Consider the following 43,660-nt stretch of genomic DNA (forward strand, 5'->3'; position numbering starts at 1 on the left):
ATAAAAGCCCGGCGAGCAAGACGAGATGAAGCGCAATGCTCGCGGCGAGCAATTGGGCGAAGAACGATCGGTCCTTGGTGAAACGCAGGACCGCGGCCGCGGCCTCGTCGGCGCGCTTGGCCGCCTCCTTATGGTCGGCGTCCGGCCAGTAAGCCTTGAACAGCGACCCGAAAGTCGCGTGCGAATCCTCGGCCAAGCCAAAACTCTTGAATTACAGCGTGACGCCCGATCCTAACGTACAAAGCCGACGATGTCTTTGACTGCGGTGACGACCGGCGCGGCAATGGCGCGCGCCCGCGCCGCGCCGTCGGCGAGCACGCCGTCGATGAAGGCTTCATCCTTGGCGAGCCGCGACATTTCGGCGCCGATCGGAGCGAGCTTGGCGACAAGCAGATCGACGAGCGCCGTTTTGAACGTCGAAAAATTGGCGCCGCCGAAAGCTTGTAAGACCTGCGCCTTCGTCTCGTCATTCACGGCGGCGAAAATGCCGACAAGATTGTCGAGTTCGGGACGCCCGGCGAGCCCCTCGACTTCGCTCGGCAGCGCTTCGGGATCGGTTTTCGCCTTGCGGATTTTCTGCGCGATCAGGTCGGCATCGTCATCGAGATTGATGCGCGAATAATCCGACGGATCGGATTTCGACATTTTCTTGGTGCCGTCGCGCAGGCTCATCACGCGCGTCGCCGGCCCCTGGATCAGCGGCTCGGGCAGCGGAAAAAAGGCGTCGCCGAGGCCCAGCGCGGCGATCGACGCGGCAAAATCCAGATTGAATTTCTGGGCGATGTCGCGGGCGAGTTCCAAATGCTGCTTCTGATCCTCGCCGACGGGCACGTGCGTTGCCTGGTAAGCCAAAATGTCGGCCGCCATCAACACCGGATAATCGTAAAGGCCGACCGAAACGTTTTCGCGATCCTTGCCCGCCTTTTCCTTGAACTGGGTCATGCGGTTGAGCCAGCCAAGCCGCGCGACGCAATTCAAGATCCAGGCGAGTTCGGCATGCGCGGCGACCTGGCTCTGGTTGAAGACGATCTGCTTCTTGGCGTCGATGCCGGCAGCAAGATAAGCGGCCGTCACCTTGCGGATGCTGGCTTTGAGCTCGGCCGGGTCCTGCGGCACGGTGATCGCGTGCAGGTCGACGACGCAATAGAGGCATTCATGCGTCTTCTGCAGCGCGACGAATTTGGTGATCGCGCCAAGATAATTGCCGAGATGCAAATTGCCGGTCGGCTGCACGCCGGAAAAGACGCGGGGATGAAAATCGGCCATGCCTGGGAAGGTTCCGGTTTAAGGTGGCGGGTCTTATGCCGCCCCTGCCCTGCCCTGGCAAGCTGCGATCCATCGAGCCGCGGCCGGCGCTATAGAATGAAGCGGCTCAGATCGGTGTTGCGCGCCAGATCGCCGATATTCTTATCAACAAATTCGGCGGTGATCTCGATCCGCTCGCCCGAGCGGTCGGGCGCCGAAAAGCTCACCTCGTCGAGAACCCGCTCCATTACCGTCTGCAACCGCCTGGCGCCGATGTTCTCGACGCTCGAATTGACCTGCACGGCGATCTTGGCGATCGCATTGACGCCGTCGGGCGTGAAGACGAGATCGACGCCCTCGGTTTTCAGCAAGGCTTGATATTGCTTGATCAGGCTCGCCTCGGTCTCGACCAGGATACGACGGAAATCCTCCTCGTCGAGCGGCGAGAGTTCGACGCGGATCGGCAGGCGCCCCTGCAATTCCGGCAGCAGGTCGGAGGGCTTGGCGATATGGAACGCGCCCGAGGCGATGAAGAGCACATGGTCGGTCTTCACCGCACCGTGCTTGGTCGAAACCGTCGTCCCCTCGATGAGCGGCAGCAGATCCCGCTGCACGCCTTCGCGCGATACATCGGCGCCGCCGCGGCCCTCGCGCGCGCAGATCTTGTCGATCTCATCTAGGAAGACGATGCCGTTGTTCTCGACTTGATGGATGGCTTCCTGGACGATCTGGTCCTGGTCCATCAGCTTATCGCTTTCCTCGGCGATCAGCGGCTCGTAGGCATCCTTCACCAGAAGCCGGCGCGGCTTGGACTGCTTGCCCTTGCCGAAAATATCGCCGATCGAAATCGCCCCGATCGAGGCGCCCGGCATGTTCGGCAATTCGAACATCGGCATATTGGATGAAGGTTGCGCCAGTTCGAGCTCGATTTCCTTGTCTGCCAATTCGCCATCGCGCAATTTCTTGCGGAAGGAATCGCGCGTCGCCGGCGAGGCATGCGCACCGACCAAGGCGTCGAGCAGCCGGTCTTCCGCCGCAAGATGGGCACGCGCCTGCAGCGCCTTGCGCTTTGCCTGCTTCACCTGAGCGATGGCGATTTCGAGCAGGTCGCGGACGATCTGCTCGACGTCGCGGCCGACATAGCCGACTTCGGTGAATTTCGTCGCCTCGACCTTGAGAAACGGCGCATTGGCGAGCTTGGCGAGACGCCGGGAAATCTCGGTTTTGCCGCAACCGGTCGGCCCGATCATCAGGATATTTTTCGGCATCACCTCATCGCGCATCGCGCCTTCGAGATTGAGCCGCCGCCAGCGGTTGCGCAAAGCGATGGCGACCGCGCGCTTGGCCTGTTTCTGACCGACGATGAAACGGTCGAGTTCGGAAACGATTTCGCGGGGAGAAAAATCAGTCATGACATCTGCGAGCGTGGATGGGGAAGACGCTGGGCGAGCGCCGGCGGCAAGAGGCGCAGGATCGTGTTGCGGAGCGGCCGCCAGCCGGCGCTGAGCAATAAGATGAACAGCCCCAGGGTCAGCACCGTTATGCTGGTCAATCTGGTGAAGTCCACAAGTCCGGTTTGGCGGATCAACGCGCTAAATGCAATTCCCGCATAGGTGAGGCCGGAAACGAGCAGAGCGCGCCGGTCGATCGCGAGTGAGACGACGGCGAAGATAAGGAAGATGCCGAGGATGCCGAATGCGGCGCGCGTACCGAGCATCTCATAATTCATGTACGCGGCGATCAATGGGTGGACGATCAGCGGCGCAGCGAGAAGATGCAGCCAGAAAGCGATGTCGGTACGGCGCGTCTGGCGCGCCGGATCCGACATGTCGAAGCGCATGGCGAGCGCGAAGACGCCGATGCCGCAGAGCAGCAACAAAATGTTGTAACGATCGCCGCCGAGCGACGGATCGAGCCAGTGGACCGACGCGACGAAAGCGACACTGAGCGCCCCGCAGCCGGCCGCAAGGGTGATCGGAACGCGGAAGCGCCAATAATGCAGCGCCGCGAGGGCTGCCGTTGCCAATCCTGCGATGAGCGCTGAGCGCGGATCCCAGTGCATCCATCCGCCGAAATGCTGGAAGCGGCGCACGAGATAGGCACCCGCATCATCGGGCGTGACAAACCCAAGAACGAAATTGAACGCGGCAGCCACGAAGAGCAGCAGCAGAACGATGCTCGGCAAAGCCATCCGACGTCGACGCGTGAAGAATTCCGCGAGCCCCCATGCCGCAACGGCAAGGACGCCCCATTTCGCCGTTTCGCCGAGGTAATGCGCGACGATGTCAGCCACCGCCCAAGAGAAAAGCGCGATGCCGATGGTCACGAATATATCGGCGAAGCTTGTGATGAATCGCAGGTTCTCGTCGTCTACGCTGTCCGCCGCGGCGACCGCAGCCGGCATCGACGGCGGCGGCGGCGGCAGATCGGCCCGGTCGGCCTCGATCTCGGAGCGCGCGAGGCCGCGCAAGGCCTCGGCTTGCTCGGGCGTGACGACGCCGCGCAGCGTGGCAAGAGCAAGAACCTCGTCCGAAATCATGGCAAGCTTTCGATGACGACATTACGGTTCGTGTAGACGCAGATGTCGGCGGCGATATCGAGCGCGCGGCGCGCAATCGTCTCGGCATCGGCCGCGGTCGAAAGCAGAGCCCGGCCGGCGGCAAGCGCATAATTGCCGCCCGAGCCGATGCCCATGACGCTGCCGTCCGGCGTCGCCTCCGGCTCCAGCACATCGCCATTGCCGGTGAGGACGAGGCCGGCCTCCTTGTCGGCGACGAGCATCATGGCTTCGAGCCGGCGCAGATAGCGGTCGGTCCGCCAATCCTTGGCGAGCTCAACGCAGGCGCGCACGAGCTGGCCGGGGTATTGTTCGAGCTTGCTTTCAAGCCGCTCGAAAAGCGTGAACGCATCGGCCGTGGCGCCGGCGAAGCCGCCGATCACTTCGCCCTTGGCGAGGCGACGGACTTTCTTGGCATTGCCTTTGATGATCGTCTGGCCGATCGACACTTGCCCGTCGCCGCCGATCACCGTGCGGCCGCCCTTGCGCACCATGATGATCGTCGTTCCGTGCCAGGCTGGCAATTCAGACATGGGAACTCTCAGGAATTGCCGCGGCACGGCGGGAAAAGACTGTCCCCATCTATGAAGTTGCCGCACGGCTGGCAAGGGCACGCCGCGCCCGCGCCCCATGCGTGGGGCAAAAAATAAAGCATATCAGTGGCTTCCGATGCGGCCACACAGCTTTGGTTTTCTCTTTGCGGCAAAATGCTCTATGGTCCGCCGCGATCGCGACCGAGGCCCCATTTTCCCTATGCGCAAAGCTCTGATTGCCCGAAAAACCAAGGAAACCGCCATCGAAGTCCGTGTCGATCTCGACGGGACGGGTCATGCCAATATTGCGACCGGGATTGGCTTCTTCGACCATATGCTGGAGCAGGTGGCGCGCCATTCCTTGATCGACATGGAGATCGCGGCGCAGGGCGATCTGCATATCGACCATCACCATACGGTCGAGGATACCGGTATCGCGCTCGGCCAGGCGATCCGCCAGGCTTTGGGCGACGCACGCGGCATCATCCGCTTCGGCGACGCCCTGCAGCCGATGGACGAGACATTGACGCGCGTCGCGATCGATCTGTCCGGCCGGCCATTCCTCGTCTTCAAGACGGTGTTCACGCAGGCGAAGATCGGTTCGTTCGACACCGAGCTGGTGCGCGAATTCTTCCAGGCGCTGACGACGAACGCCGGGATGAATCTGCATATCGAGACCCTATATGGCGATAATAGCCATCATATCGCCGAATCGGCGTTCAAAGGGCTGGCGCGGGCGCTGAGGGCCGCGGTCGCCATCGACCCGCGCCGCAGCGGCGAAATCCCCTCGACCAAAGGGTCGCTGGCGGGCTAACGGAAAGAGATCATGGCCGTCTATACGGTTTACGTCCCCGATTTCGGCCGTCGGACGCCGCTGTCCGACGCCGAAAAATATGCCGCTCTGCCGGACGCCGTCTTCGTCCGCGAGGGGTTTTCGCGCGCGGCCTTTTTCCTCGGACCGTTCTGGCTCGCCTGGCATCGGCTCTGGGGCTTTCTGCTCGTCTGGTTCGCGCTGCTTTTTCTGCTCGTCGTCGAAGCGCCGAAAGTCTTCGGCAGCGCGACGATCTTCTGGATCGCGCTGCTGCTTGAAATTCTGCTCGGGCTTGAGGGCAACAGCCTGCGGCGCGGCGAACTGGCGCGGCGCGGCTTTCGCCTCACCGACGTCGCGGCGGGCCTGCGGCGCACCGATGCCGAACGCAGCTATTTCCGCCGCGCGCTGACGGCCATCCCGCCCCCGTCGCCGCCGCTGAAAATTACCGACGCGCCGCGCCCGCCGATGGCGCCGCCGCCATCCGGCGAGGTCGTTGGTCTCTTCCCGCATCCAGGAGACGCGCGATGAGCGTCGCGATCGTCGATTACGGCTCCGGCAATCTGCACTCGGCGCACAAGGCCTTCGAGCGCGCCGCGCGCGAAGCCGGCATCAATGCCGCAATCAAAGTTACCGGCAATCCGGACGATATCCGCCGCGCCGATCGCATCGTTCTGCCCGGCGTCGGTGCCTTTGCCGATTGCCGGCGCGGGCTCGATGCCGTGCCCGGCATGATCGAGGCGCTCGAGGAGCGCGTGCGCAAGCAGGGCCGGCCGTTTCTCGGCATTTGCGTCGGCATGCAATTGCTGGCCACGCGGGGTCTTGAACACGAAACCACGGAAGGCCTTGGCTGGATCGGCGGCGATGTTGCGGCGATCTCGCCGACGGACCGCAATCTCAAAATCCCCCACATGGGCTGGAATACGCTCGCGACCGAAAAAGCGCATCCGCTGCTTGCTGATGTTCCTACCGGGCCCGGCGGGCTTCACGCTTATTTCGTCCATTCCTTCGCCTTTACCAATGTGCCGAAGGATGAAGTGATCGCTTCGACCGATTACGGCGGCCCGATCGTCGCCGTCGTCGGCCGTGACAATATCGCCGGCACGCAATTCCATCCCGAGAAGAGCCAGACGCTCGGTCTCGCCCTGATCGCCAATTTCCTGCGGTGGCAGCCGTGATCCTTTTTCCCGCAATCGACCTCAAGAACGGCGAATGCGTCCGCCTGCTCTATGGCGACATGGACAAGGCGACCGTCTTCAACAAGGACCCCGCGGCGCAGGCCGAGGCCTTCGAGCGTCAGGGCTTTACCTATCTGCATGTCGTCGATCTCGACGGCGCCTTTGCCGGCAAGCCGATGAATGCGGCCGCGGTCGAAGCGATCCTTGCGCGGGTGAAAATGCCGGTGCAGCTCGGCGGCGGCATCCGCGACCTGCGCACGGTCGAAGGCTGGCTCGGCAAGGGCATCGCCCGCGTCATCATCGGCACGGCGGCGGTGCGCGACCCGGCTTTCGTCCGCGAAGCGGCGCGCCGCTTCCCGGGTCAGGTGGCTGTCGGAATCGATGCCCGCGACGGCAAGGTCGCGGTCGAAGGCTGGGCGGAGGCGACGACGATGGAAACGGTCGAGCTTAGCCGCCGTTTCGAAGATGCCGGCGTCGCCGCCATCGTCTATACGGACATCTCGCGCGACGGCGCGCTGAAGGGCTTGAACGTGGAGGCGACGCTTGCTTTGGCCGATGCGGTCGCGATCCCGGTGATCGCCTCCGGCGGCCTTGCCTCGCTCAAAGATGTCGAACGCTTGCTCGAACGAGATTGCGCCAAGCTCGAAGGCGCCATCACCGGCCGCGCGCTCTACGACGGCCGCCTCGATCCGCAGGCAGCGCTGGCGCTCGTTCGCGCCGCGGAGAAAAGCCTTGCTTAAATCGCGCCTCATCCCTTGCCTCGACGTCAAGGACGGCCGTGTCGTCAAAGGCGTCAACTTCGTCGATCTGCGCGATGCCGGCGATCCGGTCGCCTGCGCCATCGCCTATGATGCGGCCGGCGCCGACGAACTCTGCTTCCTCGACATCACCGCGAGCCATGAGAACCGCGGCACGCTGCTCGATGTCGTGCGCCGCACGGCGGAAGCCTGTTTCATGCCGCTCACCGTCGGCGGCGGCGTGCGCACGGTCGAGGACATCCGCAATCTTCTGCTCGCCGGCGCCGACAAGGTCGGCATCAACACGGCGGCGGTGCAGAACCGCGATTTCGTCCGCGCCGGCGCGGAGAAATTCGGCAGCCAGTGCATTGTCGTCGCGATCGATGCGAAACAGGTTTCGCCCGGCCGCTGGGAAATCTTTACGCACGGCGGCCGCAAGCCGACCGGCCTCGATGCCATCGATTACGCGCGCGAAGTCGTGCGCCTCGGCGCCGGCGAAATCCTGCTGACCTCGATGGACCGCGACGGCACGCGATCGGGTTTCGACATCGCCCTCACCCGCGCCGTCGTCGATGCCGTCAATGTGCCGGTGATCGCCTCGGGCGGCGTCGGCACGCTCGACCATCTGGTCGCGGGTTTGCGTGACGGCGGCGCCAGCGCCGCGCTCGCCGCTTCGATCTTCCATTTCGGTGAATTCTCTATCGCCGAAGCCAAGACCTATATGGCGGAACACGGCGTTGCGGTCCGCCTCGACGGCGTCGCGGCCACCGCAGCCGTCGCGTGAGGGCCTTATGAGCAATTTCACACTCGCCGATCTTGCCGCGATCATCGCCCGGCGTGCCGGGGCGAGCGCGAAAGATTCCTATACGAAATCGCTGCTCGACGCGGGCCCCGCCCGCGCCGCGAAAAAGCTCGGCGAGGAGGCGGTCGAAACCGTGATTGCCGCAATCGAAGGCGAGACGAAAGCGCTTGTCGGCGAAAGCGCCGACCTGCTTTACCACTTGCTCGTCGTGCTTCAGTCGCGCGGGGTTCGGCTCGACGATGTTCTATCCGAACTCGAACGGCGCACGCGACAATCCGGTCACGAGGAAAAAGCGGCGCGGAAACAAGACGTAAAATAAATCAATTCATCTTTTGGCCGGTTTAAAAAAAGAATTTGCCGAATTAAAATGCAATCCCATCTCCTTCGCGGGCGTCAGACGGCCGGGAGAGTCATGGACGAGCGCGTCATGCAGCCCCCGGCGATTCTCTCGCCCTATCATCGCTTCACGCGAAGCGAATGGGCGGCTTTGCGCGCCGATACGCCGCTGACCCTGACGCTCGAAGATTTAAACAGGCTGCGCTCGCTGAGCGAGCCTTTGTCGATCGACGAAGTCATCGAGATTTATCTGCCGCTCTCGCGCCTGTTGGCGCTTTACGTCGCCGCGACGCAGGGCCTCTACAAGGCGACGCACCGCTTCCTCGGCACCGAAGACGGCAAGGTGCCTTACATCATCGGTGTCGCCGGCTCCGTTGCAGCCGGCAAATCGACGCTGGCGCGCGTCATGTGTGCGCTCCTGTCGCGCTGGCCCAACACGCCGAAAGTCCAGCTCGTCACGACCGACGGCTTTCTCCATCCGAACGCCGTGCTCGCCGCCGAAGGCCTCATGGACAGGAAGGGCTTTCCCGAGAGCTATGACAGCATGGCGCTCGTCAACTTTCTCTCCGATGTGAAGGCGGGCACGCGCAATGTCCGCGCGCCGGTCTATTCGCATCTGACTTATGACATCATGCCGGACGAATTCGTCGCCGTCGATCGCCCCGACATTCTGATCGTCGAAGGGCTCAACGTGCTGCAGCCCGGCCGCCCGCTGAAGGATGGACGCGCGAGCGCCTTCGTTTCCGACTTCTTCGATTTTTCGGTCTATCTCGATGCCGACGAGAACGACCTCGAACAATGGTATATCGCCCGCTTTCAGCGGCTGCGGCAGACGGCGTTCCGCGACCCGCGCTCCTACTTCCGCAAATATGCGGATTTGTCCGATGCCGAGGCCGAGACGATGGCGCGCGACATCTGGACGAGGATCAACCTGCGCAATCTGCACGACAACATTCTGCCGACGCGCGCCCGCGCCAGCCTCGTCTTGACCAAGGACGCGGATCATTCGATCCAGACGGTGGAACTGCGCAAGCTTTAGCGCCGGTTACAGCAGCCCGTTTTCCGTCGCGAGGGCGCGCAGATCCGCCTGTGGCCGCGCGCCGTAGTGCTGGATGACTTCCGCCGCCGCCAGCGCGCCAAGCCGGGCGCAATCGGCGAGTGTCTGCTCTTGCGACAGGCCGACGAGAAAGCCGGCGGCGAAGAGATCGCCGGCACCGGTCGTATCGACGAGATGCTCGATCGGAAAAGCATTGATCGCCTGCGTCTCTTCGCGCGTCACGACGAGCGCGCCCTTGTCGCCGCGCGTCACCGCGGCGAGAACATCGTCCTCGCGCAATTGCGCGACGGCGGTCTTGAAATCGGCGGTCTGATAGAGCGAATGCAATTCGCTCTCGTTGGCGAAAAGAATGTCGATCGCGCGGCTGCGGATCAAATGCAGGAATTCGTCGCGGTAGCGATCGACGCAAAAGGCGTCCGACAGGCTCAGCGCCACCTTGCGCCCGGCCTTGTGGGCGATCTCGGCGGCTTTGAGGAAGGCCGTTTTGGCCGCTGGCGGGTCCCAAAGATAGCCTTCGAGATAGGTGATCCGTGCCGCCGCGACTTGGGCAGGATCGACATCCGCCTCGCTTAAAGCCTGACAGGCGCCGAGAAAGGTATTCATCGTCCGCTGGCCGTCGGGCGTCACCAAAATGAGGCAGCGGGCGCTGGCGACACCGTCCGCCGCCGGGCTAGTGTCGAAGGCAACCTTGGCGGCGCGGATATCATGGCCGAACATCTGACCGATGGGATCCTGCTTCACCTTGCCGATGAAGCCGGCGCGGGCGCCGAGCGCCGCGGCGCCGATGATCGTGTTGGCGGCCGACCCACCGGAGACGACGAGCGTCTGACCCATGGCCGCATAGAGCGTCTCGGCGGCGGCTTCGTCGATCAGCCGCATGCCGCCTTTGTTCAACGCATGCGCGGCGAGGAAGTCGTCGTCGCAGGGCGCAATGACATCGACGATGGCATTGCCGATGCCGAGAATATCGAGGCGGGGTTCGGTCATGAGGAAGGGCTCGGGCGGGAAGCGAGCCTTTCGCATCGGCGCGCGGGAAGGTCAAGCGGTGCCCGCGACAGGCGCCGCTTCAACCACAGGCATGACGCCGACTAAAGGCCTTCGAAGAGAGCCGTCGACAGATAACGCTCGGCGAAGGACGGAATGATGAGCACGATATTCTTGCCGGCGAAGGCATCGCGCGCGCCGATTTCGATCGCGGCGGCCACCGCCGCGCCGGATGAAATGCCGACGGGAATGCCCTCGAGCCGGGCGGTGAGCCGGGCGATATCGAAGGCCGTCTGGTTACCGACCGTCACGACCTCGTCGATCAGGTTGCGCTCGAGAATCGGTGGGATGAAGCCCGCGCCGATGCCCTGAATTTTGTGCGGGCCGGGATGGCCGCCGGAGAGCACAGCGGAATCTTCCGGCTCGACGGCGACAATATGCACGCCGGGCTTGCGCGCCTTCAACACCTCGGCAACGCCGGTCAATGTGCCGCCGGTGCCGACCGCAGAGACGAAGACGTCGACCGTGCCATGCGTATCGTTCCAGATCTCTTCCGCCGTCGTACGGCGATGAATATCGGGATTGGCGGGGTTTTCGAACTGCTGCGGGGTGAACGCGCCAGGCGTCGCATTGGCGATTTCCTGGGCCTTGGCGATCGCGCCCTTCATGCCTTGCGGCGCGGGGGTCAGCACCAGTTCCGCGCCGAGCAGTGCCAGCATCTTGCGCCGCTCGATCGACATTGATTCCGGCATGACGAGAATGAGCCGATAGCCCTTTGCCGCCGCGACGAAGGCGAGCGCAATGCCGGTATTGCCGGAGGTCGGCTCGATGATGACGGTATGTTCCGGCGAAATCTTGCCCGCGGCCTCCGCCGCCGCGATCATGGCGACGCCGATCCGGTCCTTGACGCTGCCGATCGGATTGAAGAATTCGAGCTTGGCCAGGAGATTGGCCTTGACGCCCTTCTCCTTCGCGATCTTGTCGAGACGTACAAGCGGCGTGTCGCCGATCGTCTCGATGATCGAATCATAAATGCGTCCGCGCCCCGGCACATGCGCCGCACTTCCCGGTTCTTTCACTGCGGCTTGCGCCATCGTCCCTCTCCCTGCCTGCAATCGCGCTGCCGGCACACATAGCAAAATTCAACGCAACGAGACCATCGCGCAGGTCTCTGTCCGGCGCGTTAGTTACGCGGCGCCGGGACGATGCGCAGATACGGCCGCAGCGCCTTCCAGCCCCCGGGATATTTCTTCTTTGCCTCTTCGTCCGATACCGCCGGGACGATGATCACATCTTCGCCCGCCTGCCAATTCACCGGTGTCGCCACTTGATGCTCGGCGGTCAATTGCAGCGAATCGATCACCCGCAGGATCTCATCGAAGTTGCGGCCGGTGCTCGCCGGATAGGTGAGCATCAGCTTGATCTTCTTGTCCGGCCCGATGACGAAGACGGAACGCACGGTGAGCGTGTCGCTGGCATTCGGATGGATCATTCCATAAAGGTTGGCGACCTTGCGCTCGGGATCCGCGATCAACGGAAAATTGAGCGCATAGCCTTGCGTGTCCTTGATGTCCTCGGCCCATTTTTCGTGATCCTTCAGGGGATCGACGCTGAGGCCCAGCACTTTCACGCCGCGCTTATCGAACTCGGGCTTCAATTTCGCCGTATAGCCGAGCTCCGTCGTGCAGATCGGCGTGAAATTCTTCGGGTGCGAGAACAGGACAGCCCAGGATCCGTTGATGTAATCGTGGAAGCGGATCGGGCCTTCAGTCGTCTCCGCCGTAAAGTCCGGGGCGATGTCGCCAAGCTGCAGGGCCATGTCCAACTCCTGTTACGCGCATGGCGGCCACCGCCGATGGCCGCGCTGCGATCGATTGCGTCTCTGCCTGCCGGCCAATGCGGCCGGCCCCGTCATGCCAAAATTAGCATATTTCCGCAGGGCGGGAAGTATATAAATTCAATAGACATAGCTAAATTGTGAAATCAGGCTTCGCCGCTTCGTCGTGGACGGTTTTCGTCTCTGCCGCCTGACGGCAGATATCGTCGATCGTCACGCCTTCAAGATCGGCGAGGAAGGCTTTGCCGGCTTTGGTGATGACCGGCTGGATCACGTTTTCGACGAAGGCGTTGCGCGGCGCATCCTCCTCGCCGTCGCTTTTGATCGCGCTGACGACTTCGGCCGCGGTGATACGGCGGCGTTCGCGGGCGAGTTCGTAGCCGCCGCGCGGTCCGCGCACGCCCTTGAGGATTTCGGCCCGCACCAGCGCTTGCAACAAAGTCTCGAGATGGCGCGGCGGCAGATCGAGGCGCGCGGCAAGCAGCTTCGCCGCGACCGGCTGCGGCCGCGCGTGGATGGCGATATCGACGACTGCGGCCAACGCCAGAACGCTGCGCCGGTCCAAGAGTATCATGTGCCCTCTTCCCGCAGGGTTAGGCCGGTTGAACCATAGCCGCCCGCGCCGCGCGCCGTCGCCTCGAGTTCCGCGACCGCGACAAATGCGGCGCGCGTCACCGGTGCCACGACGAGTTGGGCGATGCGTACGCCCCGCACGACTTCGAACGGCTCGGCGCCCAGGTTTATCAAAAGCACGCTGACTTCGCCGCGATAATCTGAATCAATCGTGCCCGGCGTATTCAGCACGGTTACGCCGCGGTGCAGCGCGATGCCGGAGCGCGGCCGCACCTGGCCCTCATAGCCCTCCGGCAATTGCAGAACGAGGCCGGTGGGGATCAAATGCCGTGCGCCGGGTTCGAGGATGATCTTCTCGTCCGGCGCCAGAGCCGCGCAGAGATCGGCGCCCGCCGCGCCGGCACTATGATAGGCCGGCATCGGTAGGCCCTCGCCGTGCGGCAGAAGGCGGACGGCGACGCGCGGCGCTTTCTCGTCAGGCATCGGGACGATCCTTCAGCATCTGCGCCAGATGGCGCACCAATCTGGCCGCTATCTCGTCTTTGCGCATTTTCGGCCAGGGCTCGGAACCGGACGGCGCAATGAGCGTAATTTCATTCTCGTCCTTGCCCATCGCATCGCCCACGTCATTGGCGACGATCAGATCGCAATGTTTGCGCTGCAATTTTTCCCGCGCATGGGCAAGGATATGGTCGGTCTCGGCGGCGAAGCCGACGACGAGGCGCGGCCGCCCCGCCGTGCGCTGGGCGACCAGCGCCAGAATGTCGGGATTTTCAGCCAAAGCGAATTGCGGCGGCGTGTCGGATTTCTTGATCTTCTGCGAAGCGGCCGCTTCGACGCGCCAATCGGCGACCGCGGCGGTGGCGATGAAAATATCCGCGGGCAGCGCCGCCTCGACGGCCGCCAGCATCTCGATCGCGGTCTCGACATGCAGCGTCGAGACGCCGGGCGGGTCGGGCAATGTCACCGGGCCGCTGACGAGGATGACGTCTGCGCCGGCCTTCGCCGCGGCGGCGGCGATCGCATGGCCCTGCCGCCCGGACGACCGGTTACCGATATAGCGCACCGGATCGATCGGCTCATGCGTCGGCCCGGAGGTGACGACGACGCGGCGCCCGGCGAGCGGCTTGTCGAAACGCCCGATGCCCGGCAGCAGCGCAATCCGTGTATCGCCTTCGATCGCTGAGGCGACCGCCGCGAGGATCGCCGCCGGCTCGCTCATCCGGCCGGGTCCATATTCGCCGCAAGCCATGTCGCCGTCTTCGGGGCCGACGAACAGCACGCCGTCCTTCTGCAGGGTCGCGACATTGCGCTGCGTCGCCGGGTGCAGCCACATGCGCAGGTTCATCGCCGGCGCGACGAGGATTTTCTTGTCCGTCGCAAGCAACAGCGTCGCGGCGAGATCGTCGGCGAGACCCTGCGCCATCTTGGCGAGAAGATCGGCCGTCGCCGGCGCCACCACGACGAGATCGGCCGCGCGCGACAATTGAATGTGCCCGATCTCGGTCTCGTCGGTCAGCGAGAACAGATCGTCGAAGACCTTGCCGCCGGACAGGCTCGCGACCGAGAGCGGCGTGACGAATTGCTTGGCCGCCCGGGTCATGACGACATTGAGACTGGCGTTCTGCTCGCGCAGGCGGCGGATCAGCTCGAGCACCTTGTAGGCGGCGATGCCGCCACCGATGACGAGCAGAATGCGTTTGCCGTCCAGCACGTCGTTCTCCCAGGCCCCGTCTTTTAGCGCAGCAGAAAGACAATCAATATAATAACGAGCAGCCAAAGCGCGATATGGCCGAGCCGCGCCCCACGCGCCTGCGCCTCGCCGAGCTTGGCGATGACGCTTTCTGACAGTTCGAATCCGTCCTCGGCCATGCTTTCAAGCTGGGCGATGATCTTTTCGGTCTGCAGCAGCACGGCCGGCAGGTTGCCGGCGAATTGCGCCAGCGCGTTGACGCCGCGCCGCGCGTCCTCGATCCTGCCGACCGGACCTAAATTCTCGCGCAGCCAACCGGAAACGACGGGCTCCGCCGTCGACCACATGTCGAGCTTCGGGTCGAGCCGCCGCGCCACGCCTTCGACGACGACCATGGTTTTCTGCAGCAGGACGAGTTCCGTCCGTGTCGTCATATCGAAAAGCGCCGTCACTTCGAACAGAAGGGTCAGCACCCGCGCCATGGAAATCTCGTCGGCCGGGCGGGCATGGATCGGCTCGCCGATGGCGCGGATCGCCTGGGCGAAATCCTCGACCTTGTGATAGCCCGGCACATAGCCGGCCTCGAAATGCACTTCCGCGACGCGGCGATAATTGCGGGTGATGAAACCGTAGATGATCTCGGCGAGGAAGCGGCGCTCCTTCAGGCCGAGCCGGCCCATGATGCCGAAATCGACGGCGGTGAGCCGCCCCTGCCGGTCGACGAACAGATTGCCCTGGTGCATGTCGGCATGAAAGAAACCGTCGCGCACCGCATGGCGCAAAAAGGACTGGATGACGGTGCGCCCGAGTTCGGCCAGATCATAGCCGGCGGCGGCGAGCCCTTTCGTATCCGAGAGGGAAATCCCGTCCACCCATTCGGAGGTGAGGACTTCCTTCTCGGTGCGATCCCAATCGACGCGCGGGACGCGGAAATCGCATTCCTTCTCGGTATTCTCGGCGAATTCCGATGCGGCGGCGGCTTCGAGCCGAAAGTCCATCTCCATCTTCACCGTGCGGGCGAGAATATCGACGACCTCCGCCGACTTCAGCCGCTTGGTGTTGGGAAACCAGCGCTCGCCGATCCGCGACGCGAAATACATGTCGGAAAGATCGCGGCGAAAGCGCCGCTCGACGCCGGGACGCAGCACCTTGACCGCAACTTCGCGCTCGCCGGCGCCATCGCGCACCCGGGCGCGATGCACCTGCGCGATCGACGCGGCGGCAACCGGCTCGCCAAATTCGACAAACACGTCATCGATCTTGCGGCCGAAGGCGGTCTCGACCATTTTGATCGCTTCGTCCTGGGCGAAAGGCGGCATATGGTCTTGCAAGGCTTCGAGCCGGCGCGCGACCTCGGCACCGACGACATCCGGCCGCGTCGCCAGAAATTGCCCGAGCTTCACATAGGATGGACCCAACCGGCTGATCGCCGCGGGCAGACGATCGGGTCCTTTGCGGCTGTTCTTGCCGAGGAATTTGGCCGCGGCGAACGGCAGCCGCGCGACCGGCGGCAGGGCGTCGATATCGACGTCGCGGAACAGACCCGCGCGGGAGAGAACGAATCCCGCCCTGGCGATGCGCAGTGGATGCCCGAAGGAAAAGATCAAAGCTTCCAGCCCGAATGGATGGCGACGATGCCGCCGCTGAGCTTTGTATACGCGGCGCGGGCAAAGCCCGCCGTCTCGATCATAGCGCGAAAATCCTCGGCGGAGGGGAACCGGCGGATCGATTCGACGAGATAGCGATAGGCTTCTCCATCGCCCGTCACCAGCCGGCCGATCGCCGGGATGGCGCGGAAGGAATAGGCTTCATAGATCCGGTCGAGCGTCGCGACATCGACCTGAGAAAATTCCAGGCACAGAAAATGGCCGCCTCGGCGCAGCACGCGGAAGGCTTCCCGAAGCGCAACATCGATGCGCGGCACGTTGCGGATGCCGAAGGCGATCGTATAGGCGTCAAATTCATTGTCCGGAAAGGGCAGCGCTTCGGCATTGGCCTCGACGAAGGTCAACCTTTCGGCAACGCCCTTCTTGTCGGCCCGCGCCCGCCCCACCGCAAGCATGTCCGGATTGATGTCGAGCAATGTCACCTGCGTTTGCGGGCCGCCCGCCTTGGCGATGCGAAAGCCGATATCGCCGGTGCCGCCGGCGACGTCGAGATGCCGGAACGGCCGCTTTTTCGACGGATGCACATTGGCCGCGAATTGATCCTTCCACAGCCGGTGCATACCGGCCGACATCAGATCGTTCATCAAATCGTAGCGGGCCGCGACGCGGTGAAAGACCTGGTCGACGCGGCGCTGCTTTTCCGGCAACGGCACGGTCGAAAAGCCGAAATGCGTGTTTTCCAAATTGTCCTCGGACATCGCTCACATTTCGTTCAAGCGCCGCGCCGCGGCCCTGGCGAAGCTGGCCAATAGCCAGGCGCGCGCCTATCTATGCGTCGCGCCTCTATTGCCCGGTTTAGCCTGCCGCCGTCAAACTTGACCGGAGGCATGCTTAATTTCGCCGGCGGGGTGCGGTTGGAGATGCAGATGAACCCGTCCTTTTCTCGTCCTATGCGTCATCTTTTTGCCGGGGTCGCCGCTTTTAGCCTCCTCGGCCTCGCGCCGGCCGCGGCGGAGACCTATAAGCTCCTCGCCAATCTCGACGGGGCAAGCGAAGTGCCGCCGAATGCGGCCAAGGGCACCGGCAGCCTGTCGGCAACCTATGACACGACGACAAAGAAACTGACCTGGACCGTCAGCTATTCCGGCCTCACCGGCGCTGCCGTCGCGGCGCATTTCCACGGCCCCGCCGGCCCCGGCAAGGACGCGCCCGTCGAAGTGCCGGTCTCGACCGGGCCAAGCCCGCTGCAGGGCTCGGCGACGCTGACCCCGGCGCAGGAAAAAGACCTGCTCGATGGCAACGTCTATTTCAATATCCACACGCAAGCCAATCCAAAGGGCGAAATCCGCGGCCAAGTCTCGAAGGCGGAGCCGGGCTAAACATTTCCTTCGCATTCCGCCGGGAGCGCGCATAAAGGACCATGCCTGAACTCCCGGAAGTCGAAACCGTCCGCCGGGGCCTCGCCCCGGTTTTCGTCGGCGCGCGATTGCTCCGCGTCGAACAAAGACGCGCCAACCTGCGCTTTCCGTTCCCTGCGGATTTTTCGGCGCGGCTCATGGGACGCATGGTGACGGCGCTGCGCCGGCGCGCCAAATATCTCATCGCCGATCTCGACCATGGCGAGGCGCTCGTCATGCACCTCGGCATGTCCGGCTCGTTCCGCATCGAAGACGGCGGCGACGAGAATATCCCCGGCCTCTTCCACAATTCGCGCGGCAAGGATGCGGCGCACGATCACGTCGTCTTCATCCTCTCGAGCGGCAAGCGCGTTATTTATAACGATCCACGCCGCTTCGGCTTCATGTTGCTCGTCAAGCAGGATTTGCTGGCGGCGCATCCGCTGTTTCGCGATGTCGGCATCGAGCCACTCGGCGACGCGCTCACCGGCGCGACATTGGCGCGGCTTTTTGCCGGCAAGAAAGCGCCGCTGAAGGCCGCATTGCTCGACCAGCGCCTGCTCGCCGGCCTTGGCAACATCTATGTCAGCGAGGCGCTCTATCGCGCCGCTCTTTCGCCGCGCCGCGCCGCCGGGTCCCTGGCGCGCAAGAACGGCACGCCGACGCCGCGCGCCGATCTGTTGGCGAAAGCGATCCGCGCGGTTCTCGAAGAAGCGATCGAGGCCGGCGGCTCGTCGCTGCGCGACCACCGCCAGGCGAACGGCGAACTCGGCTATTTCCAGCACAATTTTCGTGTCTATGACCGCGCCGGCGCGCCCTGCCCGCGCCCCGGCTGCGGCGGCACGATCAAGCGGATCGTCCAATCGGGCCGGGCCAGCTTCTATTGCGCGACCTGCCAGAAATGAGACTCAGGCCGGATCGACCCGTCCGGGCGTGACCTCAAAGAATTGCGCGCGCTCTTCGAGGCCGGCGAAAGCCGCCCGGTCGGCGCCGGTCATGAACACCTGCGACCCGAGCGCCGTGAGCCTGTCGTAAAGCGCGGCGCGGCGCGCCGCATCGAGATGCGCGGCGATCTCGTCGAGCAGGATGATCGGCTTGATCCCACTCAAAGCCGCGACAAGCCGCGCATGCGCCAGCACGATGCCGACAAGCAGCGCCTTCTGCTCGCCGGTCGAGGCGCGCTCCGCCTCGGCCTGTTTCGGCCCGTGCATGACGCGAAGGTCCGCCGCATGCGGGCCGATCAACGTACGCCCCGCCGCCGCGTCGCGGGCGCGGTTCTGGCGCAGCCGATCGCGATAGATATCCTCGGCTTCGAGCGCCGGCCGCGTCGCGATCAAGTCTTCGACATCGCCGTCGAGCGTCAATTCGGCGAAGGGAAACGGCGAGGCGGTGTCCTTATCCTGCAAGATCACCTGCATCAGATGTGCGACCGTCTCGTTTCGCGCCGCGGCAACGGCGACGGCGAGTTCGGCGACCTCGCGCTCCGCCGCATCGAGCCATTGACGGTCGCGCGCGGCATTTTCCAGCAGTCGGTTGCGATTGCGCAAGGCCCGTTCGAGCGCATTGACCCGGCCGCCATGTTCGGAATCGAGCGCCAGAACCAGGCGATCGAGGAACCGCCGCCGCTCGCCGGCCGGCCCCGCAAACAGCCCATCCATCGCCGGCGTCAGCCAGACGATGCGGATATAATCGGCGAAGGCGCGGATCGATGCCACCGGTTCGCGGTTCAGCCGATAGCGTCGCACGAGGCCGTTCTCGGCCTGGATCTCGGTTCCCGTGCCGAGTTGAATCGTGTCATCCTGCCCGGCAATCTCGGCGGATATGGCGAAGGTGCCGGGACCGCCGGCGCGGGCGCAGTCGGCAAGGTCCGCCCGGCGCAGGCCACGCCCCGGCGACAGCAAGGAGATCGCTTCGATGAGATTGGTCTTTCCGGCCCCGTTTTCGCCTGTCAGGACGACAAGGCCGGCAGCCGGACGAATGTCGAGCGCGGCATAGGAGCGAAAATCCGTAAGAAGCAACCGGGTCGCCGCCGGCTTAGCGCCAGACTTGGCGCCAGAATTGGCGCCAGAGCCGGCGGCCGAGTTTTTGAAAGCTGTTGGGGCGGCGTTCATATACGGTCATTAAAGGAAGACGCCGACCCTGAAAACCGCAGGTCACCATCGTGCCGCACGAGACGATAAGCCAAGGGGTCTTGGACCAGACGCATTACCGGCTCGGCCCGCGCGGCGACGATCTCGCACCGCTCGCCGACCTCTGGGTTGCCGCCTGGCAAATGGCGATGCCGCAGATCGATTTCTCGGCCCGCCGCACGTGGCTCATCACCTGCGTGAAAGACATCGAGGCGCAGGGCGGCACGACCGTTTGCGCTTACGACGGTGCGGGCGAGGTCGCCGGCTTTTTCCTGCTCGATCTCGACCGTGGTTATCTGGAGCAGATCGTCATTGCGCCGCCGTTGTTCGGCACCGGCCTTGCGCCGCTGTTGATCGGCGAAGCGCAGCGGCTCTGTCCCGGCGGGCTGACGCTCGACGTCAATGCCGACAATCTGCGTGCGCTGCGGTTTTACGAAAAGGCCGGCTTTCAGCGCGGCGAACCGGGCGTCAATCCGGTCTCGGGGCTCGCCACCTGGCGCATGCACTGGTCGAGCACCGCCTCAAGCATCGCTTAGCCCATCGCTAGTGGTGGCGATGATGATGCCAATGCCAGTGGCGGTGCGCATGCGGCGCGCTGCTGCCGACGTCGATGACAATATGCTGGCGTTCGTGGGCGCGATGATAGCCGTGCCGTGACGGCCGCGGTGCAGCGCTGTCGCCGCCCCCCACATCACCACCGCCTTCGTCACCGCCTGAGCCGGATGTCATCCCGTGCATATGCGCGACGGGGCCGAACGAGGCGAGGCAGCGGTTATAGGCATCCGCGGCCTGGATTTTCTCGCAATCCTTGATCGACCGGGGGGCGGCAGCAAGTGGTACGGCGAGAAACGCGATACCCAGCAAGCCGAGCATCGGCGCAGCGCGTCCAAATATCTTCATCCTCTGAGCGTCGCTCCGGTCTTATTTTCAACTTCAGCGATGATCTTGCTGGCGACAGCATCGATCTCGGTCTCGGTGAGCGTCTTATCGCGCGGCTGCAGAGTGACCGCAATAGCGACGGACTTCTTGCCCGCGGGAATCTCGCTGCCCTCGTAGACGTCGAACAGAGTCACACCCGTTATGAGGGCGCGATCCGCCGATTGCACTGCACGCAGTAGGTCAGCCGCATTCACATGACGATCGGCGAGGAAGGCGAAATCGCGCTCGACCGGCATCAGATCGGAAAGCTCCAGCTTCGGCTTGGTCTTTGTCGGCTTGGCCTTGGGCAGAGGGATTTCATCGAGCACGATTTCGAAGCCGACAAGCGCCGCTTCGATGTCGAGAGCTTCGAGCACGCGCGGATGCAATTGACCGAAATAGCCGATGATATTTTTGGGACCGAATTGCAGCGTGCCGACACGTCCGGGATGGAACCAGGCCGGGCCACCGGCGAGGATCTGCAAGCCGCCGAGGGGCACCCCGAGCGCGCCAAGCACAGCCAGAGCATCCGCCTTGGCATCGAAAATGTCGGCCTCGGATGCGCCTTCTTCCCAATGCCGGCCGCGCGCGGCGACCCGCGCACGGCCGCGGCGCAGCCCCGCTGCGGCGATCTTTTGATCTTCGGGCCGCGTGCCCTTGAAAACCGGGCCGACCTCGAACAGCGCCGCATCGCCGAAACCACGTGCTGCGTTGCGCTTCGCCGCCGCGGCGAGGCCCGGCAGCAGGCTCGGCCGCATATCCGACAGATCGGCCGCAATCGGATTGGCGAGCACCACGGCCTCATCGCCGCCGCCGAACAACACCGCCGCCTCATGCGAAATGAACGACCAGGTGATCGCCTCGGTCAAGCCCTCGGCGGCGAGCGCACGCTTCGCTGTTCGCACGCGCTTTTGCAGCGGCGTCAGAATCGCGGCAGAAACCTGCGCGTCCTCGCGCGGCAGCGGCTGCGACGCGATCCGGTCGAGGCCGGCGATGCGCAGAATCTCTTCGACGATATCGGCCTTGCCTTCGATGTCGGGCCGCCAACTCGGCACGTCGATCACGACAAGATCGCTGTTGCCGGGCAGGCTCGCCGGCCGAAAGCCGAGATGTTCCAGGATCGATGCCATTTCCGAGGGCGAAAGCTCGATGCCGGCTAGCCGGCGCACTTCGCTCCACGGGAAGGTGATGCGTTTGCGCGCATCGGGGATCTCACCGGCGAGTACGATCTCCGACGCCTCGCCGCCGCAAAGTTCCTGCACGAGCTGCGTTGCATAGTCGAGGCCGGGCAGCACCGAGGCCGGATCGACGCCGCGCTCGAAGCGATAGCGCGCATCCGAATTGATGCCGAGACGGCGGCCGGTGCGGGCGATGTTGACCGCATCCCACAGCGCCGCTTCGATCAGCACATCGGTTGTCGTCTCCGAACAGCCGCTCGCCTCGCCGCCCATGATGCCGGCGAGCGATTCGACGCCCGTGTCGTCGGCAATGACTACGGCAGTCTCGTCAAGCGCATAGGTTTTGCCGTCGAGCGCAACGAGGCTTTCGCCCGGCCGCGCCCGGCGCACATGGAGATCGCCCATAACTTTCGCCGCATCGAAGACATGCAGCGGCCGCGCCCGGTCGATGGTCAGGAAATTGGTGATATCGACCAGCGCATTGATCGGCCGCAGCCCGATGGCGCGCAATTGCTTCTGCAGCCATTCCGGGCTCGGCCCGTTCTTGACGCCGCGCACCAGCCGCAGCGCGAAGGCCGGGGCGAGATGTTTGTCGGCTTCGGCGAAATCGAGGCTGACCTTCACCGGGCAGGGAAAGCGGCCCGGCACGGGCTCGACCGGCTCCGTCTTCAACTGGCCGATGCCGGCCGCATCGAGATCGCGTGCAATGCCGAGCACGCCCGCCGCATCCGGCCGGTTGGGCGTGAGGTTGATCTCGATCAGCGGGTCGCTGAGATCGGCCCATTCGGCATAGAGAGCCCCCACCGGCGCGTCGGCGGGCAGATCGAGAATGCCCTCCTGGTCCGTCGAAATTTCCAGCTCGGCGCCGGAGCAGAGCATGCCGGCCGATTCGACACCGCGGATGGTGCCTTTGCTCAGCGTAATGCCTTTGGCGGGAATAGTGGCGCCGGGCGGCGCGAAAACCGATTTCATGCCGGTGCGGGCATTGGGGGCGCCGCAAACAACCTGGACCGGATGACCGGTTCCGATCGCGACGAAGCAGAGGCGCAGCCGGTCGGCATTCGGATGCGGGCGCGCTTCCAGAACTTCGGCGATGACGAAATCCTTCAGCGCCGCGGCCGGATCATGGACGTGTTCGACCTCGAGGCCGACCTTGGTCAGCGTGGCGACGACCGTCGCGAGATCGGCATCGGTATCGAGGTGCTGTTTCAGCCAGCTCAGGGTGAATTTCATAGACGGAATTTCTTGGACGGTCCGGTTGCGCGGCCAACCGCGGCCGCCGGGTCAGAAGATCGCGGCCGCCGGTATAGAGACAGACCGCCGTGAATTCCAGCCTAGAGCGGGATGCGGAAAAGTGTCCGCGGTTTTTCGCAAAAATCCCGCTTTAAATTATTAGAATCGATCACGTTTATGATTTCAGATCGAATCGATCCGAAATCATCGTGATCTAGAGCGGGAGGCAGAGAAAAAGACGCCAAAACAAGACCCTAGCCGACCGCCCCGTCGGCGCCGAATTGGCCCGTCTTGCGGTAGCGCAGCAGATAGGCGGGCACCAGCGCCTCGAAGGATTCGGCGGCAATGCCAAGGCCGTTCAGAGTGCGCCGCGCAGCCATTGCCGCAGCCGAGACGATATTGTCCTGCTCCAGCAATTTGACCTGATCCGGAGTGAGGACGAAATCCTCCGGCATCAGGCCGAGCGTGAGCCGCGCCATCAATTCGCTGATCGCGCCGAAACCGCGCGCGGGACCGAAGGGCAGTGTCAGCAAAAACCGCTTGCGCTCGGTCTCGGCGAGGATGAATTCGATGATTTCGCGCAGGCTGCGCACTTCCGGACCGCCGAGTTCATAGGGCGCCCCCGCCGTCGCCTTGCCGGCGAGCACCGCCGCGGCCGCCCTGGCCACGTCGCCGGCATAGACCGGCTGCAATTTGGTGACGCCGCCGCCGATCAGCGGCACGATCGGCGACAGCCGCGCCAGCGCAGCGAAGCGATTGAAGAAGTGATCTTCCGGCCCGAAGACGACCGACGGCCGCAGGATCGCCGCATCGGGCAAAATTTCGCGCACGGCGGCTTCGCCCGCCGCCTTGCTGCGCGCATAGGCCGAGCCCGACTGCGGATCGGCGCCGAGCGCCGACATATGGACGAAAGCGCCGATGCCGGCGGCGCGCACCGCGGCGGCGACATTGCGCGCGCCTTCGTGATGCACCGCCTCGAAGGTCTGCTTGCCGCTCTCGCGCAAAATGCCGACGAGATTGATCGCCGCATCGGCATTGCGCAGCGCCGCCGTGAGCGAATCGGGATAGCGCAGATTGGCCTGGACCGCGGTGATCTGGCCGACGCCGCCCGAGGGCTGGAGATGGAAGGCGAGATCCGGCCGGCGCACCGCGACGCGCACCAGCCAGCCCTCTTTCGCCAGGGCGCGGACGATGTAGCGGCCGAGAAAACCGGCGCCCCCGAAGACCGTCACCAGCCGATCGCTCCGCCGCATCGCTTCGTTCATCGCCGACGCTCCTCCTGGCAAGTCCATTGGCTTGTCCGTGCCGCCGTTCTAATCAGGCGGCCTGCGCCTGTACAGCGCGCAGGCCACCCCCGGCGGGCTTTTTCCGAGACTGGCTTTTTCCAAGAGAAGTCTGGCGGCCGATTGACAAGAGGCGGAGGCGGCCCGTATGGGAAGCTGCCGCATGCCCTGGTGGCGGAATTGGTAGACGCGCTGGTTTCAGGTACCAGTGGTGAAAGCCGTGGAGGTTCGAGTCCTCTCCAGGGCACCAGGAGACCCTTTCAAGGTTCTCCTCCCGCTTTGTATAGCTGCCGCATTTCAATAGGTTAGAGGATTCTCGTCCGGGCCCTGTTTATGCGCACATTATTCCGGTGGTTTCTCGGTCTCTTGGTCGTCATTGCACTTTTCTGCTCGTTTCCGTTGTGGGTCATTCCCTACCGGACCGCGAGCGGCGAACACACTGGCTATGTAACGGCCGTCGAGCGGAAGGGCGTCTTCTTCAAGACCTGGACCGCGTACGTAAAGACGAGCCCCACCTCGTCGCAGGAGGATGTATATTGCGTGATTGATCGTTCTGTCATTCCGCAGCTCCAGCAGGCGGCACAGTCGAATCAGCATGTCGATCTGTATTTCGTCGATTGGCTGAAGCGAGGCGTTCAGAACTGCAAGGGCGAAAGCGCAATCATCACCAAAGTCGTTCCCATAAACTAAAAAGCCCCCATGAGCGCTTTGCGAAAGAGAGGGTGCGGCACCTCCAAGCGGCACACCTTTCGCGAAGGGCATATCGGACTCAAAGCGCAAGAAAGTCTCGTTGCGCATCCGGGGGCTTCGGAATGGCCGCAGCGACGCCTACAGGGGCGCTTGATGGTCCGTCGGCTCGATTGCGCAGCTTGAGCACGAGGTTATGCCTGAGAGGCCAGCGCGACGTCATCGCGAAAGCGCAGGAACGACAACGGTGACATCGCGGGACAGCTTGGGATTGGCGTTGCCAGCGTCTATCGCGTCCTCAAAAATCATAAACATATTGTGCCCGCGTTTCCGGACTGAGAGCCGCTCGACATCCTGAGCCTTATCTGGCAGCTGAATCGGGCATGTTGCTATGCCATCGCGCGTGACAAGACGCACGGCGCAGCCTCTTTGAACCGCCCTATCCGGTCTCATCGATTCAGCTCAGATTCGGAGGGGGCTATGGAAGAACGACCGGACGCGGAGATTCACGCAGACCGGATTGGTGTTAAGGTGACTGAAAACGGAAAGTTCGCTCTGCTGCACATTCTCAACGACAATCGCTCACTCTCGGTGAGCATCGCGCGCAGGCCGCTGCTCGAATTCCTGCGTTTGGCTCTCACGCAGCTCGAGATCACGAGCCCGGGCAATTCTTGAATCGTTGGCTTGATTGAGGATCAAGCGCCGTTCGCGGCCGGCGTTCGCCGGCCGCAATCACCGATCTTGACGGGACGAGGCCCATCACAAGATCGCGATTGAGAAAATCTCTGAATCGAGCGTAAGGGCCCGAGCCGATAGGTCGAGCGACACGTTATCCGGCAGCGAAACCTTCACGCGACAACGAAACGCGCCATCGGGCTGCATGACCAACGATCGGCCGTTGCCTTCTCTCAAAATATCCATTATTCTAGATATATGGATAGAGAAGAGACGATCCTCGCGCTTGCGGCGCTGGCGCAGCCGACCCGGCTCGATGCCTTCCGCTTGCTTGTGAAGCACGAGCCGGACGGTCTGCCGCAAGGCGAACTCGCGGAGCAACTCGGCGTGCCGCAAAATACGCTCTCATCCCATCTCAACATTCTGACGCGCGCCGGGCTCGTGCGCAGCGCGCGGCATAGCCGGTCGGTCATCTACCGCGCCGATCTCGCGCGCTTGCGCGACGTGACGCTTTATCTCGTCAAGGATTGCTGCGGCGGTCGCGCCGAACTCTGTGAACCCCTCGTCGCGGAACTCAAGGCGCCGTGCTGTCCGCCGCAACGCGCGAGCCGAAGAAAGAAAGCCCATGTCTGAGCGGGTCTTCAACGTTCTCTTCCTCTGCACCGGCAATTCGGCGCGCTCGATTATGGCGGAGGCCATTTTGAACGCCCAGGGTAAAGCGCATTTGAGGGCCTATTCGGCCGGAAGCCACCCAAAAGGTGAGGTTCACCCTCTCGCCCTAAAAATGATTTCCGAAGCGGGCTTCTCGACGGCAGGCTTGCACTCGAAGAGCTGGGATGCCTTCGCTCACCCGGACGCACCGCAAATGGATTTCGTGTTTACGGTTTGCGACAATGCGGCAGGCGAGGTTTGTCCGCTATGGCCAGGCCATCCCATGACAGCGCATTGGCCGATCGAGGACCCCGCCGCTGTTCATGGCAGCACCATCGAACAGGAAAAGGCCTTCGTGCTTGCGATGAAATATCTCTCCAACCGGATCGGCGCGTTCAGCAACCTGCCGATAAAGGGCCTCGACGAATTGACGCTGCAAAAGCGAGTACAAGAAATTGGGCACATGCCCGGCTCATTTCCAAGGTGATGAACGATGGACGTGATCATCTATCACAATCCCGATTGCGGCACGTCGCGCAACACCCTCGCAATGATCCGCAATGCCGGGGTCGAGCCGCATATCATCGAATATCTCAAGACACCGCCGTCGCGCCGGCTCCTCGGCGACCTGATCGCGCGCATGAACATTCCGGTCCGCGCCCTGTTGCGCCAGAAGGGCACCCCCTATGCCGAGCTTGGCCTGGCCGATCCAAGCCTCGACGACGAAGAACTCCTTGACGCGATGATGGCGCATCCGATCCTCATCAATCGGCCGATCGTCGTCACCCCGAAAGGGGTTCGTCTCTGCCGTCCCTCCGAGCTCGTTCTCGATCTTCTGCCGCCGCAACAAGGCGAATTCATCAAGGAAGATGGCGAGCGGGTCGTCGACGAGCACGGCCATCGCATTGCAACCGCCTGAGGTGATCCGTGACACGATTTGAGCGCTATCTGACGCTGTGGGTCGCCCTGTGCATCGTTGCAGGGATCGTCCTCGGCCATGCATGGCCCGGGCTGTTTCAGGCCGTCGCCGCGCTCGAGATCGCCAAGGTCAACATTCCCGTCGCGGTGCTGATCTGGCTGATGATCATTCCGATGCTGCTGAAAATCGATTTCGCGGCGCTGCGCGGAGTGCGCGAACATTGGCGCGGCATCGGCGTCACGCTGTTCATCAATTGGGCGGTGAAGCCATTTTCGATGACTCTCCTCGCCACCCTCTTCATCGGCTTTCTCTTCCGTCCCTATCTGCCGGTGGGCGAGATCAACTCCTATATCGCCGGCCTGATCCTGCTCGCGGCCGCGCCCTGCACGGCCATGGTCTTCGTCTGGTCGAACCTGACGAACGGCGAACCGCACTTCACTTTGAGCCAGGTCGCGCTCAACGACACGATCATGGTCTTCGCCTTTGCGCCGATCGTCGGCCTGCTGCTCGGGCTTTCGGCGATCACGGTTCCCTGGGACACCCTCATTCTCTCGGTCGTGCTCTATATCGTCCTGCCGGTCATCGGAGCGCAATTCCTGCGCCGCCGCCTGCTCGCCGCCGGTGACTCCCATGCCTTGGAACGGCTTCTGGCGCGGCTGCAGCCCGTTTCCCTCGTCAGTCTCCTCGCAACGCTCGTGGTCCTGTTCGGCTTCCAGGGGCGGCAAATCGTGCATCAGCCGATCATCATTGCGCTTCTGGCGGTGCCGATCGTTATCCAGGTCTATTTCAATTCCGCCCTGGCTTATCTTCTCAACCGATTGGCGGGCGAGCAGCATTGCATCGCCGGTCCGTCGGCGCTGATCGGGGCGAGCAACTTTTTCGAACTGGCGGTCGCCGCCGCGATCAGCCTTTTCGGCTTCAATTCGGGCGCGGCTCTCGCGACGGTCGTCGGCGTCCTCGTCGAGGTGCCGGTCATGCTCTCGGTGGTCGCCCTCGTGAACCGCAGCAAAGTCTGGTACGAGCGGGGGGCCGCGCGCCATCGCGAGACCAGCAATGCTTGAAGATAAGACCGTCGCCAATCTCGACCGGGCTGCCTTCGCCACGATCGACACTGCTGCCTTACATGCGCCCGCTCTCTCTCATCCGCCGCGCATTTTGCTGCTTTACGGATCGCTGCGGGGGCGCTCCTACAGCCGCCTTTTGACCTATGAGGCGGCGCGGTTGCTTGAGGCGTTCGGCGCCGAGATTCGCATTTTCGACCCGCGCGGCCTGCCGCTGCCGGACGATGCGCCGATTGACCATCCCAAAGTAAGGGAATTGCGCGAACTTTCGATTTGGTCCGAGGGCCAGGTCTGGTGCAGCCCGGAGCGGCATGGCGCCATGACCGGCATCATGAAGGCGCAAATCGATTGGATTCCGCTCGAGACAGGCGCGGTCCGCCCGACCCAAGGCAAGACTCTGGCGGTGATGCAGGTGAGCGGCGGCTCACAGTCCTTTAACGCGGTCAATCAGATGCGCGTCCTTGGCCGGTGGATGCGCATGGTTACGATTCCGAACCAATCGTCCGTCGCCAAAGCCTATCAGGAATTTGATGAAGCGGGCCGGATGCGGCCCTCGTCCTTTTATGATCGGGTTGTCGATGTGATGGAAGAGCTGATGAAGTTCACGCTTCTGACGCGCGGGCCGTCAAACTACCTGACGAACCGTTATAGCGAGCGCAAGGAACACGCCGCGAAACACGAGGCACGGACGAACCTCAAGGCGATTTGACGCCATCGCTTCGCCGGGAATCCCGGCGCCATCGGAGGCGCGAGAGGATGACAAGGCTTATCGCAACGGCGAGCGTTCTGGTCATCGCCATTGCCGGCTTCGGCGCGGCTTTCTGGCTGCAACGCCGGCCGGCCGACCGCAATCCGATCCCGTGCGGAGACTGTCAGATTCGCCAACCCGCCTACGCGCCTAACGTTTTCCGCCCGACTCCAGCCCGGCAACAAAATGTGGGCTTCGGCCGCTGCCCAGGTGACCGAATCACCTGCCCGTGACATAAGGCGGCATGGTGCGCCAAATCGCTGCCGATCCGGGCTTCGGGGTTTACGTCCACTGGCCGTTCTGCCTGTCGAAATGCCCGTATTGCGACTTCAACAGCCATGTCCGCTCGCAGAGCGTCGACGAGCGGCGCTTTGTGGCGGCCATCGGTGCCGAGCTTGCACATCGTGCGGGCCTCACCAAGGGCCGCACCGTGCGCTCGGTCTTCTTCGGCGGCGGCACACCCTCGCTGATGCAGGCGCAAAGCGTCGGCGCGATCCTTGAGACCATTGCCAAACATTGGAAGATCGCCCCCGACGTCGAAGTGACGCTCGAAGCCAACCCGTCAAGCGTCGAGGCGGCGCGCTTCCGCGACTATCGCGCCGCCGGCGTCAACCGCGTCTCGATCGGCGTGCAATCCTTCAACGATGCCGATCTGAAGGCGCTCGGCCGGCTGCATAATGCGGCCGAGGCCAGCAACGCCATCGATGTCGCGGCACAGGTTTTTGAGCGCTTTTCGTTCGACCTGATCTATGCGCGGCCGAACCAGAGCGTGAAGGCCTGGGCGGCGGAGCTGAAATCGGCGCTCGGCCGCGTCCGCGACCATATCTCGCTCTATCAGCTGACGATCGAGCCGGACACGATGTTCGAGCGGCTTTACAACGCCGGCAAGCTCAAAATCCCCAATATGGATCTCGGCCGCGCCTTTTGGGACGTGACGCAGGAGCTAACCGCGCTCGCGAGCCTGCCCGCCTACGAAGTCTCGAACCACGCGCGCCGCGGCGCCGAGAGCCGCCATAATCTCATCTATTGGCGCTATGGCGAATATGCCGGCGTCGGTCCCGGCGCGCATGGCCGCATCGTCACGCCCAAGGGGCGCCGGGCGCAATCGACCGAACGGCACCCGGAAATGTGGCTCACCGTCGTCGAGGCCGACGGCCAGGCACTGGTCGAGGACGAATTGCTTTCGAGCGAAGAACAGGGCGACGAATTCCTGCTGATGGGCCTGCGGCTTGCCGAAGGCATCGAGCCCGCCCGTTTCGAGGCGGTCGCCGGACGCCGGCTCGATCCGGGCCGCATCGCCTCGCTCGTCGCCGACGGCATGGTGGAGATGATGCCCTCGGGCCGGCTGCGCGTCAGCGCCGAAGGCTTTCCGGTGCTCGACGCCGTGGTGGCGGATTTGGCGGCTTAGTTAAGTCGCCGAGCTGCGCCCCGCAAAGCTGCGCGGCGCCTGGCTCAACGCAACGGCGCTACCGTTTTCAATCTGGAAGATGGCAAGCGCGCGCTCGTTCTGGCCGTTCGGCTTGAAGCGGAAGACGCCGTCAGCGCCGTTGAAGCCGGCGGAATTGGTCAGCACATTTTCGGAAAATTTGTCGGCGCCGCCGCGCCGCGCCAGGGCGATGACCAGCGAGACGGCATCATAGCCAAGCGTTGCGATCCGCGTCGGGTCGCTGCCGTATTTGGCCCGATAACGCTGCGCGAACGCCTGGAAGCCGCCATTGTCCGGCGCGGCGAACCAGGCACCCTGCAAGGCCGGCAGGCCGAGCACGCGCGCATCGTTCCAGAGGCCGGTGCCGAGGATTTGCACCTTATGCGAATTGAGCCCGGCAGCGGTGAGGGCCCGCGCCATGGCCGGCATGGCCTCCGCCTGCTCGGGAATGAACAGTGCATCGATCTGGTTGCCGAAGGCGGCGATCTTGCCGACCGCGGTCGAGAGCGTCTGCGGCGTGTAATTTTCGAGCTCGACGACGCGCAGGCCGCGCTGTGCGGCGATCTGCTGAAACTCGGCCGAAGCGACACGGCCGTAATCGTTGTTCGGGATCAGCGCGGCAAACGAATGTTTGCCCTGGCTCGCGGCATAATCGACGATGCGGTCGACATAATTCTCGATCAGGAACGAGAGCAGATAGACGCCCGGCGCGGCGGTCGATGTGTCGGTCGAAAAGGCGATGACCGGCTTGTTCGCGGCTTGGGCGATTTCGCCGACGGCGCGCACATTGGGCGAGAACAGCGGCCCGAGGATGAGGTCGTCGTTCTCCGTTACGGCCTGCTGCGCGGCGGCCTTGGCACCGTCCGGCGTCGAATGATCATCCTTGAACGCGATCGTCACGCTGTTGCCGCCGCTCTCGGCGACGGCAAGATTGGCGGCGTTTTCGAGCGAGGTGCCGACGACGCTCGGCGTGCCCGAAGCCTGGGTCAGCGGCAGGATCATCGCGACATGCACGGGGCCGCTGCCGGCAGCGCCACCCGGCGCCGACGGCGCGCCGGGCAAAGGCTCGGTCTGCACCGGCGTGACCGGCGCCGAGGCGGAGAAAGAATCATTGTTATTGGTCGAGGCGCTCGGATTGACCTCTTCGCAAGCCGCAAGGCTCAGCGCCACGATCGCCGCAAATGCAAGCCGGCCCGCGACGCCGATGCGCTGGCCGAACCGCCGGGCAGACCCGAAGCTATGAAACAAGAGACCCCCTTGGCCGCACATCGTCCCAGCGGCCCGCAGGATGATCGCGATCGTCCGCGACCCGGCACAAGCTCAAGGCTTAACTAGGCGGAGATTATATCTGATTTGAGGCGGCTCGAAAGCAAGAGAACATCGCCGCCGGCCTAAAGGGCCGCTTGCGGGCGCCGAAGCAGCGTTCTATATATGGAACGATTGAACGTTATATAGAACGGTTCACGCAGGCGGTTGAGCGCGGCGAAGGTCTGGAATGAGCGAACATCAGAAGCCTTTGGATCTGCCGGCAGCAGGCGGCGCGGCGACCTTCACCGCTTTCGGCCTTCGTGCCGAAGCCGTAAAACTCGGCCCCGGCCTGCATGTCGTGGCGACGCCGATCGGCAACCTCGCCGACATTTCCCTGCGGGCGCTTTCGACGCTTGCCGCGGCGGATGCCGTCATCGCCGAAGACACGCGGGTGACGAAGGTCCTGCTCGCCCATTACGGCATTGCGACGCCGCTCGTCGCCTATCATGAGCACAATGCCGCGGTGATGCGGCCGCACCTCATCGCAAGGCTTGCCAATGGCGCCGCGCTCGCCCTCGTCTCCGATGCCGGCACGCCGCTCATTTCGGATCCCGGCTACAAGCTGGTCGCCGAGGCGTTGTCGGAAGGCCTGCCGGTGACCTCCGTCCCCGGCGCCTCCGCCGTACTCACCGCGCTCGTCGTCGCCGGCCTGCCGACCGATCGCTTCTTCTTCGAGGGATTTTTGCCGCCGAAATCGGCGGCGCGGCGGCAGCGGATCGCGGCATTGGCGGCCATCCCCGGTACTTTGGTCTTTTTCGAATCGCCGCAGCGTGTTGCCGAGACGCTGAAGGACCTCGCCGAGCTGCTCGGCCCGCGCGAGGCGGCGCTGGCGCGGGAACTGACCAAAGTCTTCGAGACGGTACGGCGCGGCGAACTGCCGGAGCTCGCCGCGACTTTCGCCGCCGAGCCGCCGCCCAAAGGCGAAATCGTCCTTCTCGTCGGGCCGCCGTCGGAAGGCGCGCTGAAGATCGATGCGGAAGAGCTCGACCGCCGCATCGCCAAGGCGCTCGAAACCCTTTCGGTCAAGGAGGCGGCCACGGTGATTGCCGCCGAGACCGGGCAGCCGCGCCGCAAAGTTTATGCGCGGGCTGTGGAACTCTCGGCTCGCAACCGTTGAAGCCGCCGCCGAAGCGGCGCAAACTCGGCCTGGAGTTTTAAGGACGGCTGATGGAAGCCAGGATCGGCAGAACGACGCCCGAGGCCCGCCGGCAGGCACGGTTTGCCGGGCGGCGTGCAGAGCTTTTGGCGGCCGTTTATCTGCGCCTCAAGGGTTACCGGATCTTGGCCCGCCGCTACAGCGTCCGCGGCGGCGAGATCGACCTCATTGCCCGGCACGGCACGGCCATCGTCTTTATCGAGGTGAAATACCGGCCGACACTGGCCGAAGCGATGGCTGCGATCGACGCTTGGAAGTCCCGGCGCGTTTCGCGGGCCGCCCGCGTCTGGCTCGCCGCGAACCCCTGGGCAGTCCGCTTGACGCTGCGGGGGGACGCGGTCTATCTCGCGCCGCGACGCTGGCCGCGCCATATAAAGGCTGCGATGCCGTTGGATTTCGATTGAATGATTGCCCCTCTCGCGCGTTAGCGCGCGAGGATCAAGCCGCCAAGGCATGGCGGCAGGAAGATCGAACGAATGACTACGGCCGAATCCGCCACCTCCGCGTTCCGCGCGGGCGCGGCCGAGGTCAGCGAGCCGGAGGCCCATGCGCCATCCGGAATCATCGCCGATCTCGTCGCCGTGCTCGTCGCCGTGACGGCGGGCGAACCGCGCGTCCTGACGCTGCAGGATGCGCGCGCGCTGCCGTCGGGCGCGTTCGAGCTTGCGCATCGCTCGCTGCAATCGGGCCTGCGCGCCTGGGTCGAGCAACAGACGCATCATCCGCTCGGCTATGTCGAACAACTCTACACCTTCGCCGATCGCGACCGCGGTCTCGGCCCCGAGCAGCGCGTCATCTCGATTTCCTATCTCGGCCTGACGCGCGAGCGCGCCCCCGGCCCTGGCGACCGCACGAGCTGGCAGGACTGGTATCTTTATCTTCCGTGGGAGGACCACCGCGTCGGCGTCCCGGCGATGATCGATGCGGTCATCCTGCCGAACCTGCGCGCTTTCGCCGAAGCGGCGCCGACCGCGGCGCTGCGGCACGATCGCAGCAACCGGATCGCCGTGACCTTCGGCACCGACGGCCGGCCCTGGAACGAGGAACTCGTCCTCCAGCGCTACGAATTGCTCTACGAGGCCGGCCTGATCGCCGAGGCGCGGCGCGGCAAGCCCGAGACCGGCCCGGCGCCGGCGCAGGGTCGCAGCATGAGCCTCGACCACCGCCGGATTCTCGCCACTGGCATCGCTCGGCTGCGGGCCAAGATCAAATATCACCCGGTTGTGTTCGAACTGATGCCGGATACGTTCACGCTGCTGCAATTGCAGCGCTGCGTCGAGGCGCTCGCCGGCCGGCTCGTTCACAAGCAGAATTTCCGCCGCCTCGTCGAACAGCAGGAACTCGTTGAAGAGACTGGCCAATCGAGCCAGGAGACAGGCGGACGCCCGGCCAAGCTCTTCCGCTTCCGCCGGGAAGTTCTGTTTGAGCGCGCCATCGTCGGGACCAAGCTGCCCATCTCGCGCTCTTGACAAACGTTATACTCAACCCCAGCATATTACCCAATAATGCTCAAAGGGAGTATAATGTGATGGTCCAGACTGCCTTGTTGCCCGGCACGGCGCTCAAGAGCGAGGACCTCTACGCTAAAGTGAGCCATAAAATTCCGGCGATCGAATGGCCGGTCTTCTCTGGCGATATCGAGGCGATCCAGCGGCTGAAGCGCGAACGCAACGCCGTGATTCTGGCGCATAATTATCAGACGCCGGAAATCTACCATTGCGTCGCCGATATCGTCGGCGACAGCCTGGCGCTCGCGCGTGAAGCGGCCGAGGCTGATGCCGATGTCATCGTGCTCGCCGGCGTGCATTTCATGGCCGAGACGGCGAAACTGCTCAATCCGACCAAGAAAGTGCTGATCCCCGATACCCGCGCCGGCTGTTCGCTCGCCGAATCGATCACGCCGGAGAATGTGCGCGAGCTGCGCCGCCGCTATCCGGGCGTACCGATCGTCACGTATGTCAATACGTCGGCTGCGGTGAAGGCCGAGTCCGACATCTGTTGCACCTCCGGCAACGCGCGCAAAATCATCGAGTCGCTCGGCGTGCCGCGCGTCATCATGATCCCCGACGAATATCTGGCGAAGAATATCGCCGCCGAGACCGGCGTCGAGATCATCACCTGGAAGGGCCATTGCGAAGTGCACGAGCGCTTCGGCACCGAGGAAGTCGCGCAGCTGCGTGAGGATTATCCCGGCGTCGTCATCCTGGCGCACCCGGAATGTCCGCCGGAAGTGGTCGAAGCCTCCGACTTTTCCGGCTCGACCGCCGCGATCGCCAATTATGTCGAACAGAAGCGGCCGGAGCGCGTCGCCCTGCTCACCGAATGTTCGATGAGCGACAACATCTCGGTTCACTATCCCGAGCTTGAATTCATCCGGCCCTGCAATCTCTGCCCGCACATGAAGCGGATCACCTTGGCGAACATCCGCCGTTCGCTCGAGACCATGCAGCATGAGGTTACGCTCGATCCTTTGACGGCGGCGCGGGCGCGCCGCTCGGTCGAGCGCATGCTGGCGGTGTCGTAAGCGAGATCCGCCATGCACATTTATGATCTCGAAGGCAAGGTTCTGATCGTCGGCGGTGGCATTGCCGGATTGATGACGGCGCTGAAGCTCGCGCCGGAACCCTGCGTGCTCCTGAGCAAGGCGCCGATCGGCGAAGAGACGTCGAGCATTCTCGCGCAGGGGGGCGTCGCCGCCTGTGTCGGGTCCGACGACAGCGTCGCGCTGCAGGTCGCCGATACGCTCGCAGCGGGCGATGGGCTTTGCGTCGCACCGGTCGTCGAGCGCATCGTTGCCGGCGGCCCGGCAGCCATTGAAAATCTCATCCGTCTCGGCGTCCCGTTCGACCGCGCCGCAGACGGGCGTTTGAAGCGCGGCCTCGAAGCGGCGCACAGCCGGCATCGCATCGTTCATGCCGGCGGCGACAAGACCGGGCGCGAGATCACGCTGACTTTGGCGGCGGCCGTCCGCGCCACGCCCTCCATCGCGATACTCGAAGGCTTTTCCGCGCGCCGCCTGAGCGTCGAGGATGGCGAAGTCGCAGGCCTTCTCGCCGATGGCCCCGATGGCAGCGTCTTCCTGCGGACCAACCGCATCGTGATCGCGACCGGCGGGATCAGCGGCCTCTTCGCGCATGGCACCAATCCGGTCGGCTCCTGGGGGCAGGGCCTCGCGCTTGCCGCCCGCGTCGGCGCCAGGCTCAGCGACATGGAATTCGTGCAATTCCATCCGACCGCGCTCGATGCGCCGGGACCGCAATTGAGCCTCGTCAGCGAGGCCGTGCGCGGCGAAGGGGCGATCCTCGTCGATGAAAACGGCGAGCGCTTCATGGCCGGCGTGCCGGGCGCGGAACTCGCGCCGCGCGATGTCGTCGCCCGCGGCGTCTGGCAGCAGCTTCGCGCCGGCCATCGCACCTTCCTCGACGCGCGGGCCATCAAAGACCTCGCCGCGCATTTCCCCGGCGTGACGCAGCATTGCCGCGCCGCCGGCATCGATCCGGTTACGCAACCGATCCCGATCCGGCCGGCCGCGCATTATCACATGGGCGGCATTAAAGTGGACCTTGCAGGCCGCACCACTGTCGAAGGCCTGTGGGCGGTCGGCGAAGCCGCATGCACCGGGCTACATGGCGCCAATCGGCTCGCCAGCAATTCGCTGCTCGAAGCGCTGGTCTGCGCCGGCTTCGTCGCCGAAAGCCTCAAGGCGGCGCCGCAAAGGCCTGTGCGGCGCGGTCCCATCGAAGCACCGCTGCGCCCGAGCGAGCCGCAATCCGTCCGGCCGATCCTGTCGCGGACTGCCGGCGTCCTGCGCGCCGGTGCCGAATTGCGGCAAGCCGCGGCCGAGCTTTATCCGCTTGCGCACGGCAATGATGCCGCGCTCGTGGGCCTGATGATCGTCATCGCGGCACTGCGGCGCGAGGAAAGCCGCGGCGCGCATTTCCGCCTCGACTTTGCGCAGAAGGATGCGATCCCGGTTTCGCCGCGCGACATCAACCTGACGCAGGCCTTCACGGCGGCGCAGGACCTCGCGCTGGCGCAAGTCGCCTGATGCGTCTCGCGCCGCTGCCGCGGGTGATCCTTGAGCCGTTGGTGCGCGCCGCGCTCGCCGAGGATCTGGGTCTTGCCGGCGACCTGACCACCCATGCCATCGTCCCGCCGCAGGCGCAGGCACAGGCGCGCTTCGTCGCCCGCAAGGCGGGCGTCGTCGCCGGCCTCGATCTCGCAAAACTCACCTTCGAACTCGTCGATCCCTCCCTCGCCTTTGCCGTCGAAAAGCCCGATGGCGCGAAAGTCGCGGCAGGCGAGACGATCGCCGCAGTCGGCGGCGCGGCGGCGGGGATTCTGATCGGCGAACGGGTGGCGCTCAATTTTCTCGGCCGTCTCAGCGGCATCGCCAGCGCGACGGCGCATTTCGTTGCCGCCGTCGCCGGAACCAAAGCCGAGATCGTCTGCACGCGAAAAACGACGCCGGGCCTGCGCGCCATCGAGAAATATGCGGTGCGTGCCGGCGGCGGCCACAACCATCGCTTCGGCCTCTATGACGCCGTGCTGATCAAAGACAATCATATCGCCATCGCCGGCGGAATCCTCGAAGCGCTGCGCCGTGCCAAAGAGAGCGTCGGCCATCTGGTGAAGATCGAGGTCGAAGTCGATACGCTCGATCAATTGCACGCAGCGCTCGGCGAAGGTCCCGATGCAGTGCTGCTCGACAATATGAGTCCGGCGCAATTGGCCGAAGCGGTGAAGATCGTCGCCGGCCGCGCCATCACCGAGGCCTCGGGCGGCGTGTCGTTGGAGAATGCCGCCGCCGTTGCGGCAAGCGGCGTCGATCTCATTTCGATCGGCTGGCTGACCCATAGCGCGCCGGTACTCGACATCGGCCTCGACTTTTAAGCCGAGCCGCGGGTCTAAATTTTGTTTTATTTCCTTGAGCTCGGCCCGGCAATGCGGTCCCGTTCAAATCGGCGCGGCCGCCCCGCGGCGCAAAAGGCTGGGCGGTTATCCTCGACGCAAATTGACTTTCCCGTCGCCTTGCCCCTATAACCCGCGCCAAGCTGTTTTTATGCGTGGCCGCCGCTGAGAAGTCTTTGATTTTTCAGGGCCATGCTTGGAGGCTGCGTTTTCCCCGCTTTTGCACGTCCCTGCCCGGCCAAGCCGGCGGGCGCATTTTGCGTTGAGAGCACGGCCGCGATCTTCGGGACGGAGCGAAAAAGTGAAGCGGACCTATCAACCCAGCAAGCTGGTGCGCAAGCGCCGCCACGGCTTTCGCGCCCGCATGGCGACGGTCGGCGGCCGCAAGGTAATCGCCGCCCGCCGCGCACGCGGCCGCAAGCGGCTCTCGGCCTGAGCCGCGTTACACCCAATTTTCTGAGGCGCGCCACGGCGGGACGGACCATGCACACGTCCGAGATCGCCGGCCGCGAAGCGCCGCCGGCCCGATTGAAAGCACGGGCCGATTTTCTCCGCGCGGCCAAGGGGCGGCGCCTGCGCATGCCCTGTTTCAGCCTGCAAATGATCGCCCAGCCGGAGGCGGCCGCGACTGAGCCGCCGCGTTTCGGTTTCACCGTAACGAAAAAACTCGGCACGGCCGTGCTACGCAACCGCATCCGCCGGCGGCTGAAGGAAGCCGTCCGCCGCGCGCCGCTTTGCGCGCGGCCCGGGCATGACTATGTGATCCTCGCCCAGCCGGCCGCGCTCACGGCAGATTTTGCGCAATTGCAACGCCAGCTCAGCCAAGCCATTGCCGATATTCATGCGGCGCCCAAACGTAAGCACCGCACCCCTTGATGAAGGACGAGTTTCCGCGCCATGCCGCAAGATAATAACCGCAATCTCATCCTGGCGATGGCGCTGTCGATCCTCGTCATCATCGGCTGGAACTATTTCTTCGCCACGCCGCAATATAAAAAAGAACATTCCGCGCAGCTCGCCCAGCAGGCACAGACGAACCATACGCCCGGCGCGCCGAGCTCGCAGCCGCCGCACAGCCCCAACGCCCCGCCCCAGGGCGGCCCGTCGAGCGAGACGCCGCAAGCCTTTCTGACCCGCGACGCGGCGCTGGCGACGTCGTCGCGCGTCACGCTCGACAGCCAGGCGCTTTTCGGGTCGATCAATCTCACCGGCGCGCGCATCGACGATGTCTCGCTGAAGGCCTATCGCGAGACGCCGAATCCGAAGAGCCCGAACATCGTTCTGCTGTCGCCGTCGGCGGCGCCGGAGCCTTATTACGCCGAACTCGGCTATGTCGGCGCCGACCCGGCGCTGGCGCTACCCAATGCGTCGACGGTCTGGAAGTCGGACGGCGGCAAGCTCACCTCGCAGACCCCGATCACCCTCACGTCCGACAACGGTCATGGTCTCATCTTCCATCGCCGCATTGCCGTCGATGACCATTACATGTTCACGGTCACCGATACGATCGAGAACAAGACCGGCGCGGCGGTCACGCTCTATCCCTATGCGCTCGTTGCGCGCCATGGCAAGCCCAAGACCTCGGGCTATTCGATCCTGCACGAGGGCATGATCGGCGTCGTCGGCGATTCCGGCGTGCAGGAGCCGACGTACGATTCGATCCTGAAGGAAGCCAATGCGACGGAGACGCTCTCCGGCACCGGCGGCTGGCTCGGCTTTACCGACAAATATTGGGGTGCCGTCGTCATTCCGGATCAGCATGTCAATTACCAGGGCACGTTCCACGCCTGGGACGACAACGGCAAGAAGGATTACCAGGCCGATTTCCGTGCCGACCCGGTGACCGTAGCGGCGGGAGCTTCGGCTAACGTGACCTCACGCGTCTTTGCCGGCGCCAAGGAGACGCGTCTGCTCGACGCCTATCAGAAGGACCTCGGCATCGAGCGCTTCGAACTGATGATCGATTGGGGCTGGTTCTATTTCATCACCAAGCCGATGTTCTGGCTGCTCGACAGCATCTACAAGGTCGTCGGCAATTTCGGCATCGCCATCCTCATCGTGACCGTGCTGATCAAGGGCATCTTCTTCCCGCTCGCCAATCGCTCCTATCTATCGATGGCGAAGATGAAGGCGGCGCAGCCGCAGATGAACGCCATCCGCGAGCGCTATGCCGACGACAAGATCAAGCAGCAGCAGGAGCTGATGGAGCTCTATAAGCGCGAGAAGATCAATCCGGTCTCGGGCTGCCTGCCCATGGTGATCCAGATCCCGGTCTTCTTCTCGCTCTACAAGGTGCTGTTCATCACGATCGAGATGCGTCAGGCGCCCTTCTTCGGCTGGATCAAGGATCTCTCGCAGCCCGACCCGACCAATATCTTCACCCTGTTCGGCCTGGTGCATTGGGACCCGATGGCGCTCCCGATGATCGGCCATTTCCTCAACATCGGTATCTGGCCGCTGATCATGGGCGTCTCGATGTTCATCCAAATGAAGATGAACCCCGAGCCGACCGATCCCGTCCAAAAGCAGATGTTCGCCTGGATGCCGGTGATCTTCACCTTCATGCTGGGTTCGTTCCCGTCGGGCCTCGTCATCTATTGGACGTGGAACAATCTGCTCTCGGTCGCGCAGCAGACGCTGATCATGACGCGCGCCGGCGTGAAGGTCGAATTGTGGGACAATCTCGCCAATATGTTCCGCAAGAAGCCCTAAACACCGGAGGCTTGTGCCGATGGCGACGGCAGATACAGAGGATTTCCAAGAGGCGGGCCGGAAGCTTTTCGCGCAGCCCTGCGATTTCATCTGGGGCGCGACCGATGCTGCGCAATTGCCGCCCGCAGGTCCGCCCGAGATCGCCTTCGCCGGCCGCTCCAATGTCGGCAAGTCCTCGCTGCTCAATGCGCTGACCGGCCGCAAGACCTTGGCGCGCACCTCGAACACGCCGGGCCGGACGCAGGCGCTGAATTTTTTCGCCTTGGGGGCGCCGGTGCGCCTGCGGCTCGTCGATATGCCCGGCTACGGCTATGCGGCGACCGCCAAAAAGACGATCGCCGCCTGGACCCGCTTGATGCAGGATTATCTGCGCGGCCGGGCCGCATTGAAACGCGTCTTCGTTCTCGTCGATGGCCGGCACGGGCTGAAACCCATCGACATCGAAATGTTCGAAAAGCTCGACAAGGCCGCGGTCTCCTATCAGGTCGTCTTGACCAAAGCGGATGCGGTGAATGCGTCGGCGCGGGAGCTTCGCATCGCCGAAACCGTCGCGGCAATCGCCAAACATCCGGCAGCCTTTCCCGAGGTGATTTTTACCTCGGCCGAAAGCGGCGACGGCATTGGCGACCTGCGCACTGCGATCGCCAGGCTTCTGGCCGAGCATTCATTGTAAGGTCATGCAATTGAGCTTATCCCGCTCTCGGGCTAAAAGGCCGCCAACGTTGTGATGCGGCGCGGCGCCAACCGGATGGAACACATGGCAGAATCAGCGCAGGAGAGCGCCCAGCGGCAAGCTGAAATTCTGATGCAGGCGCTGCCGCATATGCTGCATTACGACGATGCGATCGTCGTCGTAAAATATGGCGGCCACGCCATGGGCGACGAGAGCGTCGCCCGCAGTTTCGCCCGCGACATGGTTCTGCTCGAACAATCCGGCGTCAATCCGGTCGTCGTCCACGGCGGCGGCCCGCAGATCGGCGCGATGCTGAAGAAGCTCGGTATCAAATCGGAGTTTTCCGCCGGGCTGCGCATCACCGACCGCGCCACGGTCGAGATCGTCGAAATGGTGCTCGCCGGCTCGATCAACAAACAGATCGTCGGCTTCATCAATGCCGAAGGCGGCCGCGCCATCGGCCTTTCCGGCAAAGACGGCAACATGGTCACGGCGCGCAAATTCGTGCACACGGTGGAATCGCCGTACACGGGTGAACAGGAAGAAGTCGATCTCGGCTTCGTCGGCGAGCCGAGCAAGGTCGACACGACCGTGCTCGACCAAGTGCTCGGCCGCGAGTTGATCCCGGTGCTGGCGCCGATCGCACAGGGCAGCGAGGGCGAGACCTATAACGTCAATGCCGACACCTTCGCCGGCGCCATCGCCGGCGCGCTCGGCGCCAAGCGCCTCATCTTCCTGACCGACGTGCCGGGCGTGCTCGACCGCGACGGGCGGCTGATCCACGAATTGCGGATGGACGAGATTCGTACCCTGATCGCCGACGGGACGATCACCGGCGGCATGATCCCCAAGGTCGAGACCTGCATCTACGCGCTCGAACAAGGCGTCGAAGGCGTCGTCATTCTCGACGGCAAGCTGCCGCACGCGGTGCTGATCGAGCTTCTGACCGACCACGGCGCGGGAACCCTGATCAAACGGTGACAAGAAAAGCGACCAGGGACAATATACCGCGCCCGACGGGCGAGTTTTTCGGCGCATCCGAGGCCCGGACTGCGACCGGGCACCGTCACTTTGCAGAGATCGATACGTGGGTCTTCGACCTCGACAATACGCTTTATCCGGCCGACAGCGATCTCTGGCCGAAGATCGATCAGCGCATCACCCAGTTCATGATCGCGCTCTTCGGTCTCGACGGCCTGTCGGCCCGGGCGCTGCAAAAATATTATTATCAGCATTACGGCACGACGCTCCGCGGCCTGATCGAGGACCACGGCATCAGCGCGATCGACTTCCTGACCTATGTCCACGACATCGATCGATCGTCGCTCGTGCCCGACCCGCCGCTTGCGGCGGCGATCGCCGCGCTGCCCGGCCGCAAGCTCATTCTCACCAACGGCTCACGCGACCATGCGTTGCTGACGGCCGAGGCACTCGGCCTCGGCGCAAGCTTCGAGGACATATTCGATATTATCGACGCCGAATTCGTGCCGAAGCCCGAGCTTCGGACCTATCAGCGCTTTTTCGATAAGCATCATGTCGATCCGGAGACGGCGGTGATGTTCGAGGACATCGAGCGCAATCTGATCGTGCCCCATCAGCGCGGCATGAAGACCGTGCTTGTCGTGCCGAAGCCCGGCCAAGAGGACCATCGCGAGCCGTTCGAAATTCCGACGTCGCTCGCCCTGCCGCACATCGATTTCGTCACCAACGATCTCGGCGGCTTTCTCACCGAGATCATCGCCGAAAAGCTGCTTGAGAGCCATTGACTCTGCCGCCCGCGCAGAGGAAACCTCGCCCCGGTCGGCGGAGTGAGCGATGAGCCAAAATCTGGAAAAGATTATCGAAACCGCGTTCGAAGAACGGGCGGCGATCAACAGCGCGACGCAAGGCGTGGTGCGCGATGCGGTCGAGGCTGTGCTCGACGGGCTCGATCAAGGCATATTGCGCGTCGTCGAGCGGATCGAAGGCGCCGCGGGCCGGGAGGCCTGGCGCACCAATCAATGGATCAAGAAGGCGATCCTGCTCTCCTTCCGACTCAATGAGTCCGCGCCGATCTCCGGCGGGCCGGCCGGCTCCAGCTGGTGGGACAAGGTCGGGCTGAAGTTCGAAGGTTGGGATGCGGCGGCTTTCACCAAGGCCGGCCTGCGCGCCGTGCCGGGCGCCATCGTTCGCCGCTCGGCCTATGTCGCGCCGGGCGTCATCCTGATGCCCTCCTTCGTCAATCTCGGCGCCTATGTCGATGAAGGCACGATGGTCGACACGTGGGTGACGGTGGGCTCGTGCGCGCAGATCGGCAAGAACGTGCATCTGTCGGGGGGCGTCGGCATCGGCGGCGTGCTCGAACCTTTGCAGGCCAATCCGACGATCATCGAGGACAATTGCTTCATCGGCGCGCGCTCTGAAATCGTCGAGGGCGTCGTCGTCGGCGAGGGCGCCGTGCTGGCGATGGGGACGTTCATCTCGGCCTCGACCAAAATCATCGACCGTGCGACCGGCGCGATCCACTTCGGCCACGTGCCGGCCTATTCCGTCGTCGTGCCCGGCGCCCTGCCGGGCAAACCGCTGCCCGACGGCACACCGGGCCCGTCACTCGCCTGCGCCGTGATCGTCAAGACGGTCGATGCCAAAACCCGCGCCAAGACGGCGAT

49 protein-coding genes and 1 tRNA gene are annotated in these 43,660 nt (G+C 64.0%); 32 read left to right on the top strand and 18 right to left on the bottom strand.

Translation table 11 applies throughout. The annotated features are described in order from the left end of the window. The 5 genes from Q0025_RS09575 to hslV all read right to left on the bottom strand — a co-directional run. The coding region (locus tag Q0025_RS09575; RefSeq protein WP_297298378.1) for a hypothetical protein at positions 1-196 on the bottom strand (196 nt) is incomplete at its 3' end. Positions 197-231: 35 nt separating this feature from the next. Beyond that, positions 232-1,266, bottom strand: a complete 1,035-nt coding sequence (gene trpS / locus Q0025_RS09580; RefSeq protein ID WP_297298381.1) for a tryptophan--tRNA ligase — start codon at positions 1,264-1,266, stop codon at positions 232-234. Positions 1,267-1,355: 89 nt separating this feature from the next. Next, a complete protein-coding gene (gene hslU / locus Q0025_RS09585; RefSeq protein ID WP_297298383.1) occupies positions 1,356-2,657 on the bottom strand; it encodes an ATP-dependent protease ATPase subunit HslU in 1,302 nt (433 codons plus the stop codon). After that, the gene (locus tag Q0025_RS09590) at positions 2,654-3,784 is read right to left on the bottom strand and encodes a hypothetical protein (RefSeq protein ID WP_297298385.1); all 1,131 of its coding nucleotides are present in this window, start codon (positions 3,782-3,784) and stop codon (positions 2,654-2,656) included. The genes hslU and Q0025_RS09590 overlap by 4 nt, the downstream gene beginning before the upstream one ends. Further along, the gene (gene hslV / locus Q0025_RS09595) at positions 3,781-4,335 is read right to left on the bottom strand and encodes an ATP-dependent protease subunit HslV (RefSeq protein WP_297298386.1); all 555 of its coding nucleotides are present in this window, start codon (positions 4,333-4,335) and stop codon (positions 3,781-3,783) included. The genes Q0025_RS09590 and hslV overlap by 4 nt, the downstream gene beginning before the upstream one ends. A gap of 220 nt (positions 4,336-4,555) precedes the next feature. On the opposite strand from hslV, the gene hisB reads away from it, so the two are divergent. The 7 genes from hisB (at position 4,556) to coaA (ending at position 9,235) form a co-directional block, all read left to right on the top strand. Further along, positions 4,556-5,149, top strand: coding sequence for an imidazoleglycerol-phosphate dehydratase HisB (hisB, locus tag Q0025_RS09600; protein ID WP_297298388.1), 594 nt, complete (start codon positions 4,556-4,558; stop codon positions 5,147-5,149). 12 nt (positions 5,150-5,161) lie between these two features. Continuing rightward, complete coding sequence (locus Q0025_RS09605; RefSeq protein WP_297298390.1) at positions 5,162-5,674, top strand: DUF2628 domain-containing protein; 513 nt, start codon at positions 5,162-5,164, stop codon at positions 5,672-5,674. After that, entirely contained in the window at positions 5,671-6,321 is a 651-nt protein-coding gene (hisH, locus tag Q0025_RS09610; protein ID WP_297298392.1) for an imidazole glycerol phosphate synthase subunit HisH, read from the top strand. The genes Q0025_RS09605 and hisH overlap by 4 nt, the downstream gene beginning before the upstream one ends. Further along, on the top strand, positions 6,309-7,061 hold the full coding sequence (gene hisA / locus Q0025_RS09615) for a 1-(5-phosphoribosyl)-5-[(5-phosphoribosylamino)methylideneamino]imidazole-4-carboxamide isomerase (RefSeq protein WP_297298394.1): 753 nt from the start codon (positions 6,309-6,311) through the stop codon (positions 7,059-7,061). Before hisH ends, hisA begins: the two co-directional genes overlap by 13 nt. Then, positions 7,054-7,842 (top strand): imidazole glycerol phosphate synthase subunit HisF, encoded by a 789-nt coding sequence (hisF, locus tag Q0025_RS09620; protein WP_297298395.1) that lies wholly within the window; start codon positions 7,054-7,056, stop codon positions 7,840-7,842. The genes hisA and hisF overlap by 8 nt, the downstream gene beginning before the upstream one ends. A 7-nt stretch (positions 7,843-7,849) precedes the next feature. Next, on the top strand, positions 7,850-8,179 hold the full coding sequence (locus Q0025_RS09625) for a phosphoribosyl-ATP diphosphatase (protein WP_297298397.1): 330 nt from the start codon (positions 7,850-7,852) through the stop codon (positions 8,177-8,179). A gap of 93 nt (positions 8,180-8,272) precedes the next feature. Then, positions 8,273-9,235, top strand: a complete 963-nt coding sequence (gene coaA, locus Q0025_RS09630; RefSeq protein WP_297298399.1) for a type I pantothenate kinase — start codon at positions 8,273-8,275, stop codon at positions 9,233-9,235. A gap of 6 nt (positions 9,236-9,241) precedes the next feature. On the opposite strand, the gene Q0025_RS09635 is transcribed toward coaA, so the two are convergent. From Q0025_RS09635 to ubiE, 8 genes are all read right to left on the bottom strand, one after another. Further along, positions 9,242-10,240 carry an adenosine kinase gene (locus tag Q0025_RS09635; RefSeq protein WP_297298401.1) on the bottom strand — a complete coding sequence of 333 codons (999 nt, stop codon included), beginning with the start codon at positions 10,238-10,240 and terminating at the stop codon, positions 9,242-9,244. 101 nt (positions 10,241-10,341) lie between these two features. Then, positions 10,342-11,331 (bottom strand): cysteine synthase A, encoded by a 990-nt coding sequence (gene cysK / locus Q0025_RS09640; protein ID WP_297298403.1) that lies wholly within the window; start codon positions 11,329-11,331, stop codon positions 10,342-10,344. Between the two features lie 89 nt (positions 11,332-11,420). Next, positions 11,421-12,056: a peroxiredoxin gene (locus Q0025_RS09645; protein ID WP_297298405.1), complete on the bottom strand. Its 636-nt coding sequence runs from the start codon at positions 12,054-12,056 to the stop codon at positions 11,421-11,423. A gap of 151 nt (positions 12,057-12,207) precedes the next feature. Further along, on the bottom strand, positions 12,208-12,648 hold the full coding sequence (locus Q0025_RS09650; RefSeq protein WP_297298407.1) for an Rrf2 family transcriptional regulator: 441 nt from the start codon (positions 12,646-12,648) through the stop codon (positions 12,208-12,210). Next, positions 12,645-13,130 carry a dUTP diphosphatase gene (dut, locus tag Q0025_RS09655; RefSeq protein ID WP_297298409.1) on the bottom strand — a complete coding sequence of 162 codons (486 nt, stop codon included), beginning with the start codon at positions 13,128-13,130 and terminating at the stop codon, positions 12,645-12,647. The genes Q0025_RS09650 and dut overlap by 4 nt, the downstream gene beginning before the upstream one ends. Beyond that, complete coding sequence (gene coaBC, locus Q0025_RS09660) at positions 13,123-14,361, bottom strand: bifunctional phosphopantothenoylcysteine decarboxylase/phosphopantothenate--cysteine ligase CoaBC (protein WP_297298412.1); 1,239 nt, start codon at positions 14,359-14,361, stop codon at positions 13,123-13,125. Before coaBC ends, dut begins: the two co-directional genes overlap by 8 nt. Before the next feature lie 23 nt (positions 14,362-14,384). Next, positions 14,385-15,947: a 2-polyprenylphenol 6-hydroxylase gene (ubiB, locus tag Q0025_RS09665; RefSeq protein WP_297298414.1), complete on the bottom strand. Its 1,563-nt coding sequence runs from the start codon at positions 15,945-15,947 to the stop codon at positions 14,385-14,387. Further along, positions 15,944-16,705 carry a bifunctional demethylmenaquinone methyltransferase/2-methoxy-6-polyprenyl-1,4-benzoquinol methylase UbiE gene (gene ubiE / locus Q0025_RS09670; RefSeq protein ID WP_297298416.1) on the bottom strand — a complete coding sequence of 254 codons (762 nt, stop codon included), beginning with the start codon at positions 16,703-16,705 and terminating at the stop codon, positions 15,944-15,946. Before ubiE ends, ubiB begins: the two co-directional genes overlap by 4 nt. A 168-nt stretch (positions 16,706-16,873) precedes the next feature. Between ubiE and Q0025_RS09675 the strand changes: the two genes are divergently transcribed. Together Q0025_RS09675 and mutM are read left to right on the top strand one after the other, a co-directional pair. Further along, the gene (locus Q0025_RS09675) at positions 16,874-17,326 is read left to right on the top strand and encodes a CHRD domain-containing protein (protein ID WP_366939439.1); all 453 of its coding nucleotides are present in this window, start codon (positions 16,874-16,876) and stop codon (positions 17,324-17,326) included. Between the two features lie 41 nt (positions 17,327-17,367). Beyond that, the gene (gene mutM, locus Q0025_RS09680; RefSeq protein ID WP_297298418.1) at positions 17,368-18,249 is read left to right on the top strand and encodes a bifunctional DNA-formamidopyrimidine glycosylase/DNA-(apurinic or apyrimidinic site) lyase; all 882 of its coding nucleotides are present in this window, start codon (positions 17,368-17,370) and stop codon (positions 18,247-18,249) included. Positions 18,250-18,252: 3 nt separating this feature from the next. Here mutM and recF read toward each other — a convergent pair whose 3' ends face one another. Beyond that, positions 18,253-19,362, bottom strand: a complete 1,110-nt coding sequence (gene recF, locus Q0025_RS09685) for a DNA replication/repair protein RecF (protein WP_297298420.1) — start codon at positions 19,360-19,362, stop codon at positions 18,253-18,255. Between the two features lie 173 nt (positions 19,363-19,535). Here recF and Q0025_RS09690 point away from each other — a divergent pair, with 173 nt between their 5' ends. After that, entirely contained in the window at positions 19,536-20,009 is a 474-nt protein-coding gene (locus Q0025_RS09690) for a GNAT family N-acetyltransferase (RefSeq protein WP_297298422.1), read from the top strand. A 7-nt stretch (positions 20,010-20,016) separates the two neighbouring features. Here the strand turns inward: Q0025_RS09690 and Q0025_RS09695 are convergent, their stop codons facing one another. From Q0025_RS09695 to Q0025_RS09705, 3 genes are all read right to left on the bottom strand, one after another. After that, positions 20,017-20,346 (bottom strand): hypothetical protein, encoded by a 330-nt coding sequence (locus Q0025_RS09695; RefSeq protein ID WP_297298424.1) that lies wholly within the window; start codon positions 20,344-20,346, stop codon positions 20,017-20,019. 23 nt (positions 20,347-20,369) lie between these two features. Then, positions 20,370-22,802, bottom strand: a complete 2,433-nt coding sequence (gene pheT / locus Q0025_RS09700; protein WP_297298426.1) for a phenylalanine--tRNA ligase subunit beta — start codon at positions 22,800-22,802, stop codon at positions 20,370-20,372. Between the two features lie 254 nt (positions 22,803-23,056). Next, complete coding sequence (locus Q0025_RS09705; protein WP_297298428.1) at positions 23,057-24,067, bottom strand: complex I NDUFA9 subunit family protein; 1,011 nt, start codon at positions 24,065-24,067, stop codon at positions 23,057-23,059. Positions 24,068-24,250: 183 nt separating this feature from the next. Between Q0025_RS09705 and Q0025_RS09710 the strand changes: the two genes are divergently transcribed. From Q0025_RS09710 to hemW, 9 genes are all read left to right on the top strand, one after another. Next, a tRNA-Leu gene (locus tag Q0025_RS09710) sits at positions 24,251-24,335 on the top strand. Between the two features lie 83 nt (positions 24,336-24,418). Beyond that, positions 24,419-24,775, top strand: coding sequence for a hypothetical protein (locus Q0025_RS09715; protein WP_297298431.1), 357 nt, complete (start codon positions 24,419-24,421; stop codon positions 24,773-24,775). 477 nt (positions 24,776-25,252) lie between these two features. Continuing rightward, entirely contained in the window at positions 25,253-25,447 is a 195-nt protein-coding gene (locus Q0025_RS09720) for a hypothetical protein (protein ID WP_297298433.1), read from the top strand. A gap of 258 nt (positions 25,448-25,705) precedes the next feature. Beyond that, complete coding sequence (locus tag Q0025_RS09725; protein ID WP_297298435.1) at positions 25,706-26,080, top strand: metalloregulator ArsR/SmtB family transcription factor; 375 nt, start codon at positions 25,706-25,708, stop codon at positions 26,078-26,080. Then, positions 26,073-26,585: an arsenate reductase ArsC gene (locus Q0025_RS09730; protein ID WP_297298468.1), complete on the top strand. Its 513-nt coding sequence runs from the start codon at positions 26,073-26,075 to the stop codon at positions 26,583-26,585. The genes Q0025_RS09725 and Q0025_RS09730 overlap by 8 nt, the downstream gene beginning before the upstream one ends. 6 nt (positions 26,586-26,591) lie before the next feature. Then, positions 26,592-27,017 carry an arsenate reductase (glutaredoxin) gene (gene arsC / locus Q0025_RS09735; protein ID WP_297298437.1) on the top strand — a complete coding sequence of 142 codons (426 nt, stop codon included), beginning with the start codon at positions 26,592-26,594 and terminating at the stop codon, positions 27,015-27,017. A gap of 8 nt (positions 27,018-27,025) precedes the next feature. After that, positions 27,026-28,078: an ACR3 family arsenite efflux transporter gene (gene arsB / locus Q0025_RS09740; RefSeq protein WP_297298439.1), complete on the top strand. Its 1,053-nt coding sequence runs from the start codon at positions 27,026-27,028 to the stop codon at positions 28,076-28,078. Continuing rightward, entirely contained in the window at positions 28,071-28,787 is a 717-nt protein-coding gene (gene arsH, locus Q0025_RS09745; RefSeq protein WP_297298441.1) for an arsenical resistance protein ArsH, read from the top strand. The genes arsB and arsH overlap by 8 nt, the downstream gene beginning before the upstream one ends. A gap of 283 nt (positions 28,788-29,070) precedes the next feature. Continuing rightward, the gene (gene hemW, locus Q0025_RS09750) at positions 29,071-30,234 is read left to right on the top strand and encodes a radical SAM family heme chaperone HemW (RefSeq protein ID WP_297298443.1); all 1,164 of its coding nucleotides are present in this window, start codon (positions 29,071-29,073) and stop codon (positions 30,232-30,234) included. On the opposite strand, the gene Q0025_RS09755 is transcribed toward hemW, so the two are convergent. Next, on the bottom strand, positions 30,235-31,500 hold the full coding sequence (locus Q0025_RS09755; protein ID WP_297298445.1) for a penicillin-binding protein activator: 1,266 nt from the start codon (positions 31,498-31,500) through the stop codon (positions 30,235-30,237). Positions 31,501-31,747: 247 nt separating this feature from the next. Here Q0025_RS09755 and rsmI point away from each other — a divergent pair, with 247 nt between their 5' ends. From rsmI to dapD, 13 genes are all read left to right on the top strand, one after another. Further along, positions 31,748-32,677, top strand: a complete 930-nt coding sequence (rsmI, locus tag Q0025_RS09760) for a 16S rRNA (cytidine(1402)-2'-O)-methyltransferase (RefSeq protein WP_297298447.1) — start codon at positions 31,748-31,750, stop codon at positions 32,675-32,677. A 50-nt stretch (positions 32,678-32,727) separates the two neighbouring features. Further along, the gene (locus tag Q0025_RS09765) at positions 32,728-33,120 is read left to right on the top strand and encodes a YraN family protein (protein ID WP_297298449.1); all 393 of its coding nucleotides are present in this window, start codon (positions 32,728-32,730) and stop codon (positions 33,118-33,120) included. A gap of 72 nt (positions 33,121-33,192) precedes the next feature. Further along, complete coding sequence (locus Q0025_RS09770; protein WP_297298452.1) at positions 33,193-34,185, top strand: hypothetical protein; 993 nt, start codon at positions 33,193-33,195, stop codon at positions 34,183-34,185. A 59-nt stretch (positions 34,186-34,244) separates the two neighbouring features. Next, a complete protein-coding gene (gene nadA / locus Q0025_RS09775; RefSeq protein ID WP_297298470.1) occupies positions 34,245-35,240 on the top strand; it encodes a quinolinate synthase NadA in 996 nt (331 codons plus the stop codon). Between the two features lie 12 nt (positions 35,241-35,252). Beyond that, positions 35,253-36,764 (top strand): L-aspartate oxidase, encoded by a 1,512-nt coding sequence (locus tag Q0025_RS09780; protein ID WP_297298454.1) that lies wholly within the window; start codon positions 35,253-35,255, stop codon positions 36,762-36,764. Beyond that, positions 36,764-37,609, top strand: coding sequence for a carboxylating nicotinate-nucleotide diphosphorylase (nadC, locus tag Q0025_RS09785; RefSeq protein ID WP_297298455.1), 846 nt, complete (start codon positions 36,764-36,766; stop codon positions 37,607-37,609). Before Q0025_RS09780 ends, nadC begins: the two co-directional genes overlap by 1 nt. 319 nt (positions 37,610-37,928) lie before the next feature. Continuing rightward, positions 37,929-38,063, top strand: coding sequence for a 50S ribosomal protein L34 (gene rpmH, locus Q0025_RS09790; protein WP_010300405.1), 135 nt, complete (start codon positions 37,929-37,931; stop codon positions 38,061-38,063). Positions 38,064-38,110: 47 nt separating this feature from the next. Further along, positions 38,111-38,503, top strand: a complete 393-nt coding sequence (gene rnpA / locus Q0025_RS09795) for a ribonuclease P protein component (RefSeq protein ID WP_297298457.1) — start codon at positions 38,111-38,113, stop codon at positions 38,501-38,503. Positions 38,504-38,524: 21 nt separating this feature from the next. Further along, complete coding sequence (yidC, locus tag Q0025_RS09800) at positions 38,525-40,339, top strand: membrane protein insertase YidC (protein ID WP_297298458.1); 1,815 nt, start codon at positions 38,525-38,527, stop codon at positions 40,337-40,339. 19 nt (positions 40,340-40,358) lie between these two features. Further along, the gene (yihA, locus tag Q0025_RS09805) at positions 40,359-41,012 is read left to right on the top strand and encodes a ribosome biogenesis GTP-binding protein YihA/YsxC (protein ID WP_297298460.1); all 654 of its coding nucleotides are present in this window, start codon (positions 40,359-40,361) and stop codon (positions 41,010-41,012) included. A gap of 84 nt (positions 41,013-41,096) precedes the next feature. After that, complete coding sequence (gene argB, locus Q0025_RS09810; RefSeq protein ID WP_297298462.1) at positions 41,097-41,993, top strand: acetylglutamate kinase; 897 nt, start codon at positions 41,097-41,099, stop codon at positions 41,991-41,993. A gap of 98 nt (positions 41,994-42,091) precedes the next feature. Next, positions 42,092-42,778, top strand: coding sequence for a pyrimidine 5'-nucleotidase (locus Q0025_RS09815; protein ID WP_297298472.1), 687 nt, complete (start codon positions 42,092-42,094; stop codon positions 42,776-42,778). Between the two features lie 49 nt (positions 42,779-42,827). Beyond that, positions 42,828-43,660, top strand: an 833-nt coding sequence (gene dapD, locus Q0025_RS09820; RefSeq protein ID WP_297298465.1) for a 2,3,4,5-tetrahydropyridine-2,6-dicarboxylate N-succinyltransferase, incomplete at its 3' end; no start/stop codon positions are given.

Source organism: uncultured Methylovirgula sp., from assembly GCF_947646745.1.
In the GTDB taxonomy this organism is placed as follows: domain Bacteria; phylum Pseudomonadota; class Alphaproteobacteria; order Rhizobiales; family Beijerinckiaceae; genus Methylovirgula.

Coding starts and splice junctions, on each gene's coding strand:
- Q0025_RS09650 (WP_297298407.1), bottom strand. CDS start 12,648: ATGATACTCTTGGACCGGCGCAGCGTTCTGGCGTTGGCCGCAGTCGTC.
- mutM (WP_297298418.1), top strand. CDS start 17,368: ATGCCTGAACTCCCGGAAGTCGAAACCGTCCGCCGGGGCCTCGCCCCG.
- hslV (WP_297298386.1), bottom strand. CDS start 4,335: ATGTCTGAATTGCCAGCCTGGCACGGAACGACGATCATCATGGTGCGC.
- Q0025_RS09590 (WP_297298385.1), bottom strand. CDS start 3,784: ATGATTTCGGACGAGGTTCTTGCTCTTGCCACGCTGCGCGGCGTCGTC.
- Q0025_RS09635 (WP_297298401.1), bottom strand. CDS start 10,240: ATGACCGAACCCCGCCTCGATATTCTCGGCATCGGCAATGCCATCGTC.
- Q0025_RS09625 (WP_297298397.1), top strand. CDS start 7,850: ATGAGCAATTTCACACTCGCCGATCTTGCCGCGATCATCGCCCGGCGT.
- coaA (WP_297298399.1), top strand. CDS start 8,273: ATGGACGAGCGCGTCATGCAGCCCCCGGCGATTCTCTCGCCCTATCAT.
- rnpA (WP_297298457.1), top strand. CDS start 38,111: ATGCACACGTCCGAGATCGCCGGCCGCGAAGCGCCGCCGGCCCGATTG.
- yidC (WP_297298458.1), top strand. CDS start 38,525: ATGCCGCAAGATAATAACCGCAATCTCATCCTGGCGATGGCGCTGTCG.
- Q0025_RS09765 (WP_297298449.1), top strand. CDS start 32,728: ATGGAAGCCAGGATCGGCAGAACGACGCCCGAGGCCCGCCGGCAGGCA.
- Q0025_RS09645 (WP_297298405.1), bottom strand. CDS start 12,056: ATGGCCCTGCAGCTTGGCGACATCGCCCCGGACTTTACGGCGGAGACG.
- Q0025_RS09780 (WP_297298454.1), top strand. CDS start 35,253: ATGCACATTTATGATCTCGAAGGCAAGGTTCTGATCGTCGGCGGTGGC.
- dut (WP_297298409.1), bottom strand. CDS start 13,130: ATGCCTGACGAGAAAGCGCCGCGCGTCGCCGTCCGCCTTCTGCCGCAC.
- hemW (WP_297298443.1), top strand. CDS start 29,071: ATGGTGCGCCAAATCGCTGCCGATCCGGGCTTCGGGGTTTACGTCCAC.
- arsH (WP_297298441.1), top strand. CDS start 28,071: ATGCTTGAAGATAAGACCGTCGCCAATCTCGACCGGGCTGCCTTCGCC.
- nadC (WP_297298455.1), top strand. CDS start 36,764: ATGCGTCTCGCGCCGCTGCCGCGGGTGATCCTTGAGCCGTTGGTGCGC.
- hslU (WP_297298383.1), bottom strand. CDS start 2,657: ATGACTGATTTTTCTCCCCGCGAAATCGTTTCCGAACTCGACCGTTTC.
- nadA (WP_297298470.1), top strand. CDS start 34,245: ATGGTCCAGACTGCCTTGTTGCCCGGCACGGCGCTCAAGAGCGAGGAC.
- rsmI (WP_297298447.1), top strand. CDS start 31,748: ATGAGCGAACATCAGAAGCCTTTGGATCTGCCGGCAGCAGGCGGCGCG.
- arsC (WP_297298437.1), top strand. CDS start 26,592: ATGGACGTGATCATCTATCACAATCCCGATTGCGGCACGTCGCGCAAC.
- Q0025_RS09715 (WP_297298431.1), top strand. CDS start 24,419: ATGCGCACATTATTCCGGTGGTTTCTCGGTCTCTTGGTCGTCATTGCA.
- hisH (WP_297298392.1), top strand. CDS start 5,671: ATGAGCGTCGCGATCGTCGATTACGGCTCCGGCAATCTGCACTCGGCG.
- Q0025_RS09730 (WP_297298468.1), top strand. CDS start 26,073: ATGTCTGAGCGGGTCTTCAACGTTCTCTTCCTCTGCACCGGCAATTCG.
- cysK (WP_297298403.1), bottom strand. CDS start 11,331: ATGGCGCAAGCCGCAGTGAAAGAACCGGGAAGTGCGGCGCATGTGCCG.
- Q0025_RS09695 (WP_297298424.1), bottom strand. CDS start 20,346: ATGCTCGGCTTGCTGGGTATCGCGTTTCTCGCCGTACCACTTGCTGCC.
- trpS (WP_297298381.1), bottom strand. CDS start 1,266: ATGGCCGATTTTCATCCCCGCGTCTTTTCCGGCGTGCAGCCGACCGGC.
- Q0025_RS09605 (WP_297298390.1), top strand. CDS start 5,162: ATGGCCGTCTATACGGTTTACGTCCCCGATTTCGGCCGTCGGACGCCG.
- yihA (WP_297298460.1), top strand. CDS start 40,359: ATGGCGACGGCAGATACAGAGGATTTCCAAGAGGCGGGCCGGAAGCTT.
- Q0025_RS09675 (WP_366939439.1), top strand. CDS start 16,874: ATGAACCCGTCCTTTTCTCGTCCTATGCGTCATCTTTTTGCCGGGGTC.
- hisB (WP_297298388.1), top strand. CDS start 4,556: ATGCGCAAAGCTCTGATTGCCCGAAAAACCAAGGAAACCGCCATCGAA.
- ubiE (WP_297298416.1), bottom strand. CDS start 16,705: ATGTCCGAGGACAATTTGGAAAACACGCATTTCGGCTTTTCGACCGTG.
- pheT (WP_297298426.1), bottom strand. CDS start 22,802: ATGAAATTCACCCTGAGCTGGCTGAAACAGCACCTCGATACCGATGCC.
- Q0025_RS09770 (WP_297298452.1), top strand. CDS start 33,193: ATGACTACGGCCGAATCCGCCACCTCCGCGTTCCGCGCGGGCGCGGCC.
- argB (WP_297298462.1), top strand. CDS start 41,097: ATGGCAGAATCAGCGCAGGAGAGCGCCCAGCGGCAAGCTGAAATTCTG.
- Q0025_RS09725 (WP_297298435.1), top strand. CDS start 25,706: ATGGATAGAGAAGAGACGATCCTCGCGCTTGCGGCGCTGGCGCAGCCG.
- Q0025_RS09705 (WP_297298428.1), bottom strand. CDS start 24,067: ATGAACGAAGCGATGCGGCGGAGCGATCGGCTGGTGACGGTCTTCGGG.
- Q0025_RS09720 (WP_297298433.1), top strand. CDS start 25,253: ATGGAAGAACGACCGGACGCGGAGATTCACGCAGACCGGATTGGTGTT.